37 protein-coding genes (1 of these 37 only partly in view) are annotated in these 41,748 nt (G+C 73.6%); 15 read left to right on the top strand and 22 right to left on the bottom strand.

What is annotated here, in order from left to right:
* Positions 1 to 324: the 3' portion of a DUF6114 domain-containing protein gene (locus AB0B20_RS20665; protein WP_357388046.1), read on the top strand. The gene continues 228 nt to the left of window position 1, outside the view; 324 of the gene's 552 nt are visible here — the last part of the coding sequence; the start codon falls outside the window, past its left edge; it ends in the stop codon at positions 322 to 324.
* A gap of 1 nt (position 325) precedes the next feature.
* Here AB0B20_RS20665 and murD read toward each other — a convergent pair whose 3' ends face one another.
* On the bottom strand, positions 326 to 1,672 hold the full coding sequence (gene murD / locus AB0B20_RS20670; RefSeq protein ID WP_357388044.1) for a UDP-N-acetylmuramoyl-L-alanine--D-glutamate ligase: 1,347 nt from the start codon (positions 1,670 to 1,672) through the stop codon (positions 326 to 328).
* An 87-nt stretch (positions 1,673 to 1,759) separates the two neighbouring features.
* Between murD and AB0B20_RS20675 the strand changes: the two genes are divergently transcribed.
* On the top strand, positions 1,760 to 3,109 hold the full coding sequence (locus AB0B20_RS20675) for a hypothetical protein (RefSeq protein ID WP_357388042.1): 1,350 nt from the start codon (positions 1,760 to 1,762) through the stop codon (positions 3,107 to 3,109).
* 138 nt (positions 3,110 to 3,247) lie between these two features.
* Here the strand turns inward: AB0B20_RS20675 and AB0B20_RS20680 are convergent, their stop codons facing one another.
* From AB0B20_RS20680 to AB0B20_RS20690, 3 genes are all read right to left on the bottom strand, one after another.
* The gene (locus AB0B20_RS20680; protein WP_357388040.1) at positions 3,248 to 5,044 is read right to left on the bottom strand and encodes a PucR family transcriptional regulator ligand-binding domain-containing protein; all 1,797 of its coding nucleotides are present in this window, start codon (positions 5,042 to 5,044) and stop codon (positions 3,248 to 3,250) included.
* A gap of 101 nt (positions 5,045 to 5,145) precedes the next feature.
* Entirely contained in the window at positions 5,146 to 6,597 is a 1,452-nt protein-coding gene (gene argG / locus AB0B20_RS20685) for an argininosuccinate synthase (RefSeq protein WP_357472536.1), read from the bottom strand.
* A gap of 45 nt (positions 6,598 to 6,642) precedes the next feature.
* Positions 6,643 to 7,455: an RNA methyltransferase gene (locus AB0B20_RS20690; RefSeq protein WP_357472640.1), complete on the bottom strand. Its 813-nt coding sequence runs from the start codon at positions 7,453 to 7,455 to the stop codon at positions 6,643 to 6,645.
* Positions 7,456 to 7,557: 102 nt separating this feature from the next.
* On the opposite strand from AB0B20_RS20690, the gene AB0B20_RS20695 reads away from it, so the two are divergent.
* Positions 7,558 to 9,390 carry a thiamine pyrophosphate-requiring protein gene (locus AB0B20_RS20695; protein WP_357472540.1) on the top strand — a complete coding sequence of 611 codons (1,833 nt, stop codon included), beginning with the start codon at positions 7,558 to 7,560 and terminating at the stop codon, positions 9,388 to 9,390.
* Positions 9,391 to 9,394: 4 nt separating this feature from the next.
* Here AB0B20_RS20695 and AB0B20_RS20700 read toward each other — a convergent pair whose 3' ends face one another.
* On the bottom strand, positions 9,395 to 9,955 hold the full coding sequence (locus AB0B20_RS20700) for a dihydrofolate reductase family protein (RefSeq protein ID WP_357388036.1): 561 nt from the start codon (positions 9,953 to 9,955) through the stop codon (positions 9,395 to 9,397).
* 112 nt (positions 9,956 to 10,067) lie between these two features.
* Between AB0B20_RS20700 and AB0B20_RS20705 the strand changes: the two genes are divergently transcribed.
* Positions 10,068 to 10,724 carry a thymidylate kinase gene (locus tag AB0B20_RS20705; RefSeq protein ID WP_357472543.1) on the top strand — a complete coding sequence of 219 codons (657 nt, stop codon included), beginning with the start codon at positions 10,068 to 10,070 and terminating at the stop codon, positions 10,722 to 10,724.
* A gap of 14 nt (positions 10,725 to 10,738) precedes the next feature.
* Here the strand turns inward: AB0B20_RS20705 and AB0B20_RS20710 are convergent, their stop codons facing one another.
* From AB0B20_RS20710 to AB0B20_RS20725, 4 genes are all read right to left on the bottom strand, one after another.
* On the bottom strand, positions 10,739 to 12,943 hold the full coding sequence (locus tag AB0B20_RS20710) for a transglycosylase domain-containing protein (protein ID WP_357472546.1): 2,205 nt from the start codon (positions 12,941 to 12,943) through the stop codon (positions 10,739 to 10,741).
* Positions 12,944 to 13,034: 91 nt separating this feature from the next.
* The gene (locus AB0B20_RS20715; protein WP_128137353.1) at positions 13,035 to 13,838 is read right to left on the bottom strand and encodes a hypothetical protein; all 804 of its coding nucleotides are present in this window, start codon (positions 13,836 to 13,838) and stop codon (positions 13,035 to 13,037) included.
* 126 nt (positions 13,839 to 13,964) lie between these two features.
* Entirely contained in the window at positions 13,965 to 15,071 is a 1,107-nt protein-coding gene (locus AB0B20_RS20720) for an SPFH domain-containing protein (RefSeq protein WP_357388028.1), read from the bottom strand.
* A 5-nt stretch (positions 15,072 to 15,076) separates the two neighbouring features.
* A complete protein-coding gene (locus AB0B20_RS20725; protein ID WP_357388026.1) occupies positions 15,077 to 15,550 on the bottom strand; it encodes an NfeD family protein in 474 nt (157 codons plus the stop codon).
* A gap of 98 nt (positions 15,551 to 15,648) precedes the next feature.
* Between AB0B20_RS20725 and AB0B20_RS20730 the strand changes: the two genes are divergently transcribed.
* Entirely contained in the window at positions 15,649 to 16,959 is a 1,311-nt protein-coding gene (locus AB0B20_RS20730) for a serine hydrolase domain-containing protein (RefSeq protein WP_357472550.1), read from the top strand.
* A gap of 383 nt (positions 16,960 to 17,342) precedes the next feature.
* Here the strand turns inward: AB0B20_RS20730 and AB0B20_RS20735 are convergent, their stop codons facing one another.
* Positions 17,343 to 18,155: a DUF3097 domain-containing protein gene (locus AB0B20_RS20735; protein ID WP_357472554.1), complete on the bottom strand. Its 813-nt coding sequence runs from the start codon at positions 18,153 to 18,155 to the stop codon at positions 17,343 to 17,345.
* A gap of 161 nt (positions 18,156 to 18,316) precedes the next feature.
* Here AB0B20_RS20735 and AB0B20_RS20740 point away from each other — a divergent pair, with 161 nt between their 5' ends.
* Complete coding sequence (locus AB0B20_RS20740) at positions 18,317 to 19,111, top strand: hypothetical protein (protein WP_357388020.1); 795 nt, start codon at positions 18,317 to 18,319, stop codon at positions 19,109 to 19,111.
* A gap of 17 nt (positions 19,112 to 19,128) precedes the next feature.
* Here AB0B20_RS20740 and AB0B20_RS20745 read toward each other — a convergent pair whose 3' ends face one another.
* The 7 genes from AB0B20_RS20745 to AB0B20_RS20775 form a co-directional block, all read right to left on the bottom strand.
* Positions 19,129 to 19,908 (bottom strand): HAD-IIA family hydrolase, encoded by a 780-nt coding sequence (locus AB0B20_RS20745; RefSeq protein ID WP_091048117.1) that lies wholly within the window; start codon positions 19,906 to 19,908, stop codon positions 19,129 to 19,131.
* A 33-nt stretch (positions 19,909 to 19,941) separates the two neighbouring features.
* Complete coding sequence (locus tag AB0B20_RS20750; RefSeq protein WP_357388018.1) at positions 19,942 to 20,973, bottom strand: ferrochelatase; 1,032 nt, start codon at positions 20,971 to 20,973, stop codon at positions 19,942 to 19,944.
* A 135-nt stretch (positions 20,974 to 21,108) separates the two neighbouring features.
* Complete coding sequence (gene fabI / locus AB0B20_RS20755) at positions 21,109 to 21,876, bottom strand: enoyl-ACP reductase FabI (protein ID WP_357388016.1); 768 nt, start codon at positions 21,874 to 21,876, stop codon at positions 21,109 to 21,111.
* A 25-nt stretch (positions 21,877 to 21,901) separates the two neighbouring features.
* Positions 21,902 to 22,606 (bottom strand): beta-ketoacyl-ACP reductase, encoded by a 705-nt coding sequence (locus AB0B20_RS20760; protein WP_357472557.1) that lies wholly within the window; start codon positions 22,604 to 22,606, stop codon positions 21,902 to 21,904.
* A 556-nt stretch (positions 22,607 to 23,162) separates the two neighbouring features.
* Positions 23,163 to 24,113 carry a VWA domain-containing protein gene (locus tag AB0B20_RS20765; RefSeq protein WP_302907890.1) on the bottom strand — a complete coding sequence of 317 codons (951 nt, stop codon included), beginning with the start codon at positions 24,111 to 24,113 and terminating at the stop codon, positions 23,163 to 23,165.
* Positions 24,110 to 25,057, bottom strand: coding sequence for a DUF58 domain-containing protein (locus AB0B20_RS20770; protein ID WP_357388012.1), 948 nt, complete (start codon positions 25,055 to 25,057; stop codon positions 24,110 to 24,112). The genes AB0B20_RS20765 and AB0B20_RS20770 overlap by 4 nt, the downstream gene beginning before the upstream one ends.
* Positions 25,036 to 26,142, bottom strand: a complete 1,107-nt coding sequence (locus AB0B20_RS20775; RefSeq protein ID WP_357388010.1) for a MoxR family ATPase — start codon at positions 26,140 to 26,142, stop codon at positions 25,036 to 25,038. Before AB0B20_RS20775 ends, AB0B20_RS20770 begins: the two co-directional genes overlap by 22 nt.
* A gap of 254 nt (positions 26,143 to 26,396) precedes the next feature.
* On the opposite strand from AB0B20_RS20775, the gene AB0B20_RS20780 reads away from it, so the two are divergent.
* The 3 genes from AB0B20_RS20780 (at position 26,397) to AB0B20_RS20790 (ending at position 28,805) form a co-directional block, all read left to right on the top strand.
* Positions 26,397 to 26,606, top strand: coding sequence for a hypothetical protein (locus AB0B20_RS20780; protein WP_357388008.1), 210 nt, complete (start codon positions 26,397 to 26,399; stop codon positions 26,604 to 26,606).
* A gap of 73 nt (positions 26,607 to 26,679) precedes the next feature.
* Positions 26,680 to 27,207 carry a PH domain-containing protein gene (locus AB0B20_RS20785; protein WP_357388006.1) on the top strand — a complete coding sequence of 176 codons (528 nt, stop codon included), beginning with the start codon at positions 26,680 to 26,682 and terminating at the stop codon, positions 27,205 to 27,207.
* Between the two features lie 242 nt (positions 27,208 to 27,449).
* Positions 27,450 to 28,805 carry a PH domain-containing protein gene (locus tag AB0B20_RS20790; RefSeq protein ID WP_357388131.1) on the top strand — a complete coding sequence of 452 codons (1,356 nt, stop codon included), beginning with the start codon at positions 27,450 to 27,452 and terminating at the stop codon, positions 28,803 to 28,805.
* 10 nt (positions 28,806 to 28,815) lie between these two features.
* Here the strand turns inward: AB0B20_RS20790 and AB0B20_RS20795 are convergent, their stop codons facing one another.
* The gene (locus AB0B20_RS20795) at positions 28,816 to 29,883 is read right to left on the bottom strand and encodes a phosphatase PAP2 family protein (RefSeq protein ID WP_357472561.1); all 1,068 of its coding nucleotides are present in this window, start codon (positions 29,881 to 29,883) and stop codon (positions 28,816 to 28,818) included.
* A gap of 114 nt (positions 29,884 to 29,997) precedes the next feature.
* Between AB0B20_RS20795 and AB0B20_RS20800 the strand changes: the two genes are divergently transcribed.
* A complete protein-coding gene (locus tag AB0B20_RS20800; RefSeq protein ID WP_357472564.1) occupies positions 29,998 to 30,402 on the top strand; it encodes a hotdog domain-containing protein in 405 nt (134 codons plus the stop codon).
* Entirely contained in the window at positions 30,399 to 31,226 is an 828-nt protein-coding gene (locus AB0B20_RS20805) for an MBL fold metallo-hydrolase (RefSeq protein WP_357472567.1), read from the top strand. The genes AB0B20_RS20800 and AB0B20_RS20805 overlap by 4 nt, the downstream gene beginning before the upstream one ends.
* Before the next feature lie 19 nt (positions 31,227 to 31,245).
* Here the strand turns inward: AB0B20_RS20805 and AB0B20_RS20810 are convergent, their stop codons facing one another.
* On the bottom strand, positions 31,246 to 32,145 hold the full coding sequence (locus AB0B20_RS20810) for an aminoglycoside phosphotransferase family protein (RefSeq protein WP_357387998.1): 900 nt from the start codon (positions 32,143 to 32,145) through the stop codon (positions 31,246 to 31,248).
* 7 nt (positions 32,146 to 32,152) lie between these two features.
* Positions 32,153 to 32,662 (bottom strand): MarR family transcriptional regulator, encoded by a 510-nt coding sequence (locus AB0B20_RS20815; RefSeq protein WP_357472570.1) that lies wholly within the window; start codon positions 32,660 to 32,662, stop codon positions 32,153 to 32,155.
* Positions 32,663 to 32,815: 153 nt separating this feature from the next.
* On the opposite strand from AB0B20_RS20815, the gene AB0B20_RS20820 reads away from it, so the two are divergent.
* The gene (locus tag AB0B20_RS20820) at positions 32,816 to 33,976 is read left to right on the top strand and encodes a multidrug effflux MFS transporter (RefSeq protein WP_357388129.1); all 1,161 of its coding nucleotides are present in this window, start codon (positions 32,816 to 32,818) and stop codon (positions 33,974 to 33,976) included.
* Positions 33,977 to 33,987: 11 nt separating this feature from the next.
* On the opposite strand, the gene AB0B20_RS20825 is transcribed toward AB0B20_RS20820, so the two are convergent.
* Complete coding sequence (locus tag AB0B20_RS20825; protein ID WP_357387994.1) at positions 33,988 to 34,917, bottom strand: carbohydrate kinase; 930 nt, start codon at positions 34,915 to 34,917, stop codon at positions 33,988 to 33,990.
* A 322-nt stretch (positions 34,918 to 35,239) separates the two neighbouring features.
* Between AB0B20_RS20825 and AB0B20_RS20830 the strand changes: the two genes are divergently transcribed.
* The gene (locus AB0B20_RS20830; RefSeq protein WP_357388127.1) at positions 35,240 to 36,376 is read left to right on the top strand and encodes a lytic polysaccharide monooxygenase; all 1,137 of its coding nucleotides are present in this window, start codon (positions 35,240 to 35,242) and stop codon (positions 36,374 to 36,376) included.
* A gap of 60 nt (positions 36,377 to 36,436) precedes the next feature.
* On the opposite strand, the gene asnB is transcribed toward AB0B20_RS20830, so the two are convergent.
* Positions 36,437 to 38,398 (bottom strand): asparagine synthase (glutamine-hydrolyzing), encoded by a 1,962-nt coding sequence (gene asnB / locus AB0B20_RS20835; protein ID WP_135241123.1) that lies wholly within the window; start codon positions 38,396 to 38,398, stop codon positions 36,437 to 36,439.
* A 112-nt stretch (positions 38,399 to 38,510) separates the two neighbouring features.
* On the opposite strand from asnB, the gene AB0B20_RS20840 reads away from it, so the two are divergent.
* Entirely contained in the window at positions 38,511 to 39,986 is a 1,476-nt protein-coding gene (locus AB0B20_RS20840) for an aminopeptidase P family protein (RefSeq protein WP_357387990.1), read from the top strand.
* Positions 39,987 to 40,251: 265 nt separating this feature from the next.
* Positions 40,252 to 41,748, top strand: a 1,497-nt coding sequence (locus tag AB0B20_RS20845; protein ID WP_357472574.1) for a hypothetical protein, incomplete at its 3' end; no start/stop codon positions are given.

Here is a 41,748-nt window from a genome sequence, read left to right on the forward strand (position 1 = left end):
ACGCCGCAGCAACGCGTCTTCTACGCGGTGGTCTCCCTCGTGCTCGGGCTGGTCTCCTGGCTCACCTCGAACCTGGGCGGCTTCCTGATCGGCATGCTGCTGGCGCTCGTCGGCGGCGCGCTCGCGTTCGCCTGGACGCCGGTCAAGCGACGGGCGACACACGCCGGCCCGGCGACGGCGCCCGCCGCGACTGACACGGTGCCCATTGAGACGGCGCCCGCGCCGCGCGAGCCGGTGGACAGTGCGGCACCCACCGAGTCGCTCGACGCGCTCCTGTCGGCCGAGCCGGGGCCGCCGGGGAACGCCCGGGCCGACCGCGGCTGACTCAGCGGGCGGTGTCCGCGACCGCCTGTGCGAACACCTCGGAGCGGTGCTCGAAGTTGCGGAACCGGCCGTAGCTCGGCGCGGCCGGGGACAGCAGCACCACCCCGCCGGCCGGGGTGAGATCGCGGGACAGCCCGACGGCGGCGACGAGGTCGTCGGCCAGCTCGGTACGCACCGACGGCAAGCCGGACAGCGCCTCCACGATGCGGGGGCCGCTGTCCGGCACGCCGATCACGGTGATCTCCCGGCCGGCCAGGTGGGCACGCAGCGGGCTGTAGTCCAGCCCCCGGTCGGCGCCGCCGACGATCACGGTCAACGGCCGCCCCTCGTACGCGTCGATCGCGTGCATGGCCGCATACGGGCTGGTGGCGAGCGTGTCGTCGACGAAGGTGAGCCCGGACGGGTCGGCGATCTCGGTGAGCCGGTGCGCCAGGCCCTGGAACTCGGCCACCGCCACGGCGAGGCTGTCCTTGCGCGCCACCACGTCGACGCCGAGCGCCTCCAGCACGGCGAGCGCGACGCAGAGGTTGCCCTCGTTGTGCCGCCCGACCAGCGGCAGCACCGCGCGCGGGAACAGCGGCGTGTCCCGCAGGTGGAACCACCGCGTGCCGTCCGGCCCGGTGGCGACGTGCGTGGTGTCCGGCGCGCCGGCCCGGATCGCGGCCCGGTCACCCAGCTCCGCCGTCAGGCGCGGGTCGGCGCCGTTGACGACCACGGCGTGCGGGCCGTGCGCGATCAGGTTCAGCTTGTCCCGGTAGTACTCCCGCTCGCCGCCGTGCGCGTCCAGGTGCTCGGGGAACAGCGCTGTCACCACCGCCACCCGCGGCGAGTCGGTCAGGTCGGAGCACTGGTAGCTGGACAGCTCCAGCACGTACAGCTCCGCCTCGGGCAGGTCCAGCAACGGCACCCCGATGTTGCCGCCGAACACGTTCGGCCGGTCCATCGCGGTGAGCAGGTGACTGATCAGGCTCGACGTGGTGCTCTTGCCCTTGCTGCCGGTCACCCCCACGGTCCGGTCCGCGTGGTCGGCCATCCACAGCGCGCTGCCCTGCGTGACGAGCACGGACCGGCGGCGCAGCTCCACCATCCACGGGTGGGTGTTCGGCACACCCGGCGAGCGGACCACCACGTCGGCGGCGGCCAGGCGCGCGAAGCCCTCCTCGCCGGTGACGAGCGGCGCCGCGGCGGCGAGCGGACCGTCCCAGGGCAGCGTGAGGAAGTTCGCGCTGTCGTCGACGACGACCAGGCCGGCCGGCCCGTGCGCGGCGATCGCGGTCACCGCGGCCCGGCCCTCGCGGCCGGCGCCCCAGACGGCGACATGACGTCCGCGCAGATCAGACAGACGCACGGGCTCTCCTCGGACTCGGTCGACGCACGGCGGGCAGGGTCCGGCCCAGCCGGACACGGCCGGACGAACCAGGGCCTAGTATGGCGTGTGCCCAACGAGCAGCTGCGGCGGATGGACGCCTTCACGTTCCCGTCCTACTCGATCGACTTCGCCACCGGCGAGGTCCTGTTCGACTACGCCCTGACCGGTCCCGACGGCGAGCAGCGATTCACCGAGGTGATCACGCTTCCGCTGCCGGCCGAGCCGGTCACCGACGCCACGGCGGCCACCCTGGCCCGGGTGCTGGAGCTGCTGCACGTGGTGGCCGGCGTCAGCTACTACAAGGCCGCCGCGCCGCCCCGGCTGGTGCTGCCGGCGCCGCTGGGCGCCGCCGCCGTCGAGCTGGTCACCGCCGTCTACACAAAGGGCCTCGCCGAGTACGCGTACCGCAACGAGCTGCCGCACGTGCTGGAACTGCGTCCCGAGGTGCCGTCCGGCGCCGTGGATCCGGCAGTGCCGGTGGACAACTCCGACCGCCGCCCGCTGTCCGCGGTGGGCGGCGGCAAGGACTCCATCGTCACGCTGGAGGCGCTGCGCCGTGCCGGCCTCGACCCGGTGCCGTTCTCGGTCAACCCGAACCACGTGATCGTGTCGGTGAACGAGGCGTCGGACCTGGTGCCGCTCGCCGCCCGGCGACGGCTGGACCCGGTGCTGTTCGAGCTGAACGCGGCCGGCGCGCGCAACGGGCACATCCCGGTCACCGCGATCAACTCGCTGATCGCGGTGGCCACCGCCGTCCTGCACGGGCTCGGTCCGGTGGTGATGTCGAACGAGCGCTCCGCCTCCGACCCGAACCTGATCTGGAACGGCCACGAGATCAACCACCAGTGGTCGAAGGGCGTCGAGGCGGAAGGGCTGCTGCGAGCCGCGCTGGCCGAGCACGCCGGGCTCACCGAGCCGTACTTCTCGTTGCTGCGCTCCCTGTCCGAGCTGCACATCGCCCGTCTCTTCGCCGAGATCGACAGGTACGACGCGGTGGTGACGAGCTGCAACGCCGCGTTCAAGCTGCGCGACGCGACCGAGCGCTGGTGCCGCGACTGCCCGAAGTGCCGGTTCGTGTTCCTGGCCATGGCGCCGTTCATGCCGCGCGAGCGGCTGACCGGCATCTTCGGCGGCGACCTGCTGGCCGACGAGTCCCAGGTCCCCGGCTACCGGGAGCTGCTCGGCATCGACGGGCACAAGCCGTTCGAGTGCGTGGGCGAGGTGGAGGAGTCGGTGGTCGCGCTGAGCCTGCTCGCCCAGCAGGACCAGTGGCGTGACGCCCCGGTGGTACGCGCCCTGGTGGCGGCGCTGCCCGACGCCGCCTGGCAGGCGGCCGCGACCTCCGACGTGTTCACCCCCGGCGGCGACAACTACGTCCCCGCCCTGTACGCCAAAACCCTCACCGTCCTGACCTGACCCCTCCCCCTCCCACCCCACCCCGCTCCACCCAGCCGCGTCGATCACGAGGTTGGACCGGCGGTTTGTCCGGGATCGGCACCGTCAACTTCATGATCGACGCGGGCAGGCCCGACGGGGCGAGGAGGGTGGGCGGGGTCAGGGGGTGCGGACGGCGTCCAGGGCCAGCAGGGCGACGTGCAGGGACAGGCACCTGTCGACCGAGTCGAGGTCGGCGTCGAGGATGCGGCCGATGCGGGCCAGCCGCTCGTAGAACGCCGGCCGGGACAGGTGCGCGGCAGCCGCCGCGGCCGACTTGTTGCGCCCCTGCTCCAGGTACGCCCGCAGGGTGCCGAGCAACTGCTCCCGCGGATGCCGGGCGTCGTGGGCGAGCAGTGGCCCGAGTTCACGCTCGACGAACGTCTGCAACCGGGGCTCGTCACGCAGCAGGTGCAGCAGCCCGGCCAGCCCGACGTGCGGCAGCCGGTAGCAGGGCAGATCCCGGGGATCCCGCCGGGCCGCCTCGGCGACCTGCCGCGCCTCGATCAGCGACCGGCGTGCCTCGCGCAGGCTGCCCACGCCGGACCCGGCCGCCACCACGATCGCCGCCCGGGGCGGCGCGTCGACGGGCCGCCCGTTCCCGGACGCCACAGCCCTACCGCCGGGCCGGTCGGTAGCGTCGGCCGGTCGAGCCGAGCGGGCGGCGGGGACGGCGTCGAGGCGTACCCGGCGCAACGCCGTGGCGAACGCGGCGAGGGCCTTCTCCTCGGCGGCCGGGTCGGGCAGCGCCAGCAGCGCGCCGACCGCCTGGTCGTCGAGCGGGCTGGTCAGCGCGGTGAGCTTGGCGTCCCGGACGGCCTGGCTGACCGCCTCGGCGAGGTCGCGCAGGCGGGCCGGGCCGGCCTGCGGACCTTCGGCGTCGGCGTCGCGGCGCGTGCCGCGCCGGGCGGGGGTGGCCTCGTCGTCGGGGGTGCCCGGATCACCGGCGAGTTCGTCGGCGCGGTGCCGGACCACGACGCCGACCAGGTGCCGTCGGTCCAGAACGACGCCGAGCGCCTTGGCCCGCAGCGCCACCTCGTCCACCGGGCGGGTGTGGTCGATCAGGGCGGTCAGCAGCGTGCGGTGGATCTGTCGTTCCAGGCCCTCGGCGTCGCGCCGGATCAGCCGGCCCAGGGCCAGCGTGGAGGCGGCCCGCTCGATCAGGATGGTCAGCCGGGTCGGCGGGGGCGACTCGGTCGCCGGCCAGCGCAGCAGCAGCCGTCCCCAGTCCTGTCCCCGCGCGCCGACGGTGGTGACCAGCCAGCCACTGTCCGGGTCGTACGCGGTCCGCCCGGGCGGGCGGATCTGCCGCGAGTGCCGCTCCCAGCCGTCCAGCAGCAGTTCGGCGTTCTCCCCCGCCGGGTCGTACGCGAGCACCTGCCGGGAGAGGTTCTCCAGCACCATCGGGCAGCCGGCCAGCTCGGCGGCCTGCCGCAGCACCTCGGCCGGCTCGGCACCCTCCACCGACAGCTCGGTGAACCGCTGGTGGATCTCCTCGGTGGCGCGCAGCTCGGTGAGCTGGGCGTCCACGATCAGCGCGTGCACCGCCTCGGTGATCCGGACGAACGGGGTGCCCCGGCGCAGCTCGATCAGGGGCAGGCCGCGGCGTTCGGCGGCGGCGGCCATCACCCGGGGCACTCCGGTGAGGTAGCGGCGGCCCAGCTCGACCACCAGCCCGGAGGCCCCGACGTCGGCCAGGGTGCCGATGAACTCGCGGAGACCGGCGTCGTCGGCCGGCAGCCCGATCCCGGTGGTCAGGACGAGTTCCCCGCCGCCGAGCAGGGTGGCGATGTCCGGCACCTCGGCGATGTGCACCCAGCGCACCGACCGGTCCAGTCCGGCGTTCCCGGCGACCAGGCGGGGCGCGCCGTGACGCACGGGCACCAGGTCCAGCACCTCACGCACGGTAGGGAACACGGGCGATACGCTACCCTGCGTCACCACCGTCGCCGAAAGCCACACCGCCCGCCGGCCCACCGGAGAGGCGGGACCGGCGGGCGGTCAGACACAAGCGGCGGTCAGTCGACGCCGAACTCCATCGCGGCGCGGTCGAGCGCCTCGTCCTCGGCGGTGGGCACGCCCCGGGACGCGATGGCCTCCGCGCCGCCCTGCGGCATGGCGCCGATCAGCCCGGTCGAGGCCGCCTGGGCGGCGCCGACGACCCGCTGCGGGGTGCCGCCGCCGACCATGCCGACGGAGGCGTACTGCTCCAGCTTGGCCCGCGAGTCGGCGATGTCGAGGTTGCGCATGGTGAGCTGGCCGATCCGGTCGGCCGGGCCGAACGCCGAGTCCTGGGTGCGCTCCATCGACAGCTTGTCCGGGTGGTAGCTGAACGCCGGGCCGGTGGTGTCCAGGATCGAGTAGTCCTCGCCCCGGCGCAGCCGCAGCGTGACCTCGCCGGTGACCGCCGTGCCGACCCAGCGCTGCAACGACTCGCGCAGCATCAGCGCCTGCGGGTCCAGCCAGCGGCCCTCGTACATGAGGCGGCCGAGGCGCCGGCCCTCGTTGTGGTAGTTCGCCAGCGTGTCCTCGTTGTGGATGGCGTTTACGAGCCGCTCGTACGCGGCGTGCAGCAGCGCCATGCCGGGCGCCTCGTAGATGCCCCGGCTCTTGGCCTCGATGATCCGGTTCTCGATCTGGTCGGACATGCCCAGGCCGTGCCGGCCGCCGATGGTGTTGGCCTCCAGCACCAGGTCGACGGCGCTGCCGAACTCCTTGCCGTTGATCGTCACCGGGCGGCCCTGGTCGAAGCCGATGGTGACGTCCTCGGCAGGGATCTCCACGGACGGGTCCCAGAACTTGACGCCCATGATCGGCTCGACCGTCTCGATGCCGGTGTCCAGGTGTTCGAGCGTCTTGGCCTCGTGCGTGGCGCCCCAGATGTTGGCGTCGGTGGAGTACGCCTTCTCGGTGCTGTCCCGGTAGGGCAGGCCGCGCTCCAGCAGCCACTCCGACATCTCGGTGCGCCCGCCCAGCTCGGTGACGAAGTCGGTGTCCAGCCACGGCTTGTAGATCCGCAGCTGCGGGTTGGCCAGCAGGCCGTACCGGTAGAACCGCTCGATGTCGTTGCCCTTGAACGTCGAGCCGTCGCCCCAGATCTGCACGTCGTCGGCGATCATCGCGCGCACCAGCAGCGTGCCGGTGACGGCGCGGCCCAGCGGCGTGGTGTTGAAGTAGGCCCGCCCGCCGGAGCGGATGTGGAAGGCGCCGCAGGTGAGCGCCGCCAGCCCTTCCTCGACCAGGGCGGCGCGGCAGTCGACCAGGCGGGCGACCTCGGCGCCGTAGCTGAGCGCGCGGCCGGGCACCGAGGCGATGTCGGGCTCGTCGTACTGGCCGATGTCGGCGGTGTAGGCGCAGGGGACGGCACCCTTGTCGCGCATCCACGCGACGGCTACCGAGGTGTCGAGGCCGCCGGAGAAGGCGATGCCGACACGTTCGCCGATGGGCAGGGAGGTGAGAACCTTGGACACAAGGAAGATTATGCACGGTCTCGCATGGTCATGCAAGCCCGTTGGTCAGAGCGCGTCCTCGCGTCCCAGCTCCCAGAACGCCACCGCCGCCGCGGCGGCCACGTTCAGCGAGTCCACGCCGCGCCGCATCGGGATCACCACCCGCACGTCACTGGCCGCCTGCGCCGCGGCGGTCAGGCCGGGCCCCTCCGCGCCCAGCAGCAGCGCCGCCCGCTCCCGCTGCGCCGGGGTCAGCCGCTGCATCGGTACGGCATCAGGCGCCGGTGTCATCGCGAGCACCGTGAAACCGGCCGCCCGGACCTGGTCCAGCCCTTCGGGCCAGCTGTCGAGCTTGGCGTACGGCACCGCGAACACCTCGCCCATGCTGACCCGTACGCTGCGCCGGTAGAGCGGGTCGGCGCAGGTGGGCGACAGCAGCACCGCGTCGACGCCGAGCGCGGCGGCGCCCCGGAAGATCGCGCCCAGGTTGGTGTGGTTGTTCACGTCCTCCAGGACCACCACCCGCCGGGCGGCGGCCAGCACCTCGTCGGCCGGGCGCAGCGGCTTGCGGTGGAACGACGCGAGCACGCCCCGGTGCACGTGGAAGCCGGTGGCGCGCTGGAGCACGTCCGGCGTGGCCGCGTACACCGGCGTGTCGCCGGTGTCCAGGTCGGCGAACTGGTCGACCCGCTTGGCGTCGACCAGGTACGACCGGGCCGGGTAACCGGCCCGCAGCGCCCGCCGCAGCACCAGCTCCCCCTCGGCGATGAACAGCCCGTGCGGCGGTTCCCAGCGGGTACGCAGCTCCACGTCGGTGAGCGCGCGGTAGTCGGCGATCCGGTCGTCGTCGGGGTCGGTGATCTCGTGGACGGGCACCAGGCGATTCTGCCCGGCCCACCCGGCCGCCCCGGCACGGGCCGGGTTTCCGCCGCCCCGGGCGGGGAAGCAAGCCGGGAGGTCGACGCGACGGAGGGGACCACGATGGGCGCGGATCACGACGGCAACCTCCCCCGCGACGCCACCGTCGCCGACTACCTGGTGGCCCGGCTCGCCCAGTGGGGCGTGCACCGCTACTACGGCTACCCGGGCGACGGGATCAACGGCATGACCTCGGCGCTGCAACGCGCCGAGGGACGGGCCCGGTTCATCCAGGTACGGCACGAGGAGACCGCCGGATTCGCGGCCGGCGCGCACGTCAAGTACGGCGGCGGTCCGCTCGGCTGCGTGGTGGTGACCAGCGGCCCGGGCGCGATCCACGCCCTCAACGGCCTCTACGACGCGAAACTCGACCACCAGCCGGTGGTGGCGCTGCTCGGGCACACCGCGCTGCCCGCCGAGGGCGGCGGCTACTACCAGGAGGTGGACCTGCTCGCGCTCTACAAAGACGTGGCGTCGGCCTTCCTGGCCCAGCTCGACGACCCGTCCCAGGCCCGGCACCTGGTCGACCGGGCCTGCCGCACGGCGCTGGCGCGGCGTACCGTGACCGCCCTGGTCCTCCCCTCCGACGTGCAGGACCTGCCGGCGGTGCCCGACCCGCCGCACGCGCACGGCTACTACCACACCAGCGTGGTGCCGAGCAGCGAGCCGACGGTGCCGCCGGAGGCCGGCGTGCGCCGCGCGGCCGAGGTGCTGCGCGGCGGCGAGCGCGTGGCGATGCTCGTCGGGCAGGGCGCGCTCGGCGCCGAGGACGAGGTACGCCGGATCGCCGACCGGCTCGGCGCCGGCGTCACCACAGCGCTGCTCGGCTTCACCGCCGTCGACCACCGGCAGCCCTGGGTGACCGGCGCGATCGGCCTGCTCGGCACCCGCCCGAGCTGGCAGCTCATGCGCGAGTGCGACAGGCTGCTGATCGTCGGCAGCCAGATGCCGTACTCGGAGTTCTACCCGCCGGAGGGTCAGGCGCGGGCGGTGCAGATCGACATCGACGGCACCCGGATGGGGCTGCGCTACCCGACCGAGGTGAACCTGACCGGCGACGCCGGGCCGACGCTGCGCGCGCTGCTCAAGGAGCTGGGCCCGGGGCCGGGCCCGACCGCCTGGCGGGCCACCCTCGCCGACGCCACCGGCAAGTGGCGGGCCGCGCAACGCGAGGTCGCCGCGCAGCCGGCCGACCCGGTCAACCCGCAGTCGCTGTTCACCGCGCTCGACGACGCGCTACCGGACGACGCCATGCTGGCGGTGGACTGCGGCACCGTCACCGCCTGGTACGCCCGGCACGTGCGGGTCCGCCCCGGCATGCTGGCCAGCCTCTCCGGCACGCTGCTGTCCATGGGCGGCGGGATGCCGTACGCGCTGGCGGCGAAGTTCGCCCACCCGGACCGGCCGGTGATCGCGCTGCTCGGCGACGGGGCGATGCAGATGAACGGCGTCAACGAGCTGATCACGGTGGCGAGGTACTGGCGGGAGTGGCCGGACCCCCGGTTCGTGGTGCTCGTGCTCAACAACCGCCAGCTGGCGTTCGTCAGCTGGGAGCAGCGCTCCGGCGAGGGCACGCCGATGTTCCCGGACAGCCAGGACCTGCCGGACGTGGCGTACCACAGGTGGGCCGAGGTGCTGGGTCTCGGCGGTGAGCTGGTCGACTCCCCCGCCGGGGTGGACGGCCTGTGGCAGCGGGTGCTCGACGCGGACCGTCCGGTGGTGGTCAACGCGGTGGTGGACCCGGCCGAGCTGATGCTGCCGCCGCACTTCACCGCCGAGCAGGCCCGCAAGACCGCCGCCGCGGTGCTGCGCGGGGACAGCGACCGGGCCGGCATCGTGCGGCGCGGTGTGCCGGCCGCGCTCGCCACGTACCGGCCCCGCCGCCGGGGCCGCTGAGCCGTCAGGCCCGCGCGTAGCGCAGCAGCACCGACCGTCCGTCGAAGGCGCGCGTCTCGACCAGCCGCAGGTGCTGCCGGGCCAGGCCGGGCAGCACCTGCCGCCCGCCGCCGAGCACCACCGGGTGCACGATCACCTCGTAGGTGTCGACGAGCCCCAGCGCGGCCAGCGCTGTTGCCGCGCCGGTGCCGCCGGTGACCAGCAGGTCGCCGGGGAACCGCTCGCGGACCTGCGCGAACTCCTTCGCCAGGTCGCCGCCGCCGACCACCACGGCGCCGTGGGAAGCCTCGGCGAGCGTGCGGGAGACCACGACCTTCGGGGTACGCCGCCAGACCGGCGCGAACGCCAGGTCGTGCGGGTGGTCGGAGATCGACTCGACCTGCGGCCAGTAGGAGGACATCATCTCCCACACCCGCCGCCCGTAGACGAAGGCGTCGGCCCGCGCGGCCAGCCCGATCGAGTACGCGGACAGCTCCTCCCCCATCTGCGGCCAGTCGAACTCGCCGTCCGGCCCCTCGATGAAGCCGTCGACCGACGTGTGCACCCCGTAGATGACAGTGCCCATGATGTGTTCCTCCGCGTCGCGGCGCGTCCCGGTCTGGCGCGCTCACCGGTGGGTCGGAGCCGCCGGCCCGGACCCGACACGTCGTTGCCCGGGTGCGTTAGCGTCCGGGGCTGTGGCCCGCCCTCTGCTGATCGCGTTGATCGGCGTCGACGGTTCCGGCAAGACCACCCAGGCCAGGGCGCTCGCGGCGCGGCTGGGCGAGCGGGGTGTCCGGGCGCGGTACTTCGAGAACGCCGGTGGGCGGCCGCTGTGGAACCGGCTGGCGCGGGCGCTCGGCCGGCCGGACGGGGTGGCGCTGTTCGGCCGTACCCTCTATCCGGTCCTGGAGGCGACGGTGCGCGCGGTGGCGATGACCCGCACCGTGGCGGTGGCCCGCCTGACCGGCCGGGTGGCGGTGCTGGACCGGTGGACCTGGTGCCAGGACGTGATCATGGCGGCCCGGGGCGACCGGGGACGGCGCGTGGTGCGCGTGGTCTACGCGGTCTTCCCCCGCCCGGCGGTGGTGTGCTTCCTGTCCACCTCGCCGGCGGTGGCCCAGCGGCGGGTGGCAGCGCGCGGCATCGACACCGAGGAGCTGGCACACCTGCGCGCGCTGGACGCCGCCTACCGGGCGTTGCCGGAGTTCGGCTCGTTCGTCACGCTCGACGGCGACGGCACCCCGGACGAGGTGGCCGCCGCCCTCGACGCGGTAGTGGGCGCCGTCGTGGGCGCGGCGCGGGACGCGGGGCGCGGCGTTAAGAAGGTGCCCTTCCTCTACCGGAGGCGTTAAGAAGGGGCCCTTCCTTACCCGCGGCCGCGCAGCCAGCGCAGCACGTCGGCGGGCAGCTCGCTGTCCTGGCGCTGCTCGCGGCGGTTGTCCGGCTCGGTCCGCCGGGGCGGCTGCGGGCGCTGCGGGTCGCCGACCAGCGCGCGGCTCGGCGCGGTGAAGCCGGCCACCGGCTTGCCGGTGAGCGCCGTCCTGATGGTCCGGGCCACCGCGTCGATCACCTTCGCCTGCACGGCGGAGCCGACCAGGTCGTTGACGTCGTCCGGGTTGGCGGCGATGCCCGCCACCGCGATCTGCGGGGTGTAGCCGACGAACGTCTCCGTGGCGTTCCGCTCCGAGCTGCCGGTCTTGCCGGCCACCGGGCGGCCGACGATCCGGTCGACGGCGGTGGCGGTGCCGCCGTTGCACTGCCCGACCGAGGACTGCTGGCCGACCGGGCAGCGGGCCGCGTCGGTGGCGGCGCGGGCCACGTCCGGTTCGAGCACCCGCTTGCAGGACGGCTGCGCCACGTCGACGGCGTCCCCGTCGGGCGCGGTCACCGAGACCACCGGCAGCGGCGTGCAGTACGTGCCCTCGGCGGCCACAGTGGCGTACGCGTTCGCCAGGTCCAGCGGGGTGGTGGCGGCGACGCCGAGGGTGAAGGCACCCCAGTTCGCGGCGTTGTCGCGGGCGAACGCGGCGTCGGAGTCGGCCCGGAAGGTGATGCCGAGGCGCTGGGCCATCTCCACCACCTTGTCCTCGCCGACCTGCTCGGCGAGCCAGACGAAGTACGTGTTGACGGAACGGCCGAAGCCGTCCCACATCATCCGGTAGCCGTCCATCCACTGCGGGTTGGCGTTCGCCGGGCACCACGTGCCGTCGCAGTTGCCCTCGTCGTCCGAGGCGTACCGGGTGGGCAGCCGGCTCGGGGCGTCGAAGCCGGTGGACAGCGGCTTGCCGGCCTCCAGCGCGGCCAGCATGGTGAACATCTTGAACGTCGAGCCGGCCTGGTAGCCGTCGACGCTGGCGCCGCCGGAGATCAGCGGGTTGACCGTGTTCGGGTGGTTGGCCTGCCCATCCGGGTTGGCGTCGAGGCTGTAGTGCCGGTTCACCGCCATGGCGAGCACCCGGCCGGTGCCGGGCTCGACCGCGGCGATCGGCAGCGCGCGCTTGTTGCCGTACCCGTAGACCTTCGTGGCCTGCTCCTGCGCGGTCTGCTGGATCGCCGGGTCGAGCGTGGTGACAACCCGGTAGCCGCCCCGGCGCAGCGCCTGCTCCCGCTCCTCGGGGGTGCTGCCGAAGGCCGGCTGGGTGAGCCACCAGCGGCGCAGGTAGTCGCAGAAGAAGCCCCAGTCGTCGTGGCCCTGGGCGGTGGCGGTGCAGCCGTTGGGCTGGGCCGTCGGGCGCAGCGTCAGCGCCTCGGTCTTCGCCGCGGCGGCCTGCTGCGCGGTGATCGCGCCGGTCTCGGCCATCGCGTCGAGCACGTACCCGCGCCGGGCCAGCGCCTGGTCCTTGTCGCCGTCGATCGGGCTGTACGCGTCCGGCGACTGCACCAGGCCGGCCAGCAGCGCCGCCTCGCCCAGCGTCAGGTCGGCCGGGGCCTTGCCGAAGTAGCGCTGGCTGGCGGCGGCGACGCCGTACGCGCCGGAACCGAAGTACGCGATGTTGAGGTAGCGGTTGAGGATCTCGTCCTTGGACAGCGACTGCTCCAGCGCGTTCGCGTACCGGATCTCCTGGAGCTTGCGCCCGACGGTCTGCTCGGTGGCGGCCTGCCGCTCCTCCGGGGTGCGGTTCGGGTCGGTCTTGAGCACGTTGCGGACGTACTGCATGGTCAGCGTGGAGCCGCCCTGCTCGGTGCCGCCGCCGGAGACGTTCGCCACCAGCGCGCGGGCGATGCCGCGCGGGTCCGCGCCGCCGTGCGAGTAGAACCGCCGGTCCTCGGCCGCGATGATCGCCTGCCGCATCACCGGGGCGATCTCGGCCAGCGGCACGTCGGTGCGGTTCACGTCGTAGAACGTGGTGATCAGCGTGGTGCCGTCGTTGGCGTAGAGGTAGGAGCGCTGCGGCTGCACCGGGGTGCGCAGCGCGTCCGGCAGGTCCGCGTACGCGCCGAGCGCCGCCCGGGCGGCGAACCCGCCGAGCAGGCCGCCGGGCAGCGCGGCGACCGCGAGGACAAGCCCGGCGAGCAGGCCGGCCAGCAGCACGGTGAACAGCCGCGACAGCGGCGACCTGGGAGACGGCATGGACGCAAGGATTGCCACTAAAGCCGCCTACCGGCCACCTCGCCAGGCAACTGTCAGTTACCTCACGGCGACCGTTCAGCTGGAGAACCGGTCACCCCGCACCGAGTGGGCCCTTCGGTGACGCGGGCGGCACGGGTGCGGCGGCGACGCTCGCCGCGGCCGCGTCCCGGGCGATGGTCTCGGGCACCAGCCGGCCACTGCGGTAGCCGATGCCGATGCCCGCGACCAGCACGAAGATCGCACCGAACGTCTGGAGCGAGCCGATCAGCGCGCCGCCCAGGCCGAGCAGCGGGGCGGCGATCATCAGCATGGTCCCGTCGCCGTAGGAGAACATCCCGGACCGGGCGACCGACCAGCCGGTGAGGAACCAGCCCACGCTGTAGAGGGTGGCGCCGAACAGCACGATGCCGCGCGCGGTCACCCCGAACACCGGCGTCTGCTCGGCCAGCCCTGCGAACGGCAGCATCAGCACCATCCCGCCGATGCTCGCGAGCAGCCCGGCCAGTGCGACGCGGCGGCAGCGGGTGGCGGCGAGCAGGCCGGTCAGCGCGAGCAGGGCGAGCAGCCCGAGCCACACGGCCGCGACCCAGCCGACCAGGTAGAGCGGCCGGCCGTCGGCCGGGTACGGGTCGTTGCCCACGCCGCCGTCGCTGGCCATCGCCACCAGGCCGTAGAGGACCGCGTACGCCGGGAGCAGCCAGACCGCCGCGCGGGCGAACCGGCGGATCGACCAGGCCCAGGTCGCGTCGGTGGCCGGCGCCCCCGGGCCCGGCTCGGAGACGAACGGCAGGACCCCGAAACCCCCTCCGGTACGCCGGGAGCCGATCGGTCCGGCGGGGTCGTGCGCGCCGGGGACGGGGGTACGGGAGAACAACCGGTTAGCCGGGTCCTTCATGCCTCACCTCGTTCGCGCCACGGGCGGCCCGGGACGCGCGACGGCGCTCCGGCCCTGCCACCACCAGTCCTCAGACCGATGGTGGCAGCCGCCGGAGCGCCGTATGAGGGATTCTCGGGTTTCCGGTCAGCCCCGCTCGCGCTGGTCCGCCGGGTCGTTCACCAGGCTGGCCGGCGACACCGGCTCCGGCGCGGGCAGGCCCTGCGGGGTGTTACCGCCGGTGGCCTGCGCCTCCGCCACGCGTACCTCGTCGTGGATCTCCTGGGCCGCGATGGCCGCGGCCTGGGCGGCCTCGGCGGCCTCCCGCTCGACCTCGCCGGCGCTCTTGGCGGCCTCCGGCGACGGCTGGTCGCCGACCATGTTCGCGAGCCCGCCCAGCGCGCCGCCCATGCCCTCCAGAGCCCTGGTCAGCTCGGTCGGGACGATCCAGACCTTGTTTGCAGTGCCGTTGGCGATCTGCGGCAGCGCCTGGAGGTATTGGTAGGCCAGCACCTTCTGGCTCGGGTTGGCGGTGTGGATCGCGTCGAAGACGGTACGGATCGCCTTGGCCTGGCCCTCCGCCTGGAGGATCCGGGCCTGCCGGTCACCGTCGGCGCGCAGCACCGCGGCCTGCTTCTCACCCTCGGCGGTGAGGATCTGCGACTGCTTGTGGCCCTCGGCGTTGAGGATCGCGGCACGGCGGTCCCGCTCGGCGCGCATCTGCTTCTCCATCGAGTCGCGGATGCTCGGCGGCGGCTCGATCGCCTTGATCTCGACCCGGGTCACCTTGATGCCCCAGCGACCGGTGGTCTCGTCCAGCACGCCGGACAGGTGCCTGTTGATCTCCTCGCGGCTGGTCAGCGCGCGCTCCAGGTCGAGCGAGCCGATCACGTTACGCAGCGTGGTGACCGTGAGCTGCTCGATGGCCTGGAGGAAGTTGGAGATCTCGTAGGTGGCGCGGACCGAGTCGACCACCTTGAAGTAGAGGACAGTGTCGATCGAGACGACCAGGTTGTCGGAGGTGATCACCGGCTGGGGCGGGAAGCTGACCACCTGCTCGCGCATGTCGACCTTGGTGCGCACCGCGTCGACGAACGGCACCAGCAGGTTGAGGCCCGGGTTCAGCGTGCGCTTGTACTTACCGAGCCGCTCCACCACGTCCTGACGCTGCTGCGGCACGATCCGCACCGCCTTGAACAGCGTCACCACGCCGATCAACGCCACCGCGATCATCAGGATCGCCAGAAACTCCATACCGTTCACCTTTTCGCTTCGGGCAGCTCGCCCGGGGTGGAAATGTCGTCCTGCCACACCAGGGCAGTAGCGCCCCGGACCTTGATCACCTGCACCCGCTCACCCTCGGCGTACGCGCGCGTCGCGTCGTACGAGCGGGCCGTCCACAGCTCACCATCGATCTTGACCATGCCCCGCTCGGCGTCGACCGCCTCCAGGACCACAGCGGTGGCCCCTTCCAGCGCCTCGACCCCGAACGGCTGCTCCCCGGTCTCCAGTGCCGGCCGGGCGTGCCGCCGGACCACCGGACGGGCCACCACCACCGACAGCGCCGACACCACCGCGAAGATCGCCACCTGGAGCGCCACCGGCGCACCGAGCGCCGCGGCGCCGGCGGCGGCGAACGCCCCGACCCCGAACATGATCAGGAAGAGCGTCGTCGTGAAGATCTCGGCGACCGCTAATACCACACCTAGAACGATCCAGAACACGGCGTCCACGAGAACAATCCTGACACGTCAACGCACGTGTCATCGAACTGTCATGATCGCTAGGCTCGGCGCGGCGTACCGCGTCACCCGCCGACGAGGAGGACGACATGCCCCTGCTGCCCGAGACCGCGCGTCAAGTGGACCTGCTGGTCGCCCGGGCCCAGGCCGAGGGGCGGGCGCCCTCGCTCGCCCTCGGCGTGGTCCGCGACGGTCACCTGGCGCACCTGGCGGTGGCCGGTGCGACACCCCCGCCCGACGGCGACCTGCAGTACCGGGTCGGCTCGATCACCAAGACCATGACCGCGGTGCTGGTGATGCAGCAGCGCGACGCCGGCCGGCTGGCGCTCGACGACCCGCTGGACGCCCACCTGCCCGGCACCCCGGTCGGCGCGGTCACCGTGCGCCAGCTGCTCAGCCACGCCGGCGGGCTGCAACGCGAGCCGGACGGCCAGTGGTGGGAGCGGGCCGAGGGCATGGACCTGGACACGCTGCTGGCCGGGCTGACGCCGGGCAAGATCGCCTATCCGCCGCACTTCGTCTACCACTACTCGAACCTGGCGTACGGGCTGCTGGGCGGCCTGCTGGAACGGATCACCGGCACGCCGTGGGCCGACCTGCTCACCGAGCGGCTGCTGGCGCCGCTGGGCCTGCGCCGCACCACGTACCACCCGGCCGAGCCGTACGCCCACGGCTACGTCGTCCACCCCTGGCACGAGACGCTGCGGGAGGAGCCGCGTACCGACACCGGGGCGATGGCGCCGGCCGGGCAACTCTGGTCGACTGTCGAGGACCTGGGCCGCTGGGCGACGTTCCTGGCCGACCCGGACCCGGCGGTGCTCTCCCCCGCCACCCTCACCGAGATGTGCGCCCCGCTGGTGATCAACGACCTCGACTCGTGGACCGGGGGGCACGGCCTCGGCATCGAGCTCTACCGGGTCGGCGACCGCGTGTACGCCGGGCACGGCGGTTCCATGCCCGGCTACGTCGCCGGCCTGGCCGTGCACCGGCCCACCCGGACCGCCGTGGTCAACTTCGCCAACGCGTACGGGATGCGCGGCCACCACATCGGCGCGCTCGGCCGCGAGACGCTCACGCTGGTGCTGGACGCCGAACCGGCCGCGCCCGCCCCCTGGCACCCGGCCGACCCGCCCGCCGCCGACCTCGCCGCGCTCACCGGCCGCTGGTGGTGGATGGGCGGCGAGTACGAGTTCCGCGTCGACGCCGCCGGGGACCTGGTCGGCGGTCAGGTGGGCAGGCCGCTGCTCCGGTTCACTCCCGAGGGCCCGGACCGGTGGCGCGGCCGTTCCGGCCCCCAGGACGGCGAGATCCTGACGGTGATCCGCGACCGTTCCGGCACCCCGGTAGCCCTGGACATAGCCACCTTCCTCCTGACCCGCACCCCCGACGACCTCCCCTGACAGCCCTCGCCCCCACCCCCGCCCCGCCGATCTTGCACTTGTGGCCCCCCTTTCGCCCCGCTATGCCCCGATCCACTGGGACCACAACTCCATGATCGACGCACACGGCCACCCTTCACCCCGGTGATCAAGGAGTTTGTGTCGGCGTTGATCTCCAGCACGCCCACAAACTCCTTGATCAACCAGGCGAGGGGTGCCAGGGGCACGAGGACGGGAGACTGAAGGGAGACCGAGGCGGGGACAGGAGATCTGAGGGCGGGCGGAGCCGGTGCACGGCGGGGCCGGGGGCGACCGTGACCGGCGCAGGGATCACGCCTGACCGCCCGGAGCCGGGCACGGTCGCCCCCGGCCCTCAACCGCAACCACTACAGAGGCCCAACCGGTCACCCAGGCTCGGTGACGAAGTCGATCAGGCGCTCCATGGCGTTGATCAGCGGCGTCTCGACGTCGGCGAAACTGTCCACCCGGGACAGGATGTGCCGCCACATGTCGGCCGGCTCGGCCACCCCGAGCGCCGCGCAGACGCCCTCCTTCCAGGGCTGCCCCGGTGGCACCACAGGCCACGCGGAGATGCCGAGCGCCGCCGGGCGTACCGCCTGCCACACGTCGACGTACGGGTGCCCGGTGACCAGCACGTGCGGCGAGTTCACCCGCGCCACGATGCGGCTCTCCTTGGAGCCGGGCACGAGGTGGTCGACGAGCACGCCGAGCCGGCGACCCGGGCCGGGCGCGAACGCGCGCACCTCGTCGGCGAGCGCGTCGATGCCGTCCAGCGGCTCCACGACCACGCCTTCGACGCGCAGGTCGTCGCCCCAGATCCGCTCGACCAGCGCGGCGTCGTGCACGCCCTCGACCCAGATCCGGCTGGCCTTGGCGACCTGCGCCCGGACGCCGTCCACAGCGATCGAGCCGGACGCGGTACGGCGTCGCGCGGCGGGCACCGGGGCGCGGGCGGGCCGCCGCAGCGTGACCGGCCTGCCGTCGAGCAGGAACGCGGCAGGCAGCAGCGGGAAGTTGCGCCGCCGCCCGTGCCGGTCCTCCAGCACCACCGCGCCGGAGTCGAAGCCGACCACGGCGCCGCAGAACCCGGAGTCGGCGTCCTCGACCACCAGGTCGGGTTCGGCGTCGACCTCGGGGGTCACCTTCCGTCGCCGCCAGTCGCCGGCCAGCACGTCGCCGTCATATCGCCCCGCCATGCCGGAAACGCTAACCAGCGTCCCGGAGTGCCGCCCGGCGACGCGCCGACCGCGTGATCATCCGTCGGCACGAAACGGTGCGAAGGGGGTAGTTGGGACCAGGTAGCGCCGCCGGAGCGGCAGCCGAGACAGCAGCGGCGCGGAGCACGTACCCTTTCGGCATGTCCTCCCCCGCAGCGGGCGCGGCCACGCTGGCTCCGCGCCGGTCGAGCCGGTTCGTCGCCTGGGTGCGTGCCTGGCGAGCCGGCCTGGTGCCGTTCGACGAGGTGGCCGACGCCGTGACCGGCGACGAGGAGCACCTCGTCGCCGACGCCCCCGGCACCTGGACCGACGTGTCACTGCGGGAGGCGCTGCCCAGCCTCGCCAAGCACTCGCCCGACGACATCCGCCTGGTGCTGCCCGCGCCCGGCGACCCGCGCGGCCTGCCCGGCCCGGGTGCGTTCGCCGGGGCGGCGCTGGTGGCGGGCGAGGCGGTGGTGGCGAGCGGGATGGGGCTGGTGCCCGAGGTCCGCACGCACACCTCCGGCTCCGGGATGACCTGGGAGACGGTGCTGTGGCGGGTCCACCCGCTGCCGGTGGACGCGCCGAAGGCGTCGCTCGCCACGCCCGGCGCGGCGGAGGCCGAGGCCGAACTCGCCGCCGTGCTGGCCGAGACCACCGCCACGCTGACCCGGCTGGACGTCGCGCAGTGGCGGCCCGAGCTGGCCGGCGCGCTCGCCGCGCTGCGCCGCCCGGACGGCGGCACCGACCTGCCGCCGGGCTTCGACCCGCGGGCCCGCCGGCTGTTCGCGCGCGCCGCCGTACTCGATCGGGTGCTGGCGCTGGCCGGGGAGAGCGCGCCCGGCGGCGCGGTGAACACCTACGAGGCGCAGCAGCGCGACGCGGCGCTGCGGCCGCTGACCACCGCGTGCCGGCAGGCCCTGGTGGCCGCCTGCAACGCGCCGCTGCGGCTCTAACACCGCAGACCCCCGGCTCAGACCTCGTCGATCAGGTCGGCCACCGAATCGACGATCCGCGACGGACGGTACGGGTACCGCTCCGCCTCGGTCCGGCTGCTGATGCCGGTGAGCACCAGGATCGTCTCCAGCCCGGCTTCCAGCCCGCACAGGATGTCGGTGTCCATCCGGTCGCCGATCATCGCGGTCGACTCGGAGTGCGCGTCGATGGTGTTCAGCGCGGAGCGCATCATCATCGGGTTGGGCTTGCCGACGAAGTACGGGTCGACACCCGTCGCCTTCGAGATCATCGCCGCCACCGAACCGGCCGCCGGCAGCGCGCCCTCCATCGACGGGCCGGTGGCGTCGGGGTTGGTGCAGATGAACCGGGCACCGTCGTTGATCAGCCGGATCGCCTTGGTTATCGCCTCGAAGCTGTAGGTACGCGTCTCCCCCAGCACCACGTAGTCCGGGGCGAAGTCGCTGAGCACGTAACCCACCGCGTGCAGCGCCGTGGTCAGGCCGGCCTCACCGATGACGTACGCGGTGCCGCCCGGCCGCTGGTCGGCCAGGAACTGGGCGGTGGCCAGCGCGGAGGACCAGATCGCCTCCTCCGGCACGTCCAGCCCCATCCGGGCCAGCCGGGCCTGGAGGTCGCGCGGGGTGTAGATGGAGTTGTTCGTCAGCACCAGGAACGGCTTGCCGGAGGCACGCAGCTTCTTGACGAACTCCGGAGCGCCGGGCACCGGCTGCCCCTCGTGCACCAGCACGCCGTCCATGTCGGTGAGCCAGCTCTGCACCGGCTTGCGGTCAAGCATCGTGTCGTCCCCAGGGGTGTCGTCGGGTCGGGCTCAGGGCCGGCGGGCCGGGGGTACGCAACACAACGCCGGGCAGGTGTCCCAGGCGGGCAGCTCGCCGAGGCGGCGGCGCAGCCGCTCGCCGTCCGGGGCGGTGCGCTCCAGCACCAGCTCGCGGACCATCGCCACGAATCGCGGGTCGACCCCGGGGGTGCCGGCGCGGACGAAGTCGAGGCCGAGCTGCTTGGCCGTCTCCAGCGCCTCGGTGTCCAGGTCCCACACCACCTCCAGGTGGTCGGAGACGAAGCCGATCGGGCTGACCACCACGCTCGTCACGCCCTGCTCGGGCAGGGTGGCCAGGTGGTCGTTGACGTCCGGCTCCAGCCACGGCACCTGCGGCGGCCCGGACCGGCTCTGCCAGACCAGGTCGTACGGCAGGTCGGGCGCGGCCGCGGCGTGCACCAGCCGGGCGACCTCCTCCAGCTGGGCGGTGTACCGGCCGCCGTGCGGGCCGGCGGTGGCGGCCGCGGACATCGGAACCGAGTGCGCGGTGAAGACCAGCCGGGTGCTGTCCCGCTTCGCCGGGTCGAGCTGGGCCAGCGCGGCCCGGACCGCGTCGGCGTGCGGCTCGATGAAGCCGGGGTGGTCCCAGAACTGGCGCAGCTTCTCGATCAGCGGGGCGTCCGGGCCGACAGCGGCGCGGGCCGAGGCGATGTCCTCCTGGTATTGCCGGCAGGAGGAGTAGCCGCCGTACGCGCTGGTGACGAACGCCAGCGCCCGGGTGATCCCGTCGTCGCGCATCCGTGCCACCGTGTCGGCGAGCATCGGATCCCAGTTGCGGTTGCCCCAGTAGACCGGCAGGTCGACGCCGTTTGCGGCGAAGTCCTCGCGGATCGCCGCGAGCAGGTCACGGCACTGCTGGTTGATCGGCGACACCCCGCCGAAGTGCAGGTAGTGCTCGGCGACCTCGGCCAGCCGCTCCGGCGGCACGCCCCGCCCCCGGGTCACGTTCTGCAGGAACGGGAGAACGTCCTCGGGCCGCTCCGGGCCGCCGAAGGAGACCAGCACCAACGCGTCGTACGCCATGGGGCCATTCTTCCTCGCCCGCCGTCACGGCGTGGCGACGCCCCCTGGTCGGTGTGGTGACCACCCGGGCGGCGGCGTGTTAAGAAGGGCCCCTTCCGCTGCACGAGGCGTTAAGAAGGGGCCCTTCCTTACCTCTCAGGCGCCGATGGCGTGGTAGCCGCCGTCGACGTGGACGATCTCGCCGGTGGTGGCCGGGAACCAGTCGGACAGCAGCGCCAGGCAGGCCCGCGCGGCCGGCTCCTGGTCGGTGAGGCTCCAGCCCAGCGGGGCCCGCTCGGTCCAGGCGTCCTCGAACTGGTCGAAGCCGGGGATGGACTTGGCCGCGATGGTGCGCAGCGGGCCGGCCGCGACCAGGTTGCTGCGGATGCCCTGCTTGCCCAGGTGCAGCGCCAGGTAGCGGGAGGCGGACTCCAGCCCGGCCTTGGCCACGCCCATCCAGTCGTAGACCGGCCACGCCTTGGTGGCGTCGAAGGTGAGGCCCACCACGGCGCCACCGGCGGACATGAGCGGCAGCGCGGCCATGGCCAGCGACTTGTACGAGTAGGTGGAGACCTGGAGCGCGGTGGCCACGTCCGCCCAGGGGGCGTCGAGGAAACCGCCGCCGAGGCAGCTCTGCGGCGCGAATCCGATCGAGTGGACCACCCCGTCCAGGCCGTCGACGTGCTCGCGTACCTTGTCGGCCAGCCCGGCCAGGTGTTCCTCGTTCGTCACGTCCAGCTCGATCACGGGCGCCGGCTCGGGCAGCCGCCTGGCGATCCGCTCCACCAGGGAGAGCCGGCCGTAACCGGTGAGCACGACCTGGGCGCCGTTCTCCTGGGCGAGCTTCGCCACCGAGAAGGCGATCGACGCGTCGGTGATGACGCCGGTGACAAGCAGCCGCTTACCGGCGAGAAGTCCGGACATTGCGTGTCTCCTCCGTGTGCTTCGCTCAGTGACCCATGCCGAGGCCGCCGTCGACCGGGATGACGGCGCCGGTGACGTATCCGGCCGCGTCCGAGGCGAGCCAGGTGACGACACCGGCTACCTCGTCCGGGGTGGCCATCCGGCCGGCCGGGATCGACTTGCGGATCTCCGCCTTGCGCTCCTCGGGCAGGCCCGCCGTCATGTCGGTGTCGATGAAGCCGGGCGCCACCACGTTCGCGGTGATGTTGCGGGCGCCCAGCTCGCGGGTGATCGAGCGGGCCACGCCGACCAGGCCGGCCTTGCTGGCCGCGTAGTTGACCTGGCCCGCGCCGCCGGAGAGGCCGACCACCGAGGAGATGAAGATCATGCGGCCCCAGCGGCCGCGGAGCATCTTCGTCGAGGCCCGCTTGGCGACCCGGAACGAGCCGGTCAGGTTGGTGTCGAGGACGCGGGCGAACTGCTCCTCGGACATCCGCATGATCAGCGTGTCGTCGGTGATGCCGGCGTTCGCGACGAGCACCTCCACCGGGCCGAGTTCCGCCTCGATCGCGGTGAACGCGGCGTCGACCGACTCGGCGTCGGTCACGTCGCACCGCACGCCGAACAGGCCCTCGGGGGCTTCGCCGCTCCGGTACGTCACCGCCACCCGGTCGCCCTGCTTGGCGAACGCCTGCGCGATGGCCAGGCCGATCCCCCGGTTGCCGCCGGTCACCAGCACCGTTCGGGCCACGGATCCCCCTCTGCTCAGTGATCTCTCGGTCGGTCGGAGCCTAGGGGTTACCGACAGGTAAGCGCTAACCCGCGCAGGTCACAGCGCCGCTCCAACCGGGGTCCGCGGGACCGGCGGCCGCGCGCGCGACACCCACACCCCCGGTGTACGATGATCGCGTTCGCGGGCCGGTCTGCGCCCGCGCCGGGCCCCGCCGACCGCAGGAGGTGATCGCTGTGCGAGATAGCGATCCTCCCAGTCGTGGCCGGGCCCACCGTCAGCCCCGCTGAGCCACGGCTCTGCCGACGCGGCTGACCCGCTTCCCGCCCTCCGCACCGCATTCGCTTCCCGGCGAGCACGCCGGGGTGTGGCCTGCCGCGCGGCGGAGCACCCGGTCACGACTTCGTGCGCGTACGCCCCGACCCCCAACGGCCCGCACCGGGCCGCCCGTCGCCACGGAGCACACCCATGAGCCGTTACGTCGCCCCGCTGGGCTTCACCCTCGCCGCCGTCTGGGTGGCCGTCCTGTTCGTGCTGGTCGGCGGCGGTCACTGACCGCCGCCGGCCGGTTCCCGGCTCAGACCAGCCGGGACGTCCAGAGCAGACTCAGCCCGCCCGCGCACAGGGCCAGCAGCAGCGCGATCCCCGCGTACCACTGGGTGATCTCACGCGGCTCGGTGCGGTAGCCGATCGAGCTGCCCATGTCCTGGTAGACCTGCTTCAGCTCGCTGGCCGAAGCCGCCTCGTAGAAGAAGCCCTGCGTGGTCTCCGCGAGCTGGGACAGCGCGGTGCGGTCCACCGGCACCCGCTGGAGCTGCCCGCCGATGTCGACCTGCCCGGAGTCGGTGCCGAACGCGATGGTGGACACCGGCACGTTCGCCGCCTGCGCCGCCGCCGCGGCCTCCTCCACCGACCGGCCCGACGTGCGGTAGCCGTCGGAGAGCAGCACGATCCGGGCCGGCGGGATGCCGGCGGCGCCGTCGGCCGGCACCGAGCGGATCGCCTCCAGGCAGGTGAAGACCGCCTCGCCGGTGGCGGTTGCCTCGGCCAGCACCAGCCCGTCGATGGCGGTGGTGACGGCGGCCCGGTCCTTCGTCGGTGGCACCAGCACGTTCGCCGACTTCGCGAACGAGACGAGCCCCAGGTTGTAGCTCTGCGGCAGCTCGCCGACGAACTGCTTGGCCGCCTCCTGCGCCGCCTCCAGGCGGTTCGGTGACACGTCGTCGGCCTGCATCGACAGCGACACGTCGATGGCGAGCATCACGGTGGCCCGCTCCAGCGGCTCCCGGGTGTCGATCGCCGGACGGGCCAGCCCGGTCGCCAGCACCAGCAGGCAGAGCAGGAACGCGGTGGCCGCCACGTGCCGCCGCCAGCCCAGTCCCTTGGGCGCGACGGTACGCAGCAGGTCGACGTTTGTGAACCGCAGGGCGTACTGCCGGCGGTGCAGTTGCCGCCAGACGTACGCGGCGGCGAGGGCGAGCACCGGCAGCACGGCGAGCAGCCACCACGGTTGCAGAAAACGGATCATCGAGTCGTCCCTCTGGTGCGGGCGTGCCGCTGCGCGGCGACGAAACGCACCATGTCCAGCAGCCAGTCTCGGTCGGTACGCAGGCGCAGGTGGGCCGCGCCCGCGGCACGCAGTTCGGCGGCGATCGCCCCGCGCTGGGCGGCCGCCGCCTCGGCGTACCGGCGGCGCAGGCCCGGGTCGGCGGTCTGCACCTCGTGCAGCTCCCCGCTCTCCGGGTCGACCACCGGCAGCACCCCCACGTCGGGCAGTTCCAGTTCCCGCGGATCGACCACCTCGACGGCCAGCACGTCGTGGCGGACCCGCAGCTTACGCAGCGGACGGCCCCACTGCTGCGGCGGCGCGAGGAAGTCGGAGATCACCACCGCGACGCCGCGCCGCCGGGGCGGCCGGTTGAGCATGTCGACGAGCGCGCCGAGGTCGCTGCGGCCGGGCCGGATCTCGGCTCCGGCGACCGCCCGCAGCAGCCCCTGGGCCTCCTTGCGGCCGGAGCGGGCGGGCAGCCGCAGCATCGTGCCCGGCCCGCCGGTGCCGACCACCGCCCCGATCCGGTTGCCGCCCCGCACGGTGAGGTGGGCCAGCGCGGCGACGGCGGCCACCGCCACGTCCCGCTTGAGCCACCGTCCGCTGCCGAAGTCCAGGCTGGCCGACATGTCCACCGCCAGCCACGTCTCCAGCTCGCGGTCGGCCACCGTACGCCGAACGTGCGGCATGGTGGTGCGGGCGGTGACCGGCCAGTCCATCCGGCGCACGTCGTCGCCGGGCCGGTACTCCCGGGACTCCCCCGCCTCGCTGCCCGGTCCGGGCAGCAGCCCGGCGTAGTCGCCCTGGAGCAGGCCGTCCAGCTTGCGGGTCACCATGAGCTGGAGCCGGGCCAGCACGGCCCCCGAGCGGTCGCCGGCGGCGCTCAGCGGGGTGGGCGAGGTCACGGCCGCTGCCCGGGCCACCCGTTGTGCGGCACGGCCGGCGGCGGTGGTGTGGCCTGCTGGCGGGGCGCGACGGCGGGCAGCGGGATGGTCGACATCACCCGGTGCACGATGTGGTCGGCCGGCACGTCGTCGGCGAGCGCGTCGTAGCTGAGCACCAGCCGGTGGCGCAGGATGTCCGGCGCGATGTCCTGCACGTCCTGCGGCAACGCGTAGTCCCGGCCGCGCAGCAGCGCCAGCGCGCGGGTGGCCCGGACCAGGCCGAGCGAGGCGCGCGGGCTGGCGCCGTACTGGATGAGCTGGGCGACGTCGGGCATGCCGTGCTCGGCCGGCGCCCGGGTGGCGAGCACCAGCCGCACCGCGTAGTCGACCAGCGCGTTGTGCACGAACACCTGGTCGGCCTTGTGCTGGAGGGCGACCAGGTCCGGGGTGTCGAACACCCGGGCCGGCTCGGGCGGCGTCACGCCCATCCGGTAGACGATCTCGCGCTCCTCGGCATCGGTCGGGTATCCCACGACGATCTTCATGAGGAACCGGTCCCGCTGTGCCTCCGGCAGCGGGTAGACGCCCTCCTGCTCGATCGGGTTCTGGGTGGCCATGACCAGGAACGGGTCCGGCACCCGGTGGCTCTCGCCGCCGATGGAGACCTGCCGCTCGCTCATCACCTCCAGCAGCGCCGACTGCACCTTGGCCGGCGCGCGGTTGATCTCGTCGGCGAGCAGGAAGTTGACGAAGACCGGGCCCAGCTCGACGTCGAACTTCTCGCTGGACTGCCGGTAGATCCGGGTGCCCATGATGTCGGCGGGCACCAGGTCGGGGGTGAACTGGACCCGGGCGAACGAGCCGCCGACGACCCGCGCCAGGGTCTCCACGGCGAGTGTCTTCGCCACCCCCGGCACGCCCTCCAGCAGGCAGTGGCCCCGCGCCAGCAGCGCGACGAACATCCGCTCGACCATCCGGTCCTGGCCGACGATCACCCGCTTGGTCTCGAACAGGGCCCGCTCCAGCAGCGTGGCGTCCTGGGCCGGGGTGGTGCCCGCCGGGGGCGGCGCGTCCGGCGCCGCCTCGGTCGGGTTCGGCACGTCGGGTGTGGTCGGCTGGGCCACCGGTCCTCCACAGCAGGGTCGTCGTCGCGGCGTGGTGCGTACCAAGACTGTCATGCCTCCCTGAGAGCCGAGGGTGGGAGAGGCACGATTTTCGCCGCGCCGTCCGGCCACGCCGTCCCGGCGTGCGGAAAACGCTGAACACGGGTGGACAACGAGGGGTCCGCAGTGTGTACGATTCACCCCGTCGCCGGGCGGCTCCCCCCGTGGCCGCCCGGCGCTAAAACTCCCGGCGTGCGGCCTCTAGACTCGCCCCGGTGACGACTCCCACCAGCCCGGACGAAACGCTGATCTGCTCGGCGCGGGGATGTCGCGCACCCGCCGCGTACCAGCTCCGCTGGCACAACCCCCGCCTGCACGCGCCGGACCGGCGCAAGACGTGGCTGGCCTGCCCGGAGCACCGGGGGTCCCTCGGCGACTTCCTCGACGCACGCGGCTTCCTCCGCGAGGTGGTCCCGCTGCCCTGATCGCCTACGCTCGAAGCGTGAGCGAGCAGATGATCCGAGCCCGTACCGGCGGCGAACACGGCAGGTCTCCCCGATGAGCGGTGACGGTCCCGCCGGCCCGCCGCCCGCCGCGCGCAGCGCGCTGGAGCCCTGGCCGGACACGGTCCGCTGGCAGCCGATCTCCCGCGACCTGATCTGGGTGGAGCTGATCCGGCTCGGCATCGGGCTGGCGGTGACGCTCGTGGTGCTCGGCGCCGCCTGGGCGCTGGCCGGGCACTGGCTGCTCGGCGCCGCCGTGGGCGGAGCGCTGCTGCTGGGCGTCTGGCGGTCCGTCACCATCGTGCGCGCGGTCCGCGCCTGGGGGTACGCCGAGCGCGACGACGATCTGCTCGTGCGGCACGGCCTGCTGGTGCGGCGGCTGTCCATCGTGCCGTACTCCCGGATGCAGTTCGTCGATGTGAGCGCCGGTCCGCTGGAGCGCGCCTTCGACCTCGCCACAGTGCAATTGCATACGGCGGCGGCCGCGAGCGACGCCCGGGTGCCCGGTCTGCGCCCGGCCGAGGCGTCCCGGCTGCGCGACCGGCTGACCGCGCTGGGCGAGGACCGGGCGGAGGGCCTGTGAGCGACCGGAGCGAGCCCGGCGCCCCGCCGCCCCCCGACGACCGGTCCGAGCCGACGCCCGGCCCGCCCGCGCCGGGCCACGGTCCGCCCGCCGCGCCGCCCGCCCCTGGGCCGCCCGGATACGGACCGCCGCAGCCCGGCTACGGGCCACCGCCCGGCTACGGGCCGCCCGGCTCGGCGGCACCCGGTCACGGGCCGTCGCCCGGCCCCGATCCGGCGGCGCCCGGGCCGTGGCCCGCGCCGCTGCCGCCGTACCCGGGACTGTGGGGTCCGGCCGCCGGACCTGTCGGTGGCGAGGAGCCCCGGCAGCGGCTGCATCCGCTCAGCCCGGCGCTGCACGGCGCGAAGTCGCTTGTCGTGGTGATCGCCGGGCTCTCCTGGTCGACGCTGTCGCGGGTCGGGTTCGGCTGGTTCGCGGTGCTGGTCACGGTCTTCGTCCTCGGCGCCACGGTGCTGTCCGTGGTGAGCTGGTGGAACACCGGCTACCACCTGGTGGGCCGCGAACTGCGGGTCCACGAAGGGCTGCTGTGGCGGCGTACCCGGGCCATCCCGCTGGAGCGGTTGCAGGCGGTGGAGGTGGTCCGGCCCCTGCTGGCCCAGCTCACCGGCCTGGCCGAGCTGCGGCTGGAGGTGGTCGGCGGGGGCAAGACCGAGGCGCCGCTGGCCTACCTCAGCGTGGCCGAGGCCACCGCGCTGCGGCAGCGGCTGCTCGCGGTCGCCGGTCGCTCAGGTCCGGCGCCCGCACCGGCTGCCGAACCCGGCCTCCCGGCCGTGCCCGCGCCGGAGGGGCGCCGGCTGCACACCGTCCGCAACCAGGACCTGCTGGTCAGCCAGCTGCTCACGCCGCAGGCGTTCCTGCTGCCGCTGGGCCTGGTCTTCGTCGGCGCGCAGTTCCTCTCCGAGGACTCGTGGTCGTTCATCGCGGTGGCGAGCACGCTCACCGCGATGGCCGGCGTGGTGCTGCAACCGATCCGCCGGGTGCTCGACGACTGGAGCTTCCGGCTCGACCGGGACGACGGCACGCTGCGCGTGCACAACGGGCTGCTGGAGACGCGGGTGCAGACCGTGCCGCTGCACCGGGTGCAGACCGTACGGGCGACCTGGCCGCTGCTCTGGCGGATGAAGGGATGGCTGCGGCTGCGGCTGGAGGTGGCCGGTTACTCGGCCGGTGAGCCGGACGACCGCAACCGCCCGGACCGCCTGCTGCCGGTCGGCGACGCGGACACCGGCGCGCGGGTCGTGGCGGAGGTGCTGCCCGGCGTCCGGCTGGACGCGCTGCCCGCCACGCCGCCGCCGGCACGGGCCCGGTGGCTGCGCCCGCTGAGCCGCAAGGTGGTCGGCGCCGGCCTCGACGATCGGGTGTTCGTGGCCCGCTCCGGGCTGCTGACCCGCCGGTTGACGCTGGTGCCGTACGCCCGGATCCAGAGCGTGCGCGTCACCCGGGGTCCGGTGCAGCGGCTGCTGCGGCTGGCCACGGTGCACGCGGACACCGCCGGTGGGGCCGGGGCCGCGGCCGTCGACAGGGACCTGGCCGACGCGTGGGCGCTGGCCGCGGAGCTGACCGAGCGCTCGCGGGCCGCCCGCCGTACCGACCGCTGACCCGCCGGGCCTACCGGCGCTCGGCGGGCACCGCGTCCCGGTCGTCGGCGGCCCGGTCCGGGGTGTCGGCGGTGTCGCCGACGGCGGGCGGCTCGCCGGCGGCGACGGCGGGCTCGCCGGCACGCCGGGCCCGCCGCGCCGCCCACCAGCGCTCGGCCAGGCCGACCACCAGGAACGTCATGCCGACGTACGCCCAGCCGACCAGCACGTCGATCAGGTAGTGCTCACCGCTGTACATCAGCGTGAACGTCATGGCCAGCGGATACGCCAGCATCAGCGGCCACCAGCGCTTGCGCACCGCGCGCATGAAGAACAGCACCACGAACAGCGCGAACGCGGTGTGCAGCGACGGCATTGCGGCGACCGGGTTGGAGGCGATCTGCCCGGCGTTGAGCAGGTTGCCCGCGCCGTGCATGCCGATCTCCTTCCAGCCCCGGGTGGAGATCCGCGCGACCTCGGTGAGCAGGCCGTTCTGGGCCGCCCACCACGGCGGCGCGGCCGGGTAGGCGAAGTAGGTGACCAGCCCGGCCGCGCACAGGAAGCCCCAGCGGGACATGTACGCGATCCAGCGCCGCCGGTTGCGCATCCACAGCACCGCCGCGGCGGCGAACGTCGCCACGAAGTGCGAGAAGTAGATCCAGCTCACCAGCACGTCCCACCAGCGCACCTCGGCCGGGTCGTACAGCCGCTCCTGGAGCCAGATCGTCGGCACCTCGCCGCCGGTGAGCCATCCGGTGAGGAACCGGTCGGCGACGATCAGTTCCATGGCGTGCGGGGTGGCGCCGTTGTCGGCGAACCCACGGGACAGGTTGTACGCGGCGAGCAGCAGCACCACCGGGATCCAGTCCCGGGCGAAGCGCAGGTGGCTGCGCCACGGGCGGTCCGAGTTCCAGGCGATGGTGCCGGCCCAGATCCACAGGAACGCGTACGCCGGGTCGGTGGGCAGGCCGATGGCGAGCCAGGCGGCGACGAACGCGACGCCCCAGATGGTCATCGCGATCACACGGCGACGCCCGCCGTCGGGCGATTCGGTGGTCGCGTCGGGGGCGGGGGTCGGAGATTGTGTCTGCTCGGCCATCGCGGACAAGGTTAACGGCGGGCGACGGGCGGGCCTGCGGGCGGGCGGGAACGACGCGGGGGCGGCGGCTCGGACGCCGGACGGACCCGGGCCGGCTGCACTAGGCTCGGCCGCATGCAGGAGCAGCCGGAGCCGCCCTTCGCGCCGGGCCTGACCGCCCGGGTCGAGCTCACAGTGACCGACGCCGACACCGCGCAGGCGGTCGGCTCCGGGGACGTGCCGGTGCTCGGCACCCCACGGGTGCTGGCGCTGGCCGAGGCGGCCACGGTGGCCGCCACCGCGACCCGGATGCCGCCGGGGTCCACCACCGTCGGCGTACGGGTCGAGCTGGAGCACCGTGTGGCCACCCCGGTCGGGCGTACCGTTTCCGCCCACGCCGAGCTGGTGAAGGTCGACGGGAAGCGACTCGTCTTCGACGTGACTGTCACCGACGGGCCCACTGTGGCGGCGCGGGGCCGGGTCGAGCGGGCGCTCGTCGACCGGCAGCGCTTCGTCGAGCGGGCTCTCGGCCCGTCATGACCGCCGGGTTCACCGAGGTCGCCACCGGGGTGTACGTGAGACGCGAGCCGGCGCTCGCGGTGAACGTGGTGCTGGTGGCCGGTGACGGCGCGGCGCTGCTGGTGGACACGCTCTCCACCGCCGCGCAGGCCGGGGAGCTGGCGGAGGCGGCGCGGGCGGTGACGCCTCACCCGTGGACGATCGTCAACACGCACCACCACTTCGACCACTGCTTCGGCAACGCCACGCTGGCCGGGCCGGACACCGCGATCTACGCGCACGCCCAGGCCGCGGCGGCGCTGCGGGACCGCCCCGAGGCGGTGCGCCGGGCCGCGTACGAGGAGATGCGCGCCGGGCATCCGGCGCTGGCCGAGGAGCTGGCGCGGACCGAGCTGCGGGCGCCGACGCGCGAGGTGGTCTCCGAGACGGTGCTCGACGTGGGCGGCCGGCGGGTGGTGCTGCGCCATCCCGGGCACGGGCACACCGACGCCGATCTGGTGGTGCACGTGCCGGACGCGGACGTGCTCGTCGCTGGCGACCTGGTGGAGCAGAGCGGGCCACCGGCGTTCGAGGAGTCGTACCCCCTGAAGTGGCCGGACGCGCTGGCCGACCTGCTGCGGCTGACCACGCCCGCGACGGTGGTGGTGCCCGGCCACGGCGAGCCGGTCGGCGCGGACTTCGTCCGCGAGCAGCACGCGCAGCTCGCGCGGCAGGCGTGGCTGATCCGCGCCGGGCACACCGGCGGCGCGCCGCCGGAGCGGGTGGCGGCCGAGTCGCCGTTCGGCGCCCGGCCGGGCCTGATCGCGGCCCGGCGCGGCTACGCGGAGCTGGACGGCACGGCCTGACCGGCGGCGGAGGCCGAAGTCAGCCGGCGTCGGCCAGGATCTCGCGGAGACGGTTGCGGCACTCGGCGACGAACGCCGGGAACGTGTGCCAGTAGTAGGAGACGCCGCTGGCCGCCACGCCGAGCGCCCAGGCGCGGGCCCGCGCCCAGGTCACGTCGTCCACGCCGAGCGCCTCGCGGTAGGCGTGCCGGGCGGGTGGCGGGAGGTCCCAGATCGGCGCGTGTTCGGCGTCGGGGTGCCCGACGGCGAGGCCGCCGAAGTCGATGACCGCCCGCAGCCGGCCGTCGCGCACCAGCAGGTTGGTGGGCTTGAGGTCGCCGTGCAGCCAGACGTGCGGCCCGGCGGGTTCGGGCAGGGTGAGGGCCTCGCGCCACAGCCGCTGGAGCGTGCCGACGTCCGCCTCCTCCCCGATCAGGGTCCGGCAGTCGTCGAGCGCCGGGGAGATCCAGGTGTCGCAGGGACGCAGGCTGCCGCCGCGGTATCCACCCAGCGGGCCCGCCCGGGTCGCGCCGAGCAGGTCGGCCGCGTGCAGGTGCCGGACGAACGTCGCCAGGTCGGTGCCGAGGGCGGCCCAGTCCCCGACGGTGCCGGGCCGGACCTCGTCGCCCGGTATCCACCGCAGCACCGACCAGGGCAGCGGGAAGGCGGCGCCCGGCGTGCCCGCGTACAGCGGTTCGGGCACGCGCACCGGCAGCAGCGGCGCGAGCCGGGGCAGCCACCGCTGTTCCTTGCGCAGGGCAGTGGACTTCTCCGCCGTACGGGGCAGCCGGACCAGCAGGTCGGTGCCGAGGCGGTACATCGTGTTGTCGGTCCCGCCACCGGCGGGCGTCACCGGCAGGGCGGCCCACTCGGGGCGCTGCTCGGTCAGCAGCGCGCGGACCACGCCCTCGTCCACCGGTATCTCGTCCTGGTGCAGCACCCCGCGATCATGTGTCGAGGGGCGGTACGGCGGCCACCGGGTTTCCCGCCGCGGGTTCGGACCCCTCGGGCCGGACGGGTCCGGCGAGCGCGTCGCGCAGCGCGTCGAGGTGCGGGGCGGCGGCCAGGATCGCCGCCCGCGCCGGCGGGTCCAGCGCGTCCAGGGCGGCGGCGAGCAGCGCCGCGCGGTGGGTCGCGTAGTGGGCGATCCGCGCCCGGGCGGCGTCGGTGGTGCGCAGCCGGACCACCCGGCGGTCGGCGGGGTCACGGTCGCGAGCCAGCAGCCCGGCGTCGGTGAGGTCGCGGACCAGCGTGCTCACCGTGTTGGGCGCGGTGCCGAGACGCCGGGCCACCTCCTTGCCGCTGATCCCCGGCGTCTGGTGGACCAGCAGGAGCACCTCCACCTGAGCCTCGGGCAGCGGGTCCCGCCCGGCGCGCGCCATGGCTCGGCGGCGCAGGAGCCGGTGCACCTCGCCCAGCGCCGCGCCGAACCGCGCCACCTGCTCGTTCGTCGCCACGGAGTCACCCGCCTCACATCGCAATAGTTCTGACTACAGAGGTAAGGTACCCCGAAGCACCGGATCAGGGGGTACCCACTCGTGAGCAACGCCGCGCCCGCCGCCGCGCGCCCGACCGATCGCACCACCGCGTCCACCGCACCCACCGGCGGCGTGACGCTGCTGCTCCTGCTCGGCGGGCTCACCGCGGTCGGCCCGCTGTCGCTGGACATGTACCTGCCGGCGTTCCCGGCCATGACCCGCGACCTCGGCGCCGACCAGGCCGGCATCCAACTCTCGCTCACCACCTACCTGATCGGCCTGGCGTTCGGCCAGCTCGTCACCGGACCGCTGAGCGACCGCTGGGGGCGCCGCCTCCCGGTGCTGGTGGGCCTGGTCGCGTACACGGTGCTGACGCTGGCGTGCGCCGCGGCGCCGAACGCCCCGCTGCTCGCCGTCGCCCGGTTCGCCCAGGGTATGGCCGGCGGCATGGGTGTGGTGGTCGCCCGCGCGGTGGTCCGCGACCTCTACGCGGGCCGCGCCGCCGCGAAGTACTTCTCCCGGCTCATCCTGGTCTTCGGCGTGGCGCCGGTGGCGGCGCCGGCCGCGGGCAGCCTCGTGCTGCGGTTCGGCTCGTGGCGGGCCGTCTTCCTGGTCCTGGCCGTCATCGGGGCGATGCTCGCGGTCGCGGCCGCGCTGCGCCTGCCGGAGACGCTGCCGGCCGAGCGGCGCAGCACCGGCGGTCTCGGGGGCACCCTCCGGACCATGCGGTCGCTGCTCGCCGACCGGGTCTACCTCGGGTACGCGCTGACACAGGGTTTCGCGTTCGCCGGGCTGTTCGCGTACATCTCGGGGTCGTCCTTCGTGTTCCAGGACGTCTTCGGTGTCTCCATGATGGTGTACAGCGTGATCTTCGGGGTCAACGCGCTCGCCCTGGTGGCACTCGGGCAGGCAAACGCCCGGCTGCTCGACCGGTTCTCCCCGCGCCGGCTGCTGGTCACCATGCTCGTGGTCGGCCTGGTGGCGGCGGCCGGCGTGCTGACCGGCGCGCTGGCCGGGAGCCTGGTCGTGACGGCGGTGCCGCTGTTCGTCTTCGTCGGCTCGATCGGCATGGTGATGCCGAACAGCACCGCGCTGGCGCTGGACGCGCACGCCCGGCACGCGGGCACCGCCGCCGCGCTGATGGGCGGCATCCAGTCGGTGGTGGGCGCGCTGGCCGCCCCGCTGGTCGGGCTGGGCGGCGAGGGCAGCGCGCTGCCGATGGCAGTGGTCCTGGCCGGCGGGTCGCTGCTGTCCCTGACCGCCGTCCTGACGATGACCCGCCGGCGCGCCTGACCCCGGCGGGTTCACGGGAAGCGGGCGGACACCCGCGCGCGGGTGGGCATGGCGGTGGCGCCGCCCGGTGACTCGCACACCACAGCCGCCACCCGCAGCGCGAACGCGACCCGCTCCCGCCACCCGGCCGGGTCGGCCGGGTCCCCGGCGACCAGCAGGTCGGCGATCAGCGCGCCCATCACCGAGTCGCCCGCGCCCGTCGCGTCCACCGCGTCCACCTTCGGGGCGGGGACGCGTACCACGTCGTCGGCGGCGGCGACCAGGGCACCGTCCGCGCCGAGCGTGACCACGACCGTGCCCGCGCCCAGTTCCCGCAGGTACGCGGCGACGCCCTCGACCGGCTCGTCCGGGTAGAGCAGCCGCGCGTCGGCGCTGCTGAGCTTGACCAGGTGCGCGGCGGAGGCGAACTCGGCGACGACCGCCCGCAGCCCGTCCAGCGCGCCCGGTGCGGTGAGCAGGCGGGGCCGCACGTTGGGGTCGAACACCCGCAACCCGCCCGCGATCGACCAGGCGCGGCGGGCGGCGGCCAGCACCGGCGGGTCGAGCAGCACGATCGAGCCGCAGTAGAGCACGTCCGCGCCCTCGACCAGCGCCACGTCCAGGTCGTCCGGGCCGAGCAGCGCGTACGAGCGGGGTTCGCCGTAGAAGCGGAAATCCGGCTCGGGCCCGGCGAAGGTGGCCACCGCCAGCGCGGTCGGAGCCGGCACCGTGACCGTCCCGCTCACGTCCACACCGGCGTCGGTGAGGAAGGCGCGGATCCGTCCGGCCAGCGCGTCGTCGCCGAGCGACCCGACGAACCGCGCGTCCCCGCCGAGCCGGGCGACCGCCACCGCGACGTTCAGTGGACCGCCGCCGATCGCCTGCCGGTAGACGGGTTCTCCGTCGTGCTCGGCGTCGAGCAGGTCCACCAGCGCCTCGCCGAGCACCACCGCGTACCCCATCCTGGCTCCTCTCGTCGTCTCCCCCGATCCTGGCGCATGCCGGCGCCACGCCGCGCCGGGACCCGGGCATCGAGCAGCGCCTATTGCGGGCGGGGAGCGGACGTGGTGGGATGGCGGTGCCGGGTAACGACGCGGGGGCTGCCGCGTCACCGGCCGCCGGGTCGAGCCGACGCGAGGGCATCCACGCGGTCCGTGGGCAACGGATCGCAGACGGTGCGCGCCCGCCGACGGCCCCGGCCGCGCAGGCGCGGGCACCGCGATCGCCGCATCCGCTCGTCCCAGCGGAGCGGGCCGAACCAGGCCACGCTCCGCGAGTCAGGAGATCCCCGTGCACCGATCCCGTACGGCCGCGTTGCTCACCGCGGCCGCCACCCTGGCCCTGGGCGCGTTCGCCCTGGCCACCAACTCCGGACCGGCGGCCGCGCACGGCGCGGCCATGACGCCGGGCGCCCGCACCTACCTGTGCTGGAAGGACGGCCTCACCGGAACCGGTGAGATCCGGCCGAACAACCCCGCCTGCTCGTCGGCGGTGGCCGCGAACGGGGCGAACTCGCTGTACAACTGGTTCAGCGTGCTGCGCTCCGACGCCGGCGGGCGGACCGTCGGGTTCATCCCGGACGGCAAGCTCTGCAGCGGCGGCAACCCCAACTTCAGCGGGTACGACGCGGCGCGCAACGACTGGCCGATCACCCACCTGACGGCGGGCCGGTCGATGGAGTTCCGGTACAGCAACTGGGCCCACCACCCGGGCACGTTCTACTTCTACGTGACGAAGGACAGCTGGAGCCCGAACCGCCCGCTGGCCTGGAGCGACCTGGAGGAGCAGCCGTTCCTGCAGGTGACCAACCCGCCGCAGCGCGGCGCGGTCGGCACCAACGACGGTCACTACTACTTCACCGGCAACCTGCCGTCGAACAAGAGCGGCCGGCACATCATCTACTCGCGCTGGGTCCGCTCGGACAGCCAGGAGAACTTCTTCGGCTGCTCGGACGTGACGTTCGACGGCGGTAACGGCGAGGTGACCGGGATCGGCTCGGGCGGCAGCACCCCCCCGACGACCGCGCCGCCGACCACCGCGCCGCCGACGACCGCTCCCCCGACGACCGCGCCGCCGACCTCACCCCCGCCGGTGACGACCAGCCCGACCATGCCGGCCGGCTCCTGCATGGCGGTGTACAAGGTGGTCACCGCCTGGGGTGGCGGCTTCCAGGGCGAAGTGACGATCATGAACCACAGCACCCGGACCTACTCCGGGTGGACCGCGAACTGGACCTGGCCCAGCGGCCAGACCATCAACCAGGTGTGGAACGGCACGCTGAGCGGCAGCGGGGCGTCGGTCAGCGTCTCCAACGCCGCCTACAACGGCAGCGTCCCGCCGGAGGGCACCACCACGTTCGGCTTCACGGCGAACTTCTCCGGCACCAACTCCCTGCCGACGGTCACCTGCACCGGTCGCTGATCCCGTAACGGGAAGGGCCCCCGGGGAACACCCCGGGGGCCCTTCCTCGTCACGCTCGGGTCAGCGGACCATGCTGCCGACGACCGGCTTGGTGAGCAGCGCGGACTGGTTGCGCTGGATGCCCGGGTCGAGCGTCTTGGCCACGAAGATGGCGTGCCAGATGCAGAAGATCAGCACGGTCCACACCTTGCGGGAGTGGTCCGCCTCCTCCCGCTTGTGCTCCTCCAGCAGGCGCATCGCGTACGACAGGTCGATCAGGTCACCGGCGCCCGAGGTGGACAGCACGTGCCGCGCCCACTCGTACATCTCGCCGCGCAGCCAGACCCGGGTCGGGGTCGGGAAGCCCAGCTTCTTGCGGTTGACGATGGCCGGCGGCACCACGCCCTGCAGCGCCTGGCGCATCGCGTACTTGGTGGCCTCGGAGCGGGGCGGCAGCTTCAGGTCGACCGGGATGCCGGCGGCGACGTTGAAGACCTCCCGGTCCAGGAACGGCACCCGCACCTCGAGCGAGTGCGCCATCGAGATCCGGTCGGCCTTGACCAGGATGTCACCGCGCAGCCAGGTGTAGAGGTCGACGTACTGCATCTTGGTGACGTCGTCCAGTTCGGTGCACTCGGCGTAGATCGGCGCGGTCACGTCGGTGTAGCGCACCGAGGGGTCGTAGCGGCGCAGCAGGTGCTGCTTCTCCTCCTCGGTGAACATCCGGGCGTTGCCGTAGTAGCGCTCCTCGATCGGGGTGGTGCCGCGTTCCAGGAAGCTCTTGCCCTTCACTCCCTGCGGGATCGCCTTGGAGACCGCGCGCAGCCCCTTCTGCACGCCGTCGGGCAGGCTGTTCACCGCGTTGAGCGACAGCGGCTCCCGGTAGATGGTGTAGCCGCCGAAGAACTCGTCCGCGCCCTCGCCGGAGAGCACCACTGTGACGTGCTCGGCGGCCTTCTTCGCCACGAAGTAGAGCGGCACCAGCGCCGGGTCGGCCACCGGGTCGTCCAGGTGCCAGACGATCTTCGGCAGCGCGTCGATCATGTCCTGCGGCCCGATCTTGGTCGGGATGGTGGTCACGTCGAGGTGCCGGGCCGAGTCCTGGGCCACGTCGATCTCGGAGTAGCCGGGCACGTCGTAGCCGACGGTGAAGGTGAGGATGTTCGGGTTGAACTCGCGGGCCAGCGCCACCACGGCGGTGGAGTCGATGCCGCTGGACAGGAACGAGCCGACCGGCACGTCCGAGCGCATGTGCATCCGGACGCTCTCCCGCAGCGTCTCCCGGATGTCGTGGTAGAGCCGCTGCTCGTCGGAGACCGGGGCCGGGCGGAACACCGGCCGGTACCAGCGGCGCACCTCGATCCGGCCACCAGGGGTCCAGGTCAGGTACTCCCCCGAGCCGATCCGGCTGATCCCCTTGTGCAGCGTGCCCGGCTCGGGCACGTACTGCAGGGTCAGGTAGTGGCTCAGGTTGGCGGTGTCGATGCCCGCGTCGCCCTGGTACGCCGAGTGCGCGAACGGCAGCAGCGCCTTCTTCTCCGAGGCGAGGTAGAGGCCGTCCTGGGTCTCCAGGTAGTGCAGCGGCTTGATGCCGAAGTAGTCCCGCGCGCCGAAGGCCCGCCGCTCCTGCCGGTCCCAGATCACGAACGCGAACATGCCGCGCAGCTTGGTCAGCACCTGCTCACCCCAGTAGTGGTAGCCGGCGACGATCACCTCGCCGTCGCCGTTCGTGGCGAACTGGGCGCCGTAGTCGCGGATCAGCTCCTCGCGCAGCTCGATGTAGTTGTAGATCTCGCCGTTGAAGGTGAGCAGGTAACGCCCGCCCGCGTAGGGCAGGGGCTCGTGGCTCAGCGCCACGTCGATGATCGCCAGGCGCTTGTGCGCGAACACACCGTCCGCGTACCGGCCGGAGGCGTCGCCGACCACCTCGACCCCTGTCTCGTCCGGGCCACGGTGGTGCAGGCACTCCAGTGCGCCGGCGATGTGGTCGCGGTGGGCGGCGGCGTCGCCGCGCGCGCTGAAGAAGGCCAGGAGTCCGCACATGGCCGCCATCTTTCCACGCGCCGGAAGCCGTCGTCGCGGCACCGCAGGCACCTACCGCTGTCGTGCGCGCGGTACCGTCGGGACCAGCGATGAGGCTCAGGGAGGGCGGATCATGGCCGAGGAGCGGACCCGGCAGGGCAAACCGGCGGACGGCACGGAGTCGCACGACCCGGATTTCCCGGAGGCGTTCCTGTCGTTCATGCGGCAGGGCTGGCGGGACACCGAGCTGCCGGTCACCCCGCGTCCGGAGGTGCCCAACCACGCCAAGCGGCGGGCCGCGCTGGCCGAGGCCTTCCCGGGCGAGACGCTCGTCATCCCCACCGGCAACGAGAAGGTACGCGCCAACGACACCGACCACCGGTTCCGGCCGGGCAGCGACTTCGCGTACCTGACCGGCGACCTGGAGCCGGACAGCGTCCTCGTGCTGCGGCCGGGCGGCGAGTCCACCCTGTTCATGCGGCCCCGGTCGTCCCGGGCGACCGACGAGTTCTTCCGCAGCCGCCACGGCGAGCTGTGGGTGGGCCGCCGGCCGACGCTGCGGGAGAAGTCCACCGAGCTGGGCCTGCCGACGGCCGACCTGAGCGAGCTGGACGCGGCGCTGGCCGAGCTGGCGCCGGGGCGTACCCGGGTGCTTCGCGGTTTCGACGCCCGGGTGGACGCGGCGGTGCGCCGGTACGACGGCGCGCGCGCCGAGGGGCAGCCCGGCCGCGACCGCGAGCTGGCGATCGCGATCGCCGAGCTGAAGCTGGTCAAGGACGAGTGGGAGATCGCGCAGCTCCAGGAGGCGTGCGACGCCACGGTGCGTGGCTTCGAGGACGTGGCGCGGGCGCTGCCGGCCGACCGGGGGGTCTCCGAGCGTCTGCTGGAGGGCGTCTTCGCGCTGCGCGCCCGGCACGACGGCAACGACGTCGGCTACGGCTCGATCGTCGGGGCCGGCGAGCACGCCACGATCCTGCACTGGGTGCACAACCACGGCGCCACCCGTCCCGGTGACCTGCTGCTGATGGACATGGGCGTGGAGAACCGCAACCTCTATACCGCCGACGTCACCCGGGTGTTCCCGGTCGACGGCCGGTTCACGCCGTTGCAGCGCCAGGTGTACGACGCGGTGTACGCCGCGCAGCAGGCCGGCATCGAGATGTGCCGTCCCGGCGTGGCGTTCCGGGACGTGCACCTGGCCTCGATGCGGGTCCTCGCGGAGGCGCTGAAGGATCTCGGGCTGCTGCCGGTGAGCGTGGACGAGGCGATGGACCCGGCCTCCACCGTCTACCGGCGGTGGACGCTGCACGGCACCAGCCACATGCTCGGCATCGACGTGCACGACTGCGCCAACGCGCGCAAGGAGAACTACCGCGAGGGGCCGCTCGGCGAGGGGTACGTGCTCACCGTCGAGCCGGGCCTCTACTTCCAGCCGGAGGACGAGCTGGTCCCGGAGGAACTGCGGGGCATCGGCGTGCGGATCGAGGACGACATCCTGGTGACCGCCGACGGCCCGGTGAACCTGTCGGCCGGCCTGCCGCGCGCCTCCGCCGAGGTGGAGACCTGGCTGGCCGAGCAGCGTGAGGCGGGCCCCCGCCTGCCCGGCTGATCCCGCGGCCGCGATCTTCGTCGGGCCCCGTCACCGCGCCTCCATGGTCCGGTGACGGGGCCCGCCGCCGTCTGGGCCGTTGCGGTCCCGCACACGTGGTTGCTCACCGACCGCCATTAGTGGGAGGAATGCGGGCTTTTCTCGGATACGTCCTCTTCGCGAGGACACTTCTCATACGGTGTCGATCAGAGGCTACAACCGGTTTGTAGCTGGTCGCCCGGCCTGGGGCGGTGCGACCCGTTTGGGAAGAACCGAAAGGGCTCTCATGTCGAACGACGTAACGACACCGGACGGCGGCGCTCCGATGGCGCCTCCGCCGCGGACGAGCAGGCGGCGGGCGCTCTGGGTCGCCACCGGCGTGGCCGGGCTGACCGGCGTCGTCGGGCTGGCGGCGCTCGGCGGTCTCGCCGCCCGCGACGACAAGTCCGGCACCGAGCCGGTGGCGGACAACCACGCCGCGGCGCCGCAGAGCGCCGGCGACGGCTCCCGCGCCGAGGGCGGCAAGGGCGACGACGGGTACGGCAAGGACGGCGAGGACCGTGGCCAGGAGGGCCGCGACCATGGCGAGTGGGGCCCGGACAAGGGCGGCAAGGACGGCAAGGACGACCACGGCAAGACCCGCGAGGTCCCCTGCAAGGACGAAGCCCTGATCGACGCCCTCGAACTGGCCAACCGCGACCACGGCGGCACCATCAAGCTCGCCGAGAACTGCACCTACGAACTCGGCGTCAAGGACCGCAAGGTCGGCTCCGCCCTGCCCGAGATCAAGCAGGACGTCACCATCAAGGGCAACGGCTCCACCATCAAGCGCGACGCCGAAGACACCTTCCGCATCTTCCGCGTCGCCGACGGCGGCGACCTCACCCTCAAGGACCTCACCATCAAGGGCGGCAACGCCAACGAGTTCAAGTACCCCGGACCGTCCGCGCCGAAGGCGGCCGACCCGGCCGAGCTGGACGCCAAGCGGGTCGAGGGTGACGGCGGCGCGCTCCTGGTCGAGCGCGGCGGCAGTGCTCACCTGCACGCCGTCAAGCTCGTCGGCAACAGCGCCGAAGGCGACGGTGGCGCCCTGGCCAACTACGGCCGCACCTGGCTCATGGACAGCCAGGTCGTCGACAACCACGCCCAGGGCGACGGCGGCGGCATCTACAACGAGGGCATCCTCAAGGTCGAGACCACCCACGTCGACGACAACACCGCGGGCGGCAACGGCGGCGGTATCGCCAATGGCGGCGGCGCGCACCACGACGGGCCGGTCGACCTGGCGTCGGCCGCGAAGGCCGGCAAGGGCGGACACGGCCGGCAGCACGCGGGCACCGTCGAGATCATCGGTGGGCACGAGGGCAAGGACGCCGCGTCCAGCACGTTGAGCCGCAACCGGGCCGGTCACAACGGTGGCGGCCTGTTCAGCAGCGGCGGCTGGGTCAGCGTCTCGTTCACCGCGATCACGGGCAACACGGCCTGCGACAACGGTGGCGGCGTCTACGCCGAGAGCACCGACCTGCTCCTGGAGCGGGTCCTCGTGGCCGGAAACCACGCCGACGGCAACGGCGGCGGCGTGGTGACGACCGGCGGGCGGGACTGGACGCCCACCGGGGCCGAGAAGGCCGACGGCGAGGCGAGCGCCACGATCTCCGACAGCGCCATCGTGGACAACACGGCCGGCCGGTTCGGTGGCGGCATCTACAACGGCGAGTGGCTCATCAAGATCGAAGACGGCTTCCTCGCCCGCCCGTACGACAAGGACGACAACGCCACCCTC

This window comes from Micromonospora sp. NPDC049151 (genome assembly GCF_040648395.1).
GTDB lineage: Bacteria > Actinomycetota > Actinomycetes > Mycobacteriales > Micromonosporaceae > Micromonospora.

Coding starts and splice junctions, on each gene's coding strand:
- AB0B20_RS20695 (WP_357472540.1), top strand. CDS start 7,558: ATGGGCGCGGATCACGACGGCAACCTCCCCCGCGACGCCACCGTCGCC.
- AB0B20_RS20700 (WP_357388036.1), bottom strand. CDS start 9,955: ATGGGCACTGTCATCTACGGGGTGCACACGTCGGTCGACGGCTTCATC.
- AB0B20_RS20710 (WP_357472546.1), bottom strand. CDS start 12,943: ATGCCGTCTCCCAGGTCGCCGCTGTCGCGGCTGTTCACCGTGCTGCTG.
- AB0B20_RS20715 (WP_128137353.1), bottom strand. CDS start 13,838: ATGAAGGACCCGGCTAACCGGTTGTTCTCCCGTACCCCCGTCCCCGGC.
- AB0B20_RS20720 (WP_357388028.1), bottom strand. CDS start 15,071: ATGGAGTTTCTGGCGATCCTGATGATCGCGGTGGCGTTGATCGGCGTG.
- AB0B20_RS20730 (WP_357472550.1), top strand. CDS start 15,649: ATGCCCCTGCTGCCCGAGACCGCGCGTCAAGTGGACCTGCTGGTCGCC.
- AB0B20_RS20735 (WP_357472554.1), bottom strand. CDS start 18,155: ATGGCGGGGCGATATGACGGCGACGTGCTGGCCGGCGACTGGCGGCGA.
- AB0B20_RS20740 (WP_357388020.1), top strand. CDS start 18,317: ATGTCCTCCCCCGCAGCGGGCGCGGCCACGCTGGCTCCGCGCCGGTCG.
- AB0B20_RS20745 (WP_091048117.1), bottom strand. CDS start 19,908: ATGCTTGACCGCAAGCCGGTGCAGAGCTGGCTCACCGACATGGACGGC.
- AB0B20_RS20750 (WP_357388018.1), bottom strand. CDS start 20,973: ATGGCGTACGACGCGTTGGTGCTGGTCTCCTTCGGCGGCCCGGAGCGG.
- fabI (WP_357388016.1), bottom strand. CDS start 21,876: ATGTCCGGACTTCTCGCCGGTAAGCGGCTGCTTGTCACCGGCGTCATC.
- AB0B20_RS20765 (WP_302907890.1), bottom strand. CDS start 24,113: ATGATCCGTTTTCTGCAACCGTGGTGGCTGCTCGCCGTGCTGCCGGTG.
- AB0B20_RS20785 (WP_357388006.1), top strand. CDS start 26,680: ATGAGCGGTGACGGTCCCGCCGGCCCGCCGCCCGCCGCGCGCAGCGCG.
- AB0B20_RS20795 (WP_357472561.1), bottom strand. CDS start 29,883: ATGGCCGAGCAGACACAATCTCCGACCCCCGCCCCCGACGCGACCACC.
- AB0B20_RS20800 (WP_357472564.1), top strand. CDS start 29,998: ATGCAGGAGCAGCCGGAGCCGCCCTTCGCGCCGGGCCTGACCGCCCGG.
- AB0B20_RS20805 (WP_357472567.1), top strand. CDS start 30,399: ATGACCGCCGGGTTCACCGAGGTCGCCACCGGGGTGTACGTGAGACGC.
- AB0B20_RS20825 (WP_357387994.1), bottom strand. CDS start 34,917: ATGGGGTACGCGGTGGTGCTCGGCGAGGCGCTGGTGGACCTGCTCGAC.
- asnB (WP_135241123.1), bottom strand. CDS start 38,398: ATGTGCGGACTCCTGGCCTTCTTCAGCGCGCGCGGCGACGCCGCCGCC.
- AB0B20_RS20840 (WP_357387990.1), top strand. CDS start 38,511: ATGGCCGAGGAGCGGACCCGGCAGGGCAAACCGGCGGACGGCACGGAG.